Here is a 56,235-nt window from a genome sequence, read left to right on the forward strand (position 1 = left end):
CCCGGGGAGGCGAGCACCAGCACGCCTCCCCGGGCCCGCACCGACTGCACACGGCCGACCGCGAATGACGCCCGTCGGCCGCACGAACACCGCACCACCCGGACCGCGCGTCCCAGGCGCCGCCCGATGACTCCAAGGAGAACACCTATGCCCGTGCTCGGACTCCAGCTCATGATGCTCAAGGACCAGATCAACGAGAAGGGGATGTACGAGGTGCTGCGCGATGTGCGCGAGCTCGACATCGACGCCGTCGAGGTCTCCCAGGTGGAGATGACCGACGAGCTCATCGACGACCTCGTGCGCGGCAAGGCGGACTTCGGCGTCGAGACCGCCGCCATGAGCGCCTCGATCGCCCCCGGTGGCAACGGCTTCGCCCTCGAGACCGAGTTCGAGCGCGCCGTCGAGGCCTGCACGAAGACCGGCTCGCGCTTCCTGCGCATCGGCATGATGCCCTTCGAGGCCATGACCTCGAAGCAGGCCTGCGAGGAGTGGGCAGCCTCGGTCGAGCCCTACGCCGCCCGCCTCGCCGAGCAGGGCGTGACGCTGTGCTATCACAACCACCACGTGGATCTCATCCAGTTCGAGGGTGAGCGGATATTCGACATCGTGCGTCGGGTGGCCCCGTCCCTGCTGTTCGAGGTGGACCTCCACTGGGTCCAGCGCGGCGGCATGGCACCGCTGGACATGCTCGAGGCCTACTCGGGCGCCTGCAAGCTCATCCACGTCAAGGACTTCCGCGTGGCCCCGCTGGATGCAGAGGTCTACCGCAGGTTCGAGGCGAAGGAGATCGACATGAAGGAGTTCTACGGTGCCTTCCTGTCGCTCGGCCAGTTCGCCGAGGTGGGCCAGGGGAACATGAACTGGCCCGCGCTGCTCCCCGCCGCGGAGAAGGCCGGCGCCGAGTACTTCCTCATCGAGCAGGATGACACCTACGGCCGCGACCCGATCGACTGCATCCGTGAGTCCCGCGAGTACCTGAGGTCCATCGGGTACTGACCGCGCGTCCCGTCCACGGCCGCGTTCACCCCACAGCCGCGTTCCGTCCACGGCCACGATGCCCGGCGCCCCCTGTTCCGACGGGAGGCGCCGGGCATCGTTCTGCGGCTATCGCTCGATGCTCTGCCTCAGTGCTCTCCGGCGGCGGGCTGGAGGTACGTACGGATCTCGCGGATCTTCGCCGTCTTCGAGGCTCCGGCGAAGCGGATCACGTGGCAGAAGTCCACGCGCTCGGCACCGCGGAGGAGGTAGCCGTCGCAGGCGGCGAGCCGCCCGTGGTTGAGGACAGTGAGGATCTCGCCGCGGTCGGCCTCGAACGGCGGCGGCACGATGACGTCGATCGCCCCGTCATCGTCGGCGGCCTTCCCGTCGGCCGTCCCGTCGGCCGTCCCGTCGGCCTCGCCAGGGGCCTCCCCCGGGCGTTGCGCACCGACCAGCACCCATCGGGCGCCCTCGACGAGCCACTCATGCACCGATGCCTCGTCCCCTGTCGCCCAGGCCGTGATGAGGTCGGCGACGAGCGCCATCCGTGGCGAGTTCCCGCAGTCGGAAGGAGCAGTGATATCCATGCCCGACACCGTAGGCGGGTGCCGTGCGCACGTCCCGGCAATTCTGGAGAAGCGAGCTGTCGCAACGGATCGCCCCCTGCCGGCGGGTGAGTTCGGGAGGGGATCTGCTCCGAGAGAGCCGAGACCGTTACCGTTTCGTGACACTGCCCACGGAACGCGACTTCCTGGCCGCTCTCTGGACGCTTCCGCAACGCGATGCCAGGTTTCGGGGCGTAACGTCGCCCGCGCCGCTCAACCCCAGGAGGCACAGTGAAGGTCCCCAGCACCTCGAAGCTCCGTAACTCGATCGTCGCCGTCTCGTTCGCCGCCGTCCTCGCCCTGACCGGGTGCAGCGACGACCAGTCCGCCCCGTCGGGCGCCAGCGATGGCGGAGGCGAGCAGCCACCCGCCGCGAGCGATGGTGGAGGCGCCCCCCAGGCCGGCGGCGAGCAGGCGATGCCCGAGGCCGATGTCTCCGACGTCCCCGATGTCGTCGCCGAGGTCAACGGGGAGAAGATCTCCAAGGACGAGTTCGTCAAGGCCTACGAGCCGCAGTTCCAGCAGGCCTCGATGCAGCAGCAGTCCACCGGTCAGGAGATCGACCAGGCCGATCTGAAGAAGCAGGTCGCCGGTCAGCTCGTCGACAACCACCTGCTCCTGCAGGCCGCCTCGGACTCCGGCATCAAGGCCTCCGACAAGGACATCGACGCCACGCTCGAGGAGATCGCCGCGCAGAACGGCATGGGCTCCGCCGACGAGGTCGTCAAGGCTCTCGAGCAGCAGGGCATGAGCGCGGACGACGTGCGCGCGGACGCCGCCTCCCAGTTCGCCCTGACGACGTACATCGAGCAGGAGGCCGACATCAAGAAGCCGAGCGACGAGGAGCTCAAGGCGCAGTACGACCAGCTCGTCGCCCAGCAGGAGCAGTCCGGCGGCCAGCAGGGCGAGGTCCCACCCTTCGAGGACGTGAAGGATCAGCTGGCGGATCAGGCGACGCAGCAGCAGCAGGGCGAGGCGGCGACGAAGCTCGCTGACGACCTGGAGAAGAAGGGCGACGTCACGATCAACATCTGATGGCCTCTGATGGCCACAGCCCCCTGAGCGGGAGCAGACGAGGATCCTCGCACCACGTCCACCAGGACGCGGCGCGAGGATCCTCTGCTGCCCGGCGCCTCGGCGCCTCGGCGCCTGGTACCTGGTGCTTTCGTCGTCGTGCGTGGTGTGCGGCATCGCACTGCCGGCGAGACAAGCCCAGGGACTCGCCTGCCCGGCAGACCAGCCCGCCAGCGAACCTGCCTGCGACCTGCGCGAAGACCGGTGAGCCACGCGCGTGAGCGCGCACCGGATAGTCACGGGGAGGACCGGGAGCAGGCCGAAGAAATACTTGCAGTCGATGCAAGCTCATGCCTAGTGTGCGAGTACCGGCCCGCTCTGCTCCCCGAGCATCCGCGATGACGGGCCAGACGCAGCAGAGGAGAGACCCCCGGTGACAGACAAGAACGGCGCCCCTGCCCCGTTCAACCGCAATGTCGTCCTGGCGACCCTGGTCTCCGGGGCGTTCATCGTCATCCTGAACCAGACTCTGCTGAACACGGCGCTGCCGGAGTTCATGCGCGACTTCGACATCACGGCGAACTCCGCGCAATGGGTCACCACGATCTTCATGCTGGTCAACGGCATCATGATCCCGATCACCGCGTTCTTGATCCAGAAGTTCACCACGCGTTCCCTGTTCTTCGCGGCGATGGGCCTGTTCACGATCGGCACGGTGATCTGCGCCCTCGCGCCGGCCTTCGCGGTGCTGCTGATCGGCCGTGTCGTCCAGGCGGCCGGCGGCGGCATCATCATGCCGCTGATGCAGACGATCCTGTTCGCCGTGTTCCCGCTCGAGAAGCGCGGCACGGCGATGGGCACCTTCGGCCTCGTGATCGCCTTCGCCCCGGCGATCGGCCCCAGCCTCTCGGGCTGGATCGTGGACCACCTGCCCTGGCAGACGCTGTTCATCATGCTGGTGCCGATCGCGATCATCGACATGATCGTCGCGTCGTTCATCCTCAAGAACGTCACCGAGCGCACCCACCCGCGACTGGACGTGCTGTCGATCATCCTGTCCACGCTCGGCTTCGGCGGTCTGCTCTTCGGCCTCGGCACCGCCGGCAACACCGGATGGGGCAGCCCCGAGGTGATCATCGCCCTCGTGGTCGGCGTGGTCTCGCTGGTGTGGTTCATCCGCCGCCAGGGACGGCTCGAGCAGCCGATCCTCGAGTTCCGCGTGCTGCAGTACCGCATGTTCACCCTCGGCACCGTGCTGGGCATGCTCGTGTTCATGGCGATGATCGGCGGGATGCTGATGATCCCCCTGTACATGCAGAACATGACCGAGCACACCGCGATGGACTCCGGTCTCGTGCTGCTGCCCGGCGCCGTGGTGATGGGCCTGATGTCCCCCGTGACAGGGCGGATCTTCGACCGTTTCGGGGCCAGATGGCTGGCGATCATCGGCTTCGCCCTGGTGTCGATCACGACGTTCCTGCTCGCCACGCTCACCCCGACCACCACGTTCGCCTACATCGCGATCGTCAACGCCTTCCGCATGTTCGGCACGGCCATGGTGATCATGCCGGTCACCACGGCGGCCCTGAACCAGCTGCCGCAGCACCTCATCCCCCACGGCACAGCCCTGAACAACACGCTGCGCCAGATCGCCGCGTCCGTCGGCACCGCCGTGCTGGTCACCGTGATGACCTCCGCAGCGCTGGACCCGGCGACCCATGGGGCGCAGGGCTCGATCCACGGCGTCAACATCGCCTTCATCGTGGCCGGTTGTTTCAGCGTGCTCGGGTTCATCGGAGCCTTCTTCATCCGCTCCCTGACCCCGCGGACGATCCACTCCGGGCACTCCGGCCCCGGCGAGCCCGACCTCACGGAGGACTGATCTCCGGCAGGGGGCCCGCCCTCCGCTCCGCAGTCACACCCGCCCCGCGCGGAGCTCCTGGGCCAGGTATTCGGCCTGCCGGATCGCGAGCGCCACGATCGTGAGCGTCGGGTTCGCGGCCGCCCCGGTGGTGAACTGCGACCCGTCGGAGATGAACAGGTTCGGCACGTCGTGAGCCCGGCCCCACTGGTCGACCACACCGTCCTCGGGCCGCTCGCTCATGCGACAGGTGCCGAGGTTGTGCGTGGACGGATACGGAGTGGTGCGGTGCGTGCTCTCGGCCCCCACGGCGCGGTACAGCTTCTGCGCGGTGGAGTACGCATGCTCGCGCATAGCGACGTCATTGGCGTGGTCGTCGAAGTGCACGTTCGCGACCGGCAGCCCGTGCTGGTCGCTCATCGACGAGTTGAGAGTGACCGCGTTGGACTCCTGCGGCATGTCCTCCCCCACCAGCCAGCAGCCGGCCGTGTTCTCGTACCCTTCCAGCAGCGCGGTGAAGTCCGGCCCCCAGGCGCCCGGTTCGACGAAGCTCGCCATGAACGCCGGGCCCAGCGAGATGGTCTGGATGTAGTAGCCGCCGGCGAATCCGCGTGCCGGGTTGTGCACGGACTCATCCGAGATGTTCCCGGCCATGGTCTCGCCCCGATACATGTGCACCGGCTTGTCGAACTGCGCGTACACGCTCCCGGTCATGTGGCGCATGTAGTTGCGACCCACCTGCCCGGAGGAGTTCGCGAGCCCGTCGGGGAACATCGAGGAGGAGCTGAGGTGCAGCAGCCGGGGCGTCTCGATCGAGTTCCCGGCCACGCACACGACCTTGGCGGCCTGACGGTTCAGGTTTCCGTCCTTGTCGAGGTAGATCACCGCGTCGACCCGGCCACTGCGGTCGTGGAGGATCTGCGCGACATGGGAATCGGGGCGCAGGTCCAGCAGCCCCGTCTCCAGGGCGCGCGGGATCTCGCGGACCATGGTCGACCATTTCGACGTGTTCTTGTCGCCCTGGAAGTTGAAGCCGTCCTGGATGGAGGCGGGGCGCCCGTCGTACGGCTCGGCGTTGGTGCCGTACGGGCCGGTTGCGTAATGCTTCATCCCGAGCTTCTCGGCGCCGGCGGCGAGGACCTTGTAGTTGTTGTTCGCCGGCAGCGGCGGGCGCCCCCCGCGGTGGGTGGAGCCGATCGCGTCCTCGGCCCGCATGTAGTACGGCTCGAGGTCGTCGTAGGAGATCGGCCAGTCCAGCAGGTTCGCCCCGTCGATCCGCCCGTAGGTGCTGCGGGCTCGGAATTCGTGCGGCTTGAGCCGCGGGGTCGCCCCCGACCAGTGGGTGGTGGTGCCGCCGACGGCCTTCACGATCCACGTCGGCAGATTCGGGAAGTCCTGGGCCACCCGCCAGGACCCGGAGGTGGTGCGGGGGTCGGTCCAGGCCATCTGGTTGAAGGCCTCCCACTCGAGGTTCATGTAGTCCTCGTGGCGCAGGTAGGGCCCTGCTTCGAGGACGACGCACTCGATGCCCTGCCGGGTCAGCTCGTAGGCGAGGGTGCCGCCTCCGGCCCCGGATCCGATGATGACGACGGCTTCGGTGTCGTGGTCGATGGTGCTCATGAGGTCTGCTTCCTTCCGGTCCCGACGCGTCCTGCTCGTGCCTTGCTCTGCCCGGCCGGGACAGCGGCCGCCCGGTTGCTGCGGGTGCTCGCGGCGGTGGGAAGATCCGAGACGACGTCCTCCAGGGGCTCGCCGTCGTACTCCTCGATGCGTGGATCGGGCAGCCAGTCGAGGTCATCGAAGCCACGGTCGATGTAGCCGCCCTTGTCGAAGGACGGCCCCTCGTAGCCGAGCGCCTCCCACACCTCCTCGTCCTCGTAGAGGTTGACCACGACCGTCTGCCGCACGAAGCCGAAGAAGGTGGTGTGCTGCACCCTCAGCAGCACCAGGTGCGCCTGCTGCGGGGTCAGCTCGTGGAAGCGCCCGTCGGTCAGGCCCTGCAGGGAGTCGAGCCCCTGGGCGAGCTTGACGCGCATCCAGGTGCTGTCGTCAGCCTGCTTCTGCACGGTGTCTGCGGCCCGCTCGTAGGCGGCGTCCGGGACCTTCTCATGCGGGAATGCGGCTTTGATCAGGGCAATCAGGGTGCGTCGTGCCTCTTCCGTGCCTTCGACGTCATTGACTGCCTCGTCGACTGCCTCGCTGCTCTGCGATGCGTTCATTACCTCTCCTCCCCACTGCGTCGTCGTCAGTGATCTGAGGCACACGCTAGGGAGGGGGCGGGCCGTCGACAAGCCGCGTTATCGCTCGGCGAGAAGCCGACAGTTCTGGGGTGCGTTCAGGAGCGGGTTCAGGGGTGATGGCCGCCGAGGCGGTAGGCCCGGCCGGCGCGGGAGGCGCAGGCGCGCACCCGGTCCTCGACGTGGCGCACCCGGCCCGCATAGGCCGCCACCGGGGCCGAGACGGCGACCGTGGCGATGAGCAGACCGTCGTCGGCCCGGATCGAGGCGGCGAGACAGTCCGTGCCGAGCTGGAACTCCTGGTGCTCCCAGGCCATGCCGCGCTCGGCGATCTCGTCGAGCTGGCGGCGCAGCAGCTCGGGGTCCGTGACGGTGCGGTCGGTGTGCGCCAGCAGGGTGCGATCGGTGAGGAAGGCGTCGCGCTCCTCGATGCCGAGCGCGCTGAGCCCCACCTTCCCGAAGGCCGTGGCGTGGGGGCTCTCGTGGAAACCGAAGCCCAAGGGCGAGAGCCGCGGCGCGGCCGGCGAATCGGAGACGTGCACGACGACGAAGTCCGTGCCGCGGTGGATCGCGAGGTAGGCCGCCATGCCGAGATCCCGGTGCATCCCGTGGACCTCTTCGCGCACTGCCCGCGGGATCCCGAGGTCGTCGTGGAGCCCTACGGCCAGTCGGTGCAGCTTGTAGCCCAGCGCGAAGCGCTGCTCGTCCTTGAGGTGGACGAGGTACTCGGCGCGGATGAGCTCCTGAGCGAGCCGGTAGACCGTGGGCAGCGGGATGGAGGTGGCCTGGGCGATGGTGCGCGCGGTGCTGCTGCCGTGCTCCGCGACGGCCTCGAGCACCGCGATCGCCCGGGCGATCTGCCCGGTGGGGACCTCGGCGTCCCGATCCTGCGTGCCTGCCATGTCTCCCCCTCGCGGTCCGTTCCCATTGTGGTGCACGGCCGCGCCGACCGGGGCCTGATCGCGGTGGCCGGAGGCGTTCTTGCCCTGCGAGAATCGCTCTATCCGCCCGTCCGAGAGCCGGGCAGGCTGTCCCCACTCATCTCTCTGTCCCGGAAGGACCCGATCATGATCCTCATCAACGTGAAGTTCCCTGTGAAGCCCGAGTTCGCGGATCAGTGGCCCGAGCTCTCCCGCGAGTTCACCGAGACCACGCTCGCCGAGCCGGGCAACCTGTGGTTCGAGTGGTCGCGCAGCGTCAAGGAGCCGAACACCTATGTGCTCATCGAGGCGTTCACCGACGAGGGCGCCGGACCGCACGTGAACTCCCCGCACTTCGCGACCATGCAGGAGGAGTTCCCGCAGTACCTCGAGGCCACGCCGCAGATCATCTCCCAGCAGATCGAGAGCGACGGCTGGGGTCCCATGGGCGAAATCCAGGTCGACTGACGCGAACTCCCGGCCCGGGCCCGACTCCGCAGCGCTGTGATCCGCAGCGCTGCGGAGATCAGTGCTCGCCGCGCCGGCCGAGCGTCGTCACCGGGGCGGCGCCGGGCCTCGTCCACTGCGGAAGCGGCCGGCTGGTCCCTCCCCAGGTGGGGTTCCCCTCGGAGTCGGTGCGCCAGGACCAGCACGCATGGCGACCCGCCGGCCAGCCGTCGGGAGTATCCTCCCAGCTCTCTCCGCGCCCGTACGGGGTCATGTCGAGCAGCCCCATCGCGACGTTGACACGTTCGTTGCCCCGACCGGTGGTGCGGTAGGTGAGGAACACGCGGTCCCCGTCCCGCAGGAAGCTCGCCAGATAGCCCATCCCGCCGCCGACGGGCTCGGCGAGCCCGCGCACCGAGTACCAGGGCACCTGGGTGTAGCCCATGAACTCGGTGTACGGGGCGACCTCCTCCCACGGCCCGGTGGTGAGGATCGCCAGGGACACCCCGTGGCCGTGGAGATAGGTGGCGTCCTGCAGGTGCCAGGCAGTGGTGGTGCAGCCTTCGCACTGGCCCTGATGCGGGGCGCCGTCGTGCCACATGTGCTGGTAGACCACGAGCCGATCGCGGCCCTCGAACAGGTCCCGGAAGGGCACCGGGCCGTCCCGGCCCACCACCTCGACGGAGCCGTCGATCTCGACCATGGGGAGCTGGCGCCTGGCCGCGGCGAGGGCATCGCCCTCGTGGGTATGGGCCTTCTCCCGCACCAGCAGCTCGTCGCGGACGTCCTGCCAGGTGGCCATATCCACCACCGGTGGTGTCCCCTCTCCTCGCGCAGCCTCAGGTGACATCGCTCAGCGCTCCCAGGCGGTGCCGGGAGGTTCCGGCAGGTGGGTCGGTGCGTACTCGAGCAGCTGGAGACCACCGGCGAAGGTACGCGCCTCGGTGAGCTCCAGGGCGAAGTCCTCGAAGCGGTCCCAGATCCGCTCAAGGCCGGTGCGGCCCGTGAGCACCGGGAACAGGATGACCCGGAAGCGATCCACAAGGCCGGCCTTCATCAGGGAGTGGCTGAGGCGGATGCTGCCCACGGTGGTCAGCGGCACCGTGGAGGTCTGCTTCAGCTCCCGCACCGCCTCGACGGCGTCGGTGCTGATCAGAGTGGTGTTCGGCCAGGCGAGCGGCTCCTGGAGCGTCGAGGAGAAGACCACCTTCGGCAGCTGGGCCATCTCCTCGAAGCTCGCCTTCTCCTCCTCGGAGATCTCGATCTGCTCGGCCTGCTGCCCCATCTCGGACATCAGCCGGTACGTGGTCGCCCCCATCAACGAGACGTAGTCGGGCTCCTCGGCGAGCCAGTCGAGGTACTCGTCGCTCTGGAGGCCCCACCACCCCGGCCAGCCCTCGCCGGCGGCGCAGCCGTCCAGCGAGAGGATGAAGTCGACGAGCAGCGGCTGTGCGGTCCGTGGTGCAGGGATGTCATCCATGAGTGGTCCTCGACGTCAAGAGATCCGGCCCGTGCGTGTGCGGATCCCAGATTACGCCGCGAGGGCGGGCACCGCCATCGTCCAGAGGCCGGCAACGAGGACGACGGAGATCGCAGAGACGGCGCTCATGCCCGGCCGACGGGGCGTCGCCGCGCTCCTCGTCCGATCGTCACGGCAAGTCCCGCAGCGACCAGCACCCAGACGAGCAGGGCGACGACGAGGAACCCCGCCCCGATGGTCTCGACCGCGGGCATGTGCTCCACGCGGCCCAGTCGCATCGAGGCGACGGCGAACATGCCCAGCGGGAACACCATCGACCATAGGGCCGGGGTGTAGCGCAGCGGGACGCGATGGAGCAGATGGCGCCAGATCCCGGCGCCGACCAGCAGCGGCACCAGCCATGCCGCGAAGCACCAGAAGACGACGACGGTGCCGCCGATGAGCCCCCTGGCCGCGTCGACCATCGGCACCGATCCCATGTCCACGATGCTCGCTCCGGCGACCACGGAGATGGCCAGCGCGCCCATGGCCACCCAGTAGGGCGGCTCGAACTGCTGCGGGGTGATGCCGTGGTGCACCACGCGCAGTATGACCAGCACAGCGATCCCGACGTAGAGGATCGTCCCCACCGACCAGGCCATCACGGTGGCGATGCCGAGCAGGTCGGCGAGTCGTGGTGTCGCGGGGTTCAGCCCGGAGAGCCCGACGGCGAGGGACTGCGAGGCCACGGACCAGATGAACCAGGTGCCGTTGGTGCGGGCGAGGATCGGCTCACCGTCCCGCGCCATGAGGACCTGCCAGGGCAGCACATAGCCCAGCACCAGCCAGATCGCGGCCGCCACGATCAACAGGCCGACCGAGAGGCTCCCCATCCCGTTCCCCTGGAAGCCGGCCGCGAGCACTCCGGTGCCGGCGACGATCGTGAAGTACCCGAAGGCCGTCTCGGGGTTCCGGGCATCGGCGAGCATCCGTCGGCCGTGGCGGATCGCGCGGGTCGCGAAGAGACCCACGAGCACCAGGTACGCGCCCACGGCGAGCGGGAGGGCGACCCGCGAGGCACCCACGAACCCGGCTTCGTGCAGCGCGACCGACAGGATCCCGGTCGCCATCACCAGGGCGAAATATCCGGGGGAGAGCCCGGAGATCGCACTGTCGGCTCGTACGGCGAGGTGGGGAGGCGTCCTGGTCACGCTCTATTGTGCCCACATCCCCAATTGTGCCCACATCCCCACCCCGCGGTCGCCGACCCCTGCCCGTGTTCTCCCGGCACCGCCCGCGGCGCCCGCTCCGCGTCGGCGTCGGCGCGGCGCCCGGCACTCAGCAGGCGCGCTGACCTGCCTCTGGACACCGGGCCGAGACCACGGCATTCTGGGATCCCCGCCACGCCGACGTCGGCGTGCATTCCTGCCCAGTCCCCCTGACGGATGTGTCACCCAGCTGGATGGATAGTGGACCCCCTCCACCAGTGAACCTAGGGTGATGAGTCGTCCGCGGCCCGGTGGCCAGTCACCGGCCGCCGACACCTTCCCACCGCCGGGCCTGCTCGCTCGTGCGAAACGGCCCGCTCCGCTCGCACGTCGATCGAAAGGACCGTGATGGCCGAGGCCGCCAAGATCCCTCGCCCCGCAGAATCTCCAGGCACCGGGAACGACCCCGGCGGGAGCGGAGCGGGATCTCCGACCGGCACCGGCACTGCGGGCACCACCCATTCCGCCGTCAACTGGCCCGTCTTCCTCGGCACCGCCACGATCATCGTCGCGTTCGTGCTGTTCGCAGCGATCTGGCCGAGCACCGCCGAGACCGTCATCTTCGGCTCGATGGCCTGGATCGCGACCAACTTCGGCTGGTACTACGTCCTCACCGCCGGCATCGTCGTGGTGTTCGTGCTGATCGTCGCCTTCTCCAAGGTGGGCGGGACCCGGATGGGTCCGGACCATTCGCTGCCGAAGTACAACATGTTCACGTGGGCGGCCATGCTGTTCGCGGCCGGCATCGGCGTGGACCTCATGTTCTTCGGGATCTCCGGACCGGCCACGAACTTCCTCACCCCGCCGGACGTCCCTGCCGGCTCGGACGAGGCCGCCCGGATGGCGACTATCTGGACGATCTTCCACTACGGGATCCCCGGCTGGGCGATGTATGCGCTGATGGGAATGGCCTTCGGGCTCTTCGCCTATCGGTATCACCTGCCGCTGTCGATCCGCTCTGCCCTGGCGCCGATCTTCGGCAAGCGGATCCACGGCGCCGTGGGCCACGTCGCCGAGATCGGCGCGACGATCGGCACCATCTTCGGCATCTCGGTGTCGCTCGGCATCGGCGTCGTGTTCCTGAACTTCGGTCTCTCCGCCCTGTTCGGCATCCCGAACTCGATGGCGGTGCAGATCGCGCTCATGGCGCTGGCCGTGTTCATCACGATCCTCTCGACCGTCTCCGGCGTGGACAAGGGGATCCGTCGGCTCTCCGAGCTCAACGTGATCCTGGCCCTGGTGCTGATGCTCTGGGTGCTGTTCTCGGGCAGCACGCACGAGCTGCTCAACGCCCTGGTGCAGAACATCGGCGACTTCTTCTCGCGGTTCCCCTCGATGCTGATGAACACCTTCGCCTACAGCGACGGGGCGGTCGACTACCCCTCCGACCAGTGGATGGCCGACTGGACGCTGTTCTTCTGGGCCTGGTGGATCGCCTGGGCACCCTTCGTGAGCCTGTTCCTCGCCCGCATCTCCCGCGGCCGCACCCTGCGCCAGTTCGTGGTGGGCGTGCTGCTGATCCCCTTCGCCTTCATCCTGCTGTGGGTCTCGATCTTCGGCAACGCGGCGCTGAGCTTCTTCGGGGATGCAGAGTTCCTCGATCTTGCCGTGAACCAGCCCGAATCCGGCTTCTTCAACCTGCTCGAGCAGTACCCGGGGGCGACCTTCACCGTCTCCCTCGCTCTGCTCACAGGTCTGTTCTTCTACACCACCTCGGCGGATTCCGGCTCGCTGGTGATGGCGAACATGACCTCCAAGGCCTCGACGACCGATTCGGACGGTCCGCCGTGGCTGCGCATCGTGTGGGCCGTGATCACCGGCGCCCTGACGCTGGTGATGCTGTTCATCAACGGCGTCTACACGCTGCAGGCCGCGACCGTGGTGGTCGGGCTGCCGCTGTCGGTGATGCTGTACCTGGTCATGTACAGCCTGTGGAAGGTCCTGAAGACGGAGAGCATGAACCTCGAGTCCCGTCGGGCGGCGCTGCCCGCGCTGCTCACCAGCCGCGTGCGCGAGGCCGACGGGGGCGATCGTGGATCCTGGCGCCAGCGCCTGTCCCATCGCATGTCCTACGCGGACGAGGAGAAGGCCCGAACGTTCGTGGAGACCGTCGCCGCCCCCGCCATCGAGGAGGTCGCCGCGGAGCTCACCAAGCTCGGGGCCGACGTCACCTGCCACCGCGGGGACCACCCCGACTGCACGGTCCCGTTCGTGGACCTGGTGGTCACCTTCCCCGACGCGGAGGACTTCAAGTACCAGGCCTATCCCGTCGCCTACTCGGTGCCGAGCTTCGCCGCGAACCTCGCCACCGTGCGGGACGTCTACTACCGCCTCGAGATCTTCTCGATCCTGGGCTCCCGTGGACGCGACATCATGGGATACACCAAGGACCAGGTCATCTCCGACGTCCTGGACTCCTACGATGCCCACATCATGTACCTCACGATGAGCCAGGAGATCGGCACCGCGACCGGCACCATCCCGGTCAGCGCACCTGACACCTGGATCGACACGGACCAGATCGACCACTCCGATCAGCGCGACCACTCGGACCAGCACGATCCGACGGACGCGCAGGACCACCCGACCGACCCCGCGCTCGGCACCGACGAGACCGGGGCGACGACCACGACGACGAAGACCACGAAGGAGAGCAATGACTGACAGCATCGCCACCCTGTTCATCGACGGGAAGTGGGTGCCCTCGTCCACCGGCGAGACCCGCACCGTCATCTGCCCCGCGGACCAGTCCGAGGTCGGCGTCGTCTCCGAGGCGAGCGCCGAGGACGTCGAACGCGCGATCCTCGCGGCCCGTGCGGCCTTCGAGTCCCGCGTGTGGGCCGACAAGCCGGCCTCCGAGCGCGGGGACTTCCTGCTGCAGGTCGCCGACCAGCTCCAAGAGCGCAAGGCGGAGTTCGCCCGCGCCGAGGCCTTCGACACGGGCAAGCGCCTGGTCGAGGCCGAGGGCGATATGGACGACATCACCGCCTGCTTCCGCTACTTCGGGAAGGTCGCCGGGCAGAACCCCGGCCGCCTGGTCGACGCCGGGGACGACAGCGTGATCTCCCGCGTGGTGCACGAGCCGATCGGCGTGTGCGGCATGATCACGCCCTGGAACTTCCCGCTGCTGCAGGCCGCGTGGAAGATCGCCCCGGCCCTGGCCGCCGGCAACTCCTTCATCATCAAGCCCGCGGAGCTCACCCCGCACACCACGATCCTGATCGTGGACGTGATGGACAAGCTGGGCCTGCCCGCCGGGGTGGCGAACCTGGTGCTCGGCTCCGGCGCCGTGGTCGGCGCTCCGCTGTCCTCCCACCCGGAGATCGACCTGGTCTCCTTCACCGGTGGTCTGGTCACCGGCAGGAAGATCGCCGAATCCGCCGCGAAGAGCATCAAGAAGGTCGCCCTCGAGCTGGGCGGGAAGAACCCCAACGTGATCTTCGCCGACGCCGACTACGAGGCCGCGCTCGACAATGCGCTGAACGCCGCTTTCATGGACTCCGGCCTGCTCTGCTCGGCGGGCACGCGCCTGATCCTGCAGGACACCATCGCCGAGCAGTTCGTCGATGACCTGGTGTCTCGCGCCGAGGGCATCGTCATGGGCGGCCCTCTGGACGAGAAGGCCGAGACCGGCCCGCTGATCTCGAAGGAGCACCGCGACAAGGTCACCGACTACGTGAATCGCGGCATCGAGGCCGGGGGCCGGCTGCGCACGGGCAACCACTGGGGCGGCCCGGAGCTCGAGCAGGGCTACTTCTACGCGCCGACCATCCTGGACCAGTGCACCGCAGAGAACCCCGCCGTGGTCGAGGAGGGCTTCGGCCCCGTCATCACGGTCGAGACCTTCTCCACCGAGGAGGAGGCGATCGCGATCGCCAACAACACCGAGTACGGCCTGGCCGGCGCGGTGTGGACCTCGAACTCCGGGATCGCGAACCGGGTCTCACGGCGCCTGCGCCACGGCACCATCTGGATCAACGACTTCCACCCCTACCTTCCGCAGGCGGAGTGGGGCGGCTTCAAGATGTCCGGCGTGGGCCGCGAGCTGGGCCCCACCGGTCTCGAGGAGTACACCGAGTCCAAGCACATCTACGAGAACACCGAACCGGCCGTGACCGGCTGGTTCCCCCGCAAGGACTGACCCCGCGCAGTCCGGGCCGCCCCGCCGTGCCCCACGCCGGCGGGGCGGCCCCGCACCTCCACCTCCCACTCGACAGGAAGCAGAAGACATGTCCACTCAGGATCTCCCCTCCGAGAACCCCGTCGCCGAGTTCGACTACGTCGTCGTCGGCGGCGGCTCCGCCGGAGCGGCCCTCGCCTCGCGCCTCAGCGAGGACCCCAGCATCGATGTGGCCCTGCTCGAGGCCGGCCCCTCCGACCTCGAGCACCAGGAGGTGCTGCAGCTCAAGCGCTGGCCCGAGCTGCTCGAGGGCGGCCTGGACTGGGACTATCCGATCGAGCCGCAGGAGAACGGCAACTCCTTCATGCGCCATGCGCGCGCGAAGGTGCTGGGCGGCTGCTCCTCGCACAACTCGTGCATCGCCTTCCACCCGCCGGCGGAGGACATGGACCAGTGGGAGCAGCTCGGCGCCGAGGGCTGGAACGCCGAGACGATCCTGCCGCTGATCGCGCGCCTGGAGACGAACATGTCCCGCACCGGCGAGGGCCACGGCACCGACGGTCCCGTGCACCTCATGGACGTCCCGCCCGAGGACCCGGTGGGCGTGGCTCTGTTGGACGCGTGCGAGCAGGCGGGCATCCCGCGCGCCACGTTCAACGACTTCGAGACCGTGGTCAACGGCGCGAACTGGTTCCAGGTGAACCGCCAGGCCGACGGCACCCGCGCCTCCTCGTCCGTGTCCTACCTGCACCCGAACCTGGAGCGGGAGAACCTGCACGTCCTCACCGGCCTGCAGGTCATGCGGGTCCTCTTCGACGAGGACCAGCGGGCCACGGGCGTGGAGTACATCGACAACGCCTTCGACCGCTCCTCGATCATGCATGCACGGCGCGAGGTCATCCTCTCCGCCGGCGCGATCGACTCCCCCAAGCTGCTGATGCTCTCGGGCATCGGCCCGGCGGATCACCTGCGCGAGGTGGGCATCGAGGTGCGCGTCGACTCCCCCGGCGTCGGCTCGAACCTGCAGGACCACCCGGAGGCCGTGATCTCCTGGGAGTCCACGCAGAAGATGACGCGCGAGTCCACCCAGTGGTGGGAGATCGGGATCTTCTCCCCCACCCAGGAGGGTCTGGACCTGCCGGATCTGATGATGCACTACGGCTCGGTGCCCTTCGACATGCACACCCGCCGTCAGGGCTACCCCACCTCGCCGGAGTCCTTCGCGCTCACACCGAACGTCACCCATGCCCGCTCGCGCGGCACGGTGCGCCTGCGCACGGTCGACTACCGCGACAAGCCGAGGGTCGATCCGCAGTACTTCACCGACCCCGAGGGCCACGACATGCGCGTGGCCGTGGCCGGTATCCGCAAGGCGCGCGAGATCGTCGCGCAGCCCGGGATGGACGCCTACCGGGGCCGTGAGCTGTTCCCCGGGGAGGCCGTGCAGACCGATGAGGAGATCGCCGACTACGTCTCCAAGACCCACAACACCGTCTACCACCCGGCGGGCTCCTGCCGCATGGGCGCGGTGGACGACGACATGTCGCCCCTGGATCCGCAGCTGCGGGTCAAGGGCGTCACGGGTCTGCGCGTGGTCGACGGCTCGGTCATGCCGCAGCTGGTCGCGGTGAACCCCAACATCACCACGATGCTGATCGGCGAGCGCGCGGCGGAGCTGATCCGCGGCGAGCAGAGCGCCTGATCACTGTCGGTCTCCGTCGGACCTGACGCATGAGGACGGCCCCGCACCGAGGTGCGGGGCCGTCCTCATGCCCAGGGGCTGTGCGGGTGGTGTCGTGCCCAGGCTGCTCAGCGGGTGACGTCGATGAGGAGCTTCCCGTTCGCGGTGCCGGCCATGCTGACCTCGAACGCCTGACCGGCGTCTGCGAGGGCGAAGGTGCGGTCGATCTCGACGCGCAGAGCGCCGGCGGCGACCTTCTCCAGCAGGCTGCTCAGCCGGGCGCCGTCAGGACGCACCCACACCCAGTGTCCGCCGGTCTCCTCGACCGAGGGGTCGGCGATCGAGACGTGGCGGCCGCCGTCGGCCAGCAGGGCGAGCGTGTCCTCTCGGACTCCGCCCACGAAGTCCGCGACAGCAGTGACTCCGTCGGGCGCGATCTTGCGCACCCGCTCGACCAGGCCCTCTCCGTAGGCCACCGGGGTGACGCCGATGGCCTGCAGCTTCTCGTGGTTCTGGGTCGAGGCGGTGCCGATCACGGTCGCGCCGAGCTCCCGGGCCAGCTGCGCGGCGAGGAAGCCCACGCCCCCGGAGGCGGCATGGATGAGCAGGGTGTCCTCCGCGGTCAGCTCCAGGGTCTCGAGGCTGCGCAGGGCAGTCAGGCCCACGAGCGGCAGCCCCGCGGCGGCGTCGAAATCCACCCCCTCGGGGATCGCGGCCACGGAGGTGGCGGGCAGCGCCACGAACTCGGCGTAGGTGCCACCGTGGATGATGTCGGTGCGGCCGTAGGAGGCGACGCGGTCACCGGGCGTGAACTCCGGGGTGTCCGGGCCCACGGCCTCGACGACACCGGCCACGTCCCAGCCGGGGATCACGGGGAAGATGGTCTCGATGAGCCCGTCGAGCCCGCCGGACATCACCTTCCAGTCCACGGGATTCACGGAGGCCCGCTCCACCCGGATCACGACGGAGCCGGGGGCGGCCTTGGGCATGGGTGCATCGGTCACGTCGAGGACGCTGGGGTCGCCGTATTCGGTGTAGGTGAGTGCTCGCATATCCAGGACAACTCCTCGCCCCGCACGGACATTCCCTCAGGTCGCATGCGGGTTCTCACACGTGGGCCCTCGGGGCACGTGTGGGTCCGGTTCATGACGTCGCCCCGCCGGGTGACGGCCATCTGCTCGTCCCGCACCGTTCATCCGGTGGTGATCGGATGTCGAGGTCCCCGTCATGCCTCACCAGAGGAGCGCTCGTGCGCCGCTGCCCCCGCTCTGCCCGTCGGGCCTCCGCCCTCGCTCTCGCTGTTCCCCTGCTCGTGATCCCTGCCGGTCTGTGTCTCGGTCTCACCTCTGCATCCGCCGCACCGATCGACGACATCCGCTTCAGCGAGATCGAGTCCTCCGGCGACGGCGCCGACTGGATCGAGCTGGTCAACAACGGCGCCGAGGAGGTGGACCTGTCCAGGTGGTTCCTGCGCGACGACAAGGATGATCGCGACTGGACCGTCCCCGCCGCCACCACGATCGCCCCCGGTGAGCGCCTGGTCCTCGAGGGCGAGGTGTCCGGCGGGGATGGAGGATTCGACTTCGGTCTCGGCCGGGCCGACGAGGCCCGCCTGTTCCTGCCCGACGGCACCACCGAGGTCGACGCGGTCGCGTGGATCGAGCATGCCTCGAGCACCTACATCGTGATCGACGGCGAGCTGGTCACCGCCGCGGAGCCCACCCCGGGCGCCGAGAACTCCTCGCCCCTGCTCCCGGAGGTCCCTGCCGACCCGGTGGACCCCGCCGACCCGGAGGCAGATCCACCGGGGCCGGAATCGGACGGGCAGGAAGCCCCCGAGCCCGTGGCGGGTGCGGAGTCCGTGATCCTCAACGAGATCGTCTCCGACGGCGGCTCCCCCGACGACTGGGTGGAGCTGACCAACAACGGCACCGAGCCCGTGGATCTGTCCGGCTGGTACCTGCTGGACGAGGACGACACCAAGGAACCGTCCGAGTTCGTCGGCGGCACCGTCATCGAGCCCGGCGAGTACCTGGTGGTGGATCGTGATGAGCTGGGCTTCGGCCTGGGCAAGGGCGACGAGGTCCGGCTCTTCGCCCCGACCTCTGAGCTTGTCGACTCCGCTGCCTGGCCCGCAGACACCCACGCTGCACCCTCCCTGCAGCGCTGCGCCGACGGCACCGGCGAGTTCGTGCTCAGCGCGATCACCACGAAGGGCGCTGCCAACAGCTGCGCCGCCCCGGTGGTCATCCATGAGACCAGCTCACAGGGCGAGGACTTCGTCGAGCTGCGCAACCTCGGTGACGAAACAGTGGACCTGGGCGGCTATGTCGTCAAGGATTCCGACGACGACCACGCCCACGAGATCCCTGCCGGCACCATGGTCGAACCGGACGGCCTGCTGCTGATCACCGGTGACGAGCTCGGCTTCGGCCTGGGCGGCGAGGACTCCGTGCGCCTGTTCGCTCCCGACGGCGCCGTGGTCGACGGGGTCTCCTGGGCCGAGCACATCTCCCCCAGCTACGGCCTGTGCGAGAACGAGCTGGTGACCCAGGCGAGCGCCACCCCGGGCGAGGCCAACGACTGCCTCCAGCCCGAACCCGCGATGGCCCTGCCGACCAGCGGCGAGGTCGCCGTGCTGGACGAGGAGAACACCTGGGCCGAGGACCTCTCGGGGCTGGACGCCGCCATGATCGACGGCGAGATGGTGCTCTGGGCGACCAACAACGACGCCGGCCAGATCTCCCGCCTCGTGGAGAACGCCGACGGCACGCTCATCGGCTCCGAGGGCTGGCCCGCCGGCGGCATCCCCACCCGCTTCCCCGACGGGTCCGGCGCGCCGGACGGTGAGGGCATCTCCTTCGGCCCCGACGGCAAGCTCTACCAGTCGATCGAACGCGACAACGACGTCGGCGGCACCAGTCGCAATGCGGTGCTGCGGTTCGACCTGGCCGACGCCGCGGGCGCCGACGAGCTGGTCGCTGAGGCCGAATGGGACCTGACCTCCCTGCTTCCCGGAACCGACCCCAACGCCGGTCTCGAGGCCATCGAGGTCGGTTCTGCGAGCGATCTGGAGAACCTCGGCGGGGAGGTCCCTGCCGGAGCGGAGGCCTACGCCTTCGTGGCACTCGAAGCGACGGGTGACGTGTACGCCGTGGCCCTCATGGCCGACGGCTCCGCGGAGCTGATCGCCACCCTCGCCTCGCCCTTCGACGGGGTGATGGCGCTGGATCTGCAGGAGGCCACCGGCAAGCTCAGGGCCTTCTGCGACGAGGTCTGCGAGGGCGAATCCGTCACCTACGACCTGCGAGCCGACCAGGTCACCGCGTCACCGCGGTACGCCCGGCCCGCGGGGATGGAGAACCTGGCCAACGAGGGTGTCGCGATCGCCCCGTGGGAGACCTGCAGCGACGGGGCTCTGCGCATCTTCTTCGCTGATGACGCGAACACCGAGGGTCACTCCGTGCGCGGCACGGAGCTGACCGGGCTCGACTGCGCCCCCGAGGACGACGCGGCTCCGGGAACGGGCGAGGACACGGAGCCCGGGACCGGCGGCACGACGGATCCGGGAACCGGTGAGGGGACCGACCCCGTTGCCGGTGGGGAGATCGACCCGATCGACAGCGGAGAGCGGCAGTCCGATCACGGCGCGGGCGAGGATCCGGTGACCGTCGACGACACAGACCGCAGCAGCGACTCCGAGGAGTCCCCGTCGACCGGTGGGAACGCTGGCGCGGATTCCTCCGGATCAGCTCCCGCAGAGGCGGCGACGAACGGCTCCGGAACCGACTCGCACCAGTCGCTGGCCCGGACCGGGACGGAGCCCGCGGGTACGGTCGCGCTCGCCCTCGCGGCCCTCGCCGCGGGCTTCTGGATGCTGCGCCGCAGCCGACGGGCCTGATCCCTCCCGGAGGGGCGAGCACGGGATCACGGCCACCGCGGCATCCAGTTCAGCCGAGGGACGACCCCGCGCTCAGCGGTCGTCCTTCCCGTGCCAGTTCACCCGCATCGCGGCCTCGCTGCTCACCATCCAGCTGGCGAACACGGCGGCGCCCAGGTCGAACGAGACCAAACGGGAGTCCCAGCGTCCCTCTCCCCCGGCGACCCGTCGCGCGAGAGCGAGGCCCGCGAGCAGATTGGCCGCGCCCCAGGCCGCGTTGATCCACGGCGCGGACCGGGCCCCGCCGGATCAGGTGCCGGCCAACGGGTTCGCGCGTAGCCTGAGAGGCAGGGCGCCGTGCGATCCCGCGGGCGCACCTCTGGACCAGGAGCCGACATGACCCCCCACGAGGGCCGGACCTACGTCGTCACCGGTGCCGACAGCGGCATCGGCGCTCTCACCGCGACCACCCTGCGACAACACGGGGCGCGGGTGATCCGCTGCGGCCTCGGCCCGGACGTCGACATCTGCGTCGATCTCGGCGACGACGAGGGCCGGGATCTGCTGGTCGCCGAGGTCAGCCGGCTCGCACCCGGTGGCATCGACGGTCTGGCGCTGGTCGCCGGGGTCGCCACCGCCTCGACCGAGGCGATCCGCGTCAACTACTTCGGTACCCTCGCCGTGCTGGCAGGCCTGCGGACGTCTCTGCGCAAGAAGCCGTCCCCGCGCGTCGTCGTGGTCTCCTCGGCGGCGTCCCTGTCCGCCGGCGACGACGACGTGATCGGCGCCTGCCTGCGCGGCGAGGAGGAGTCAGCGATCGCTGCGGCGGAGCGGCTCATCGCGACCGGGCGCGGCGGCGTGCTGTATCGATCCTCGAAGATCGCCCTGAACCGGTGGGTCCGACAGTCCGCGGCCGGCGAGGACTGGGCGGGGACCGGCGTGGTCCTGAACGTCATCGCTCCCGGGATCGTCGAGACCGACACGGCGGGGACGACGCTGAGCACCGATTCCCCGCCGGATCCTGCACGGAGTTCTGCACAGAGCTCCGCACAGGACTCCGCGCAGGACCGGGTGCTCAGCACCGCGCTCCCCCAGCCGCTCGGCTTCCCGGGTCCCGTCCAGGCGATCGCCGACGCCATCTGCTGGATGATCAGCGAGGAGAACTCCTTCATGGCCGGGCAGATCGTCTTCGTCGATGGAGGAGCCGACGCGACGCTGCGCTCGGACAAGCCCTACGCCGACGGGGTCCGCTATGGTCCGGTCGCCACGTCGAGGATGCTCTTCTGGGCGCTCAGGGCCCGGATGGGGTCCTGGCGCCGCAGCTGACCTCGCACGAGCTGACCGCGTCGGATCGACGTCTGCGGCGACGAGCTCCGGACTCCACGATCCTCACTGCCCCGTCGATCCTCACTGCTCCGTCGTGACCGGCTCCACGTCCCTGATCTGTCCGAAGGCCAGAGCCGACCAGAAGTCCCCGCGCACATAGCGCTGCTCGGGGTCCGGCTCGTAGTCCCAATGACGGGCTCGGCCCTGCTGGAGCGCCATGGCGACGAGGCGACGACGGGCCTGACTCGCCAGGATGTCCTCCTCGAGGGTCTCCAGGCGGTACCGCGCCGTGAGCTCCTCGCGCAGGCTGCCGACGAGATCGGCGTGCTCGGGATCGGCGGCGACATTGCGCAGCTCGTGGGGATCGGCGACCAGGTCGAACAGCTGCTCGGGGTCACCGGGGCAGATCACGTATTTGTACTGCCCGTGCACCAGGGTCACCTGGGGGCGCAGCGTGCCCTCGGCGAGGTACTCGATCAGGATGTCGCGGTCATCGGGGCGGGCCGCGCCGCTCGCCTCCCGGCGGGCGGATTCCAGCAGCGAGAGCCCGCGCCGGGTCTCGGCGGCGCTGACACCTGTCGAGGCGCCCTCGGCCACTGGCGCGGGGACCTCTTCCGGGGCGCCTGCCAGCTCGAGCAGGGTCGGCATCAGGTCCAGCAGGGAGACCGGGTTCGCATAGCGCCCACGGTCGACCAGATGCTCCGGCCCGTGGAGGATCAGCGGCACGCGCGCGGACTCCTCGTAGGGGGACATCTTGTACCACAGGCCCTTTTCCCCCAGCATGTCGCCATGGTCGCTGGTGACCACGATGACCGTGTTCTCCAGCAGCCCGAGGGACTCCAACCGTTCCCGGATCCGCCCCACATGGTCGTCGATGTAGCTGACGGCCGCGTAGTAGGAGCGGCGGGCGCGGGCCACCTCCTCCGACGTGGTCTCGCGCTGGTCGAAGCCGCTCATCGCCCGCAGACGGTGGGTGTGGGGATCCTGAGCGGCGTCGGGCACCTCCGGATGCTTCGGACCGGGGATCTCGACGCCCGTGAAGCGGTCCCAGTGCTCCCGCGGCGGCTCGTACGGGTCGTGGGGGTGGATGAAGCTGGTGACCATGAGGAAGGGGATGTCCTCACCGGCGGCGCGGTTCGCCCGGACCCGGTCGTTGAGGTGGCGCAGGGTCCGGAAGCCCACCTCGTCGTCGAAGTCCTGCTGGACCGTGGCCTGGGAGACCCCGGCCGTGTAGACGGTGTCGGCGTCGTGGTACCACTGCAGGCGGTCGGCGGGATCGCGCTGCCAGTCCGGGACCATGTCCAGATCCGCCGGGTAGACGTCCGTGGTCAGGCGCTGCTCGAAACCGTGGTGCTGGTCCGGACCGATGAAGTGCATGCGTCCCACCAGCGCCGTGTGGTACCCGGCGGCGCGCAGGTGATGGGCGAACGTCGGGGTCGACGCGGCGAAGTCGTCACCGTTGTCGAAGCAGCCGAGGTCCGAGGGCAAGCGCCCGGTCATCATCGAGGCCCGCGAGGGGGCGCACAGCGGGGTGGTGCAGTAGGCCCGGTCGAACACCGCGCCGTCCGCGGCCAGGGCATCCATGTGCGGAGTGCGGGCGGCGGTGTCCCCGTAGGCGCCGAGCGCCTGCGCCGCCATCTGATCGGCCTGGATGATCACGATGTTGGGTCTCGTGGTGGTGCACTCGGTCCTGGCGCTCGTCGTGCTCATGGTCGTGCTCCGTTCTGCTCCGCCCCGTCCGGATTCGAACCGCCGGTCGTCGCGTCGTCGTTCTCGTGGTTCTTGTCGTCGTCGTCCGCATCGTCGTCGTCCGTCTCCGGCTCCCAGCCGTCGGCCCACTCGCCGGTCGCGAAGTCGTAGCCCACGGGTTCGCCGTCCTCGTCGGTGCGCTGGTACCAGTCGGTGTAGTCGGCGTGCGTGGAGTCGACCCCGGCGCCGGCGCCCTCGCCCGGCTCGGCCTTGACGACCTCCAGCCGGAAGTCGTCGTCGTACCGGTCCACGCCGTCCACGACGGCGTTGCTCACGGCAGCCTCGGCGTACTCCTGGCGCAGGGTGTGCGGATCGCTGCGCAGCTCGCGGACCCAGGCCACGATGATCAGCAGCATGACCAGGGCGAAGGGCACCGCCGTGATGATCACCAGCGACTGCAGCCCCTCCAGGGCGGTGTCGCCGCCCAGCAGCAGCATGACCACGGCGATCCCGCCCATCACGATGCCCCAGAACACGACGATCAGCTTGGGCGGGTTCTGACTTCCCCGCGTGGTGAGGATTCCCATCACCACGGAGGCGGAATCCGCTGCGGTGACGAAGAAGATCGCCAGGATCGCCATGATCAGGATCGGAAGGAAGCCGGAGAAGGGCAGGTTCGCCACCATCGAGAACAGCACCTCCGCCGGGTTCACCGAGTCCATCTCGCCCAGCTTCCCGTCGCGATACATGGAGATTGCGGTGCCACCCATGATCCCGTAGGCCACGAACAGCAGCGAGGAGGGGATGAGGATGACCCCGAGCAGGAACTGGCGGATCGTGCGACCCCGGGAGATACGGGCGATGAAGATGCCCACGAAGGGCGACCAGGAGATCCACCAGGCCCAGTAGTAGACGGTCCAGGCGGACTGGAACTCCAGGGTGTCCGAGCCCCAGGAGGCCGAACGCGCCATCATCTCGAAGAGGGATCCGATGTACTGCATGACGCCCGAGGGCAGCAGGTTCAGCAGGAACAGCGTCGGACCGAGGATGAACAGCATCCCGGCGAAGCCGATCGTGAGCACGATGTTGATGTTCGAGAGGTAGCGGATGCCGCGCGAGACGCCGGAGACGGCCGAGATCACGAAGCCGACCGAGAGGACGGCGATGATGAGGATCATCGCGGTGTTGGTCAGCTCCGAGGCACCGGAGACGATCACCACGCCCTGGCCGATCTGCAGCACGGCGATCCCGAGTGCGGCGGCGGTGCCGAACAGGGTCGCGATGATCGCGAAGATGTCCACCAGCTGGCCGGCCCAGCCCTCGGTGAGCCGCTTGCCGAACAGTCGCTCGAAGATCGAGGACATCAGCAGGGAGCGCCCGCGCCGATAGGCGGCGTAGGCCACGGCGCCGCCCACCAGGGCGTACATCGCCCAGGCATGGAAGCCCCAGTGGTAATACGTCTGCGCGAGCGCCTGGTGCAGGGCTTCGACGGATTCGGGCTCGTTCGTGAGCGGCGGCGGGGTGATGAAGTACGTCAGCGGCTCCGAGGGGCCCCAGAACATCACACCGATACCGAGGCCGGCGGCGAACAGCATCGCGACCCAGGAGAAGGTGGAGAACTCCGGCTTCTCCCCGTCCTTGCCCAGCGGGATCTTCCCGTACCGGGAGAAGGCCAGGATCAGCAGAGACACCAGAACGACGGTGGCGACCGCGTTGAACAGCCACCCGAGGTGGGTCATGGTCCAGGCGTAGGCGATGTCCGCGACCTCGCCCACGCCCGCAGGATCGACGATCCCCCAGATCACGAAGGCCACGGTGAGGACCCCGGCGACACCGAAGACGAGCTTGTCCACGCTGTAGCGGCGACGCTGGTCGTCGATGGCGATGCCCGGCACGAGAGCCGGATGGATGTCATGGGGGTACTTCGGTCGCGCGTAGTCGATGCTTCGCAAGAGCTCGCCGCTGCGCCGGCCCGGCCGCGTCCCGGGAGCGGGTCGTTCTCCGGGAGAGGGTCGTTCTCCGGGAGTGGGCGGCTCGTCCTCGGTCTTCACGATGGAACTCCGTTCAGGCTGGGGTCAGGGATCCGGGCGGCCGACGGCTCGTTCAGCGGGCCGGCACGATCGAACGCACCCGACGAGGACTGATCAGGAGGGACAGTCGGCCCTACCCGATCACCCACTCTAGCCGTGGACCTGCTGGACACGGCCCGACGGCAGCTCGGACGCAGCAGGGCGCCCGGCCTGAACCCGGCCGGGCGCCCTGCTGGCGCGGTGATCCTCTCAGGGGGTCGCGCCACCCGTTTCCGTGGCGGTGAAGACGCTGGACTGGACGATCCCGTCCGTCCCGTCGGCCGCTGTCCCGTCGGGCCCCGTCCCGGCTCCGGCGGCGAGGGCTGCCGTGCGCAGCTCCTTCGGATCGATCGCTCGCGAGGCGTCCTGGGTGATGGCGTACCAGCCGTACGGGGCGCCCTCGTCGAGTCCGTCCCAGGCGGCCGTCGCCGGCTCTCCGGAGGCGTGCGTGGCCTCGCCGATCACGCGGTCGCTCGGGGTCAGGCCCATCACGATGTCGGTCCGGAACGTGGTGGTGCGTCCCTCGAACTGCACGGGCAGGCGGAAGTCGTCCTCGTGCCCGTCATAGCGACCCTTGGTGTCGTACTCGGTGGCACCGAACTCATCGAGCTGCGCGGAGTACGTGTCCACCGCCATCTCGCCGCGGTCCAGGTCGAACTGGAGCAGGCGGAAGAAGGAGGCCCCGAACTGCAGCCCGGTGTCCGCGTCATAGCGGCGCATCCCGTCCAGCCCCATCTGCTCCGCGCTGACCTCGTAGAACTGGTAGTCGGCGAGCAGCTCGACGACGTTGTTGCCGGGGGTGCCGACGTCCTTGCGCACGCTGATGCTCACCCCGTGCTCGTGCCCGGACAGCACGAGAGCGATGTTGGGGTGCTCGGCCAGGAGCTGCTCGTGGATGATCTGCCCGTCCTGCGAGAAGGAGCCGCCGCGGCCGTCGGCCTCGTCGCTGGGCTTGTTGTAGGCGTGGGTGAGGACGATCGCGTTGCGCGTCGGGTACTGGTCCAGGACCTCGCTCGCCCAGGCCACCTCCTCCTCGGTGACCGAATAGCCGAGGTTCACGGCGATGAAGTCGCGGCCGGCGGCGGAGAAGAGGTTGTAGCTGTTCTGGTTGTCGCCGGGCTTCCACGAGTGGTACTCCGCTCCGGCCTCCTTCCAGGAGTCCGTCTGCGCGAGCGCCTCGTACCGTTCGGGCCCGAAGTAGTCGTTGTAGAGGCTGTCCGGGCCCACATCGTTGCCGCCGCGGTTGTCGTGGTTGCCGGGGATCACCGAGTGCGGGATGCCGGTGTCCTCGAGGATCTTCTGCGTCTCGGAGGCGAACTCGAACTCCCGGATCGCGACACCGCGGTGCTTGGCGTTCGTGTTCCAGTTCTCGATGACGTCCCCGGTATGGGCCACGTAGGCGACCTTGTGCTCCGCACCGTGCTCGGCGACCCACCGGTAGGAGCCCTCGTAGGCGTCGGCCCAGACCTCCCGCTCCGTCGTCGACGGGCTCCCGGCGGCACCCTCGGAGAGGTACTGGGTGTCGGTGAGGTGCATGAGGGAGAAGTCGAAGCTGTCCGGGTCCTCGAAGCCGTCGCGGATCGGCTCGTCGAGGTCATCGGCGAAGGGATCGGTGCCCAGCACGAGCGCCCTGATGGTCCCGCCCGAGTCGTGGTGCGCGGCGGCCGACGCGCTCACCTGGACCTGGCCCTCGCCGTCGCCGCGGGCGGTGTCGGCCACCTCGTAGCTGCCGGTCTCGGTGTTCAGCAGCAGCAGGCGCACCTCGCGGGAGGGGTCGACCTGCCCATGCCACAGCACGTCCTGGCCCGCGGTGGTGAACGGGATGTCGGTGCGGAGCGCGGGGACCTGCTCGCTGACCGGTGCGTCCAGGAGCTGGCCGTCCGACGGGTCCAGTGCGTCCTCGACGGCGGCGGCGTCCTGCAGCTCGACGTCCCCGTCGACGGTGCCGTCGGCGGCGATGGTGGCGGGGTCGATGACGCCCTGCTCGATGTTCGTCGCGGTGGTCACCTCACCCTCGAGGAAGGAGGTGTGCAGGTCCCCGCCACTCGGGTGCTCGGCACGGGCCGACAGCTGGGCAGTGCCGTCGGCGTACTCCTGGGTGGCGCCGCCGGCCGTGGGGATCGAGGCGGAGGTGAAGGTGCTTGATCCGGAGACCTCGCCGCCGAAGGCGTCGGTGCCCGTGTAGGCGATGGTGTGCTCGCCCTCGCGCAGACCCTGGCCGATCTCGTCGCCGAGGGCGACGCTCTCCCCGTCGAGGGTGAACGAGAGCGGAGCGGCCAGCAGCGCCTCGTTCCCGACCGTGCCGGCGAGGACCGTGGGGGCGGTGAGCTGCTCGTCCGGGACCGGGCTGCCCAGCTCGAAGGTCACGTCGCCCTCGGCGCGGTCCGCGAAGGTCTGCGCGTACCGGGCGGCGATCTCGTCGGCGCTCAGTGCGCGGCTGTAGATGCCGGCTTCGGCGAGGGAGGTGGTGCCGTGGAACTGCGGATCGCCGCTGCCATTGGTGTCCGCCCCGAGGAAGAACTGGCGCGCACTCTCCTTCGGCGGCGTGATCGTGCTGCCCTTCGTGGGGGTCTCGGCGACCTTCTCGCCGTTGAGGTAGAGGGCGACGGTCTTCCCGTCCCAGACGCCGGTCGCGTGGTACCAGACCCCTTCCTGTACCTCCACCCCGGTCCCGTAATAGGTGCCCTCGACATTGACCATCATCTTCAGCGTGGACCCGTACGCGGTCAGCGAGTAGCCGCCTGCCTCCTTGGCCCCGCAGAAGTTCCCGGTCCCCTCGGACGTCCCCTCGGTCAGGCCGCCGTCGAAGCGGACGGTGCACTCCAGGGTCAGGGCCTTCGAGGTCGCGTCGAAGCCGTCGGCGTAGTCGTAGCGCAGGGCGTTGGTGCCGTCGAAGGCGGCGACCTTCCTGCCCAGGGCCGTGTCCACGGCGATCTCCGGGGCGGCGCCGAATCCGGTGACGGTGCGGTCCTGCGCGCTGTCCGCTGTCGAGCCGGACGCGATGTCGACGTCGAGCACGTCCGGGGTGGGTGCCTCGACGACCGGCTCCGGCAGGGGCGCCCGCTGCGGCACCGTTCCGCCGGCTCCGGGCTCGGCCGGTGCAGCGCCGGCGGTCCCGGGCTCGGCCGGTGCGACGAAGGGGGCCGACGGGAGTGCCGGAGCGGCCGCGGAGACCACGGGGGTCATCCCGACGGCGACAGCAGCAGCGAGGGTGAGGGACAAGGTGCGCCAAGAGGTGGGCACAGGGGCTCCTGAGGTAGGGAGGAGTCGCGGACGCCTGCACGCTAGGGAGCCTGGCGGTCGCTTCCGTACCCTTCTGCCGAACCCTGAACGTCCAGCAGATGTCCACTCGATGGCCCCGAACTGCTGTGTGCCTACCGCAACGAAATGCCGAACACTGCAGGTCAACGCGCCGTTGCCAGTGAGCCGCTTCCTGTTGGGCTGTGCGCCATGACGACCCTGGCACGGTCGTCGTAGGGCGCCGAGGTGACATCGCAAACCGACGCGCCGATCCATTCCACGAGAACGTCCCACCCACGTCACGAATCAAGGGAATCGGCGGCCAGGGGCCCATCGCCCGCCAGCGCCCGCGCCACCGCCCTCGGCGCCCAGCGCCCAGCCGAACGGTCAACGCCCCGAGGCGACGCGCCGATCCATTCCACGAGAACGTCCCACCCGCGTCACGAATCAGTGGAATCGGCGGCCAGGGGCCCGCCACCGGCACCGGCCACCCGCCACAGCCACAGCCACAGCCACACCCACAGCCATCCTTCGCCCGTCACCCGTCACCCGTCGCGCACCACCCGGCCGAACAGCCGACGCTCCGTCCCGCCCCGCACCGACGCGCCGATCCATTCCACGAGAACGTCCCACCCACGTCACGAATCAAGGGAATCGGTGGCCCGGAGCCCAGCGCCCACCATCGCCATCGCCATCGCCATCGCCGCAGCCACCGGCACCGGCACTCGCACTCGCACCAGCACCCGCACCCGCACCCGCACCGACCGTGCCGACCCCGCCGCAGAGATTTCCTTTGACCCTGGGCAGGGACCCGGCCACGCTGTGAACATGGGGCAGGCACAGGGATTCGAGTACGCGACGCGTCGCGACGGCGCCGTGGTGATCACCCATCACGGCACGGTGGCCGCCGTGCTGCGCGGGAGGCGTGCGGAGCAGTTCCTCGACGAGGCGGCGGGCGATCCGCAGGGGGCCATGGCCCGCTGGACCGGGAACTACCAGCACGGCAACGAGCGCACCGCGAAGCAGCACCCCCGCAACCGGACCCGGCACTGACCCTGCCCGCGATAACCCCGCCCGTGAGACCCAGCCCGCGATAGCTCTCCCCGTGACGACAAAGGTGCCGCCAAGTTGGAACCTATTGCGTCGCGGGAGCTGCGCGCATGCAGTCCGTCACGTCGGCGGCGACATCGCCCGAACGTGGCCCTCTGCGATGCGGTCCGCTGCGACAGGAAGCCGCCCGGGATCCGATGCCGTCGGATCCCGGGCAGCTCCGCGGTCAGGCGGTGGCCACGGCCGGCCGCGGGGTCTCCGAATCGGCTCGGCGCCCGATCAGCTGGAGCACCACGGCGATGGCCGCGAGCACGAAGCCGACCACAGATACCGCGATCGAGGGATACACCATCAGCACTCCGCCCACGATCAGCAAGGTGCGGTCCAGCGCTCTCCCCCGGGCCACGAGGAACCCCGCCAAACCTCCGGCGATCGCTGTCATCCCGAGGATCACGGTGATCAGAGCCGGGATCAGCTCGCCGATGGTCCCTTCGAGCAGCAGCGCCGGTTCGAGGACGAACACGAACGGGATGAGGAAGCCGGCGATCGCCAGCTTCAGGGCCGTCACTCCGGTCTTCAGCGGGTTCGAGTTCGCGATGCCGGACCCCGCATAGGCCGCGAGACACACCGGCGGCGTGATATCGGCCAGGATGCCGAAGAAGAAGACGAACATGTGCGCCGAGATCAGGGGGACGTCGAAGTTGTTGTAGAGGATCGGTGCGGCGACGGTCGCGGTGACCACGTAGTTGGCGGTGGTCGGCAGGCCCATTCCCAGCACCAGGCTGACAATCATGGTGAAGAACAGCACCAGCAGGAAGTTCCCCTGCGCGAGGTCGATGACGGCGTTGCCGAGGCGCCCTCCCAGGCCGGTTCCGGTCACGGTGCCTGCGACGATGCCTGCCGTGGCGCAGGCCGCGATCACGGGCAGCGCGGTGCGAGCGGCAGCCTCGAGGGTCTTGATGATCCCGGTGAACGAGAGCCGGGTGGACTTGCGCGCGAAGCTCAGCACGAAGGCGACGCCGATCCCCCACAGGGCTGCGCGCGCCGGAGAGAACCCGGACAGCATCATGTAGACGATGACGATCAGGGGCAGGATCAGGTCGATCCGCGTGATCAACGACTTCCACGTGGGCAGCTCCGAGACGGGCAGGCCCTTGATCCCGGTGCGCTTGGCCTCGAAGTGCACCGAGAGGAATGCGCCGAGGAAGTACAGAGCCGCCGGGATGATGGCGATGATGATGATCTCGTTGTACGGGATCCCGGTGTACTCGGCCATGATGAACGCGGCCGCGCCCATGATCGGCGGCATGATCTGGCCGCCGGTGGAGGCGGTCGCCTCGGTCGCCGCCGCGAAGTGAGGCTTGAAACCAGCCTTCTTCATGATCGGAATCGTGAACGAGCCCGAGGCGACGGTGTTGGCCACCGACGACCCCGAGATCATGCCCTGCAATCCGCTGGCCGCCACGGCCGCCTTCGCGGGACCACCGGTGAAACGGCCCGTCGCGCGGAAGGCCAGGTCGTTGAAGAATGCTCCGATGTTGGTGCGGATCAGCACGACGGCGAACAACAGGAACAAGAAGATGAAGGTCGAGGAGACCTGGATGGGCGTGCCGAAGATGCCGGACCGCGCCGTGAAGAAGGTCCCGACGACGTAGTTCTCCCACGACTGCCCGACGATGAGCACGGCGTAGCCGATCGCCGCCAGGGCGATCAGCACGATCGGAAGCCCGACACAGCGCCGGGTGGCCTCCAGGACCAGCACGATGCCCAGGGTCGCGATCACGTAGTCGAGGTCGCGGAACCCCAGGATCTGCACCATGTTGCTGGTCAGGTGGTCGTAGTCGACGACGATGAAGAGGTTCACCGCCAGCGCGACCACGGCGAGGATCAGGTCGTACCAGGGCACGCCGCGCCGGGTCAGGGAGAGCCGTTTGCTGGCCGGATACAGCAGGAAGATGATCGACGTCGCACCGCCGAGGTGGATCGCCCCCTGGATCAGCGAAGGACGAGATCCGAACAGACCGGTGTAGAGGTGGAACAGGGTGAGGGCGACCGACAGGCCGCCCACTCCCCATGCCCACACCCCGAGGTTCATGCGGAACCGGCTGGCGGTGTCGTGCTCGCGCAGCACCTCCTGCGCATTCTTCTCGGCGTCAGCCACCGAGGCGGGGTCGGTCGCCGGCTCCGTGGACCGCGGCTCCTTCTCGTGGTCTGCCGAGCTCATTTCAGAGGAGTCCCTGTTCCTTGTAGTACTTCTCGGCGCCCGGGTGCAGCGGCACGTCGCCCTGGCCCGAGAGCGCGAAGTCGTGGTTGATCAGACCACCCTGGGGCAGGGTGATCTCGCCGGCGTGCTCGAAGGTGGCGGCCGTGATGTCGTAGCCGACCTCGGGGCTCACCTGGGTCATCGAGGCGATCAACGTGGCGGCCACGGACAGGGTGACCACGGGCTCCTCCAGGAAGTCGTACGAATCGGGCTCGATCGTGTAGACGTCGAAGGAGCTCTCGCTCGCCACCTCCTCGGCCTTGTCCTGGTCCATCGACACGAGCTGCACGTCATTGGTCGCCGCCAGGTCACCGAGGGAGCCCGTCGGAGTGCCCACCACGAACACAGAGGCATCGATGTTGTTGTCGCGAAGGAGGTCCAGCGAGCTGGCGAAGTCCTGCTCGAACGCCTCGTAATCGCCTTCTTCGATTCCGTAGACGCTGAGGATCGCGTCGGAGACGGCGCGCGTCCCGGATCCCACGTCGCCGACGGCGATCCGCTTGCCCTTGAGGTCCGCCGGGCTCTCGAGCCCGTTGCCCGCGAGTGTCACGATGTGCGCGGCCTCGGGATAGAGGGCCGCGATCCAGCCGATGTTGTCGACCTTGGCACCCTCGAACTCCCCGGTGCCGGTGACGGCGGTCTGGGCGGTGTCGCTCTGGACGATCCCGAGCTGCCACTCCTCCTGGAAGATCATGCCGATGTTCTCCACCGAGGCACCGCTGTCGGTGTAGTTCACCGTCAGCCCCTCAATGTTGTCCTCGTAGATGGTGGCGTACTCGCCGCCGAGCGGGTAGTACACACCACCGGTGCCGCCGGTCCCGAAGGTCAGATCGGTGACGAAGTCACCCTCACCGCCTCCTCCGCCGGTGCCGCCCTCGTCCTCGCTCCCGCAGGCGGCGAGCAGTCCGAGCGCCGCGATGGGGCCCAGCGTGGCGAATGTCCGTCGTCCGATCCTCATGGGTCTTCTCCTCAGTGGGTCATGCAGGAACGAGGGGAACGGTCAGGTCCTTCAGCAGCTTCCTCACCGCAGTTCCCTGACCGCCTCGTCAGTGATAGTCGATCACATCACGGTTCCTCTGCTGCGCCCCCCTGTTTCCGCTGGGTCACGTCATAACATTTCGGACTCATTCCCCCAGCACACACGGCCCGCCGCGCACGAGCTCGCCGGGCAGGAGCTCGCCGGGCAGGAGCTCTGCCGTCATGAGCCCGCCGGGCAGGAGCTCGCCGGGCAGGAGCTCTGCCGTCACGAGTTCCGCGGGCATGGGCTCCCCGGGCGTGGTCACGGCCACCGGGCGGCGTCGGTCCGACCAGTCGACGAGATGCATCGTCCTGGCGGCCTGAAGCCAGCGCATCCCCACCGCGGTCGAGAGACTCGGCAGCGAGAGACTCGGCAGCGACCTGCCCGCGACGATAGAGGTGCCGCCGAGCTGGCACCTTTTGCGTCGCGGGAGCTGTGGGCCGTGAGCCTCAGCCCTCCCGCACCTGTCCGCCCTCCACCTGCCAGCTCCGGTCGGTATTCACCGTCTGGAGCATGCGCCGATCGTGCGTGACCAGAAGCAGCGTGCCCTCATAGCTCTCCAGCGCCTGCTCGAGCTGCTCGATGGCCGGGAGGTCGAGGTGGTTGGTGGGCTCATCCAGCACCAGCAGGTTCACGCCTCGGCCCTGCAGCAGGGCGAGGCCGGCGCGGGTGCGCTCCCCCGGGCTCAGCTCGTCGACCGGGCGGCCGACGTGATCGGCGCGGAGCCCGAACTTGGCCAGCAGGGTGCGCACCTCCGCGGGCGACATCTCCGGCACCTGCGCCTCGAACGCGGTGGTCAGCGGCCTGCCCCCGGCCAGCAGGGAGCGGGCCTGGTCGATCTCCCCGATCTGCACACTAGAGCCGAGCGCCGCCGTGCCCTCATCCGGAGCCCGATGTCCGAGCAGCGCCCGCAGCAGCGTCGACTTCCCGGCACCGTTGGGACCGGTGATTCCGATCCGCTCCCCGGCGTTGACCTGCAGCGAGACGGGCCCGAGGGTGAAGCCCCCCTGCCGGATCACGGCGCCGGACAGGGTGGAGACGACGGAGCCTGATCGCGGTGCCGCTCCGATGGCGAACTCGAGCTGCCACTCCTTGCGGGGTTCCTCGACCTCGTCGAGCCGCGCGATCCGGCTCTCCATCTGCCGCACCTTCTGCGCCTGCTTCTCGCTGGACTCGCTCGAGGCCCGGCGCCGGATCTTGTCGTTGTCCGGCGCCTTCTTCATCGCATTGCGCACGCCCTGGCTCGACCATTCCCGCTGCGTGCGCGCCCGGGACACCAGGTCGGACTTGGTCGCCGCGAACTCGTCGTACTTCTCGCGGGCGTGGCGGCGCACCGTCGCGCGCTCCTCGAGGTAGGCGTCGTACCCACCGCCGTAGACCCGATTGCTGCTCTGGGCGAGGTCCAGCTCGAGCACTCGGGTGACGCAGCGGGCGAGGAACTCGCGGTCATGGCTGACCAGCACCACTCCACCGCGCAGCCCTCGCACGAACGCCTCGAGACGCTCCAGCCCGTCGAGGTCGAGGTCGTTGGTGGGCTCATCCAGCAGCACGATGTCGAAGCGGCTCAGCAGCAGGGCGGCCAGGCCCACCCGAGCCGCCTGCCCACCGGAGAGCGAGGTCATCAAGGTCTGCTGCACGTCGGTCCGGGCGAGCTCGAGGCCGAGATCGGCGAGCACCACCGGGATCCGCTCCTCGAGGTCGGCGGCACCGCTGGCCAGCCACCGATCCAGCGCGGTCGCGTAGACGTCCGCCGGATCTAGGCTGCCGGGTCCGGAGGGCGCCGGCTCGGCGAGCGTCGCAGCGGCGGCGTCCATGTCAGCGGTCGCCTCTGCGCATCCGGTGCGGCGGGCGATGTACTCGGCGACGGTCTCACCGGGGACTCGTTCGTGCTCCTGCGGCAGCCATCCCACGAAGGCGTCGGCCGGGGACAGGGAGACGGTCCCCTCCTGCGGGGCATCGACGCCGGCGAGCAGGCGCAGCAGCGTGGACTTCCCGGCGCCGTTCGCACCGACGATCCCGACGACGTCACCCGGCGCGACCGTCAGGTCGAGAGCGTCGAAGAGGGTGCGGTGGCCGTACCCGCCGGCCAGGCCGTGGGCGACGAGGGTTGCGGTCATGGGTCGATTCTCCCACCGCGCGTGCGGTGGGCCGGCCAGGACCCGGACGGGGCTGACGAGTACCCGGACACGTCGTCAGGACCCAGCCCGCCGAGAACAGACAGGACCCGGCCCGCCGAGAGCGGACCTCGAGGTCACGTCCCGGCCCGGCCCGTCCCGCCACGTGATGGGCCCGACGTCAGGACTCGTCGATCGATACCCCGAGCGTCGAGGCGTGCTCGCTGATGATGCGAGCCAGGTCCACATCACGGCTGGTGATCCCGCCGACGTCATGGCTGGACAGCGTGACGCCGACGCTCGGGTAGGTGAGGGTGAGGTCCGGGTGGTGATCGGCGGCCTCCGCCGAGGCACCGATCCGGTTCACGAGGTCCAGGCCAGTGGCGAAGTCCCCGGTGGAGAACTGCGCGGCGATCGTGCCCTCGACCTGGCGCCATCCGGTGAGGCCGGCGGCGTCGATCTCGGACGGGGACAGTATCTGCTTCGGATCCGTCATGAGCCCATCGTGCCCCGGCAGCCGCACCGGGTCCACCGTCCTGCTGCGGTCAGCGCGCCGGGAGCGGACTCCGCCGGCGCTCAGATGTCCGCGCCCGCGCAGACCTCACGGGCTCCACAGGCTCCACAGGCTCCACAGGCTCCAAGGACCTCACCGGCCTCACGGGCATTACCGGCCTCACGCACCTCACGCACCTCACGCACCTCACGCACCTCACGCACCTCACGGACGATGCGTCGTCCAAAGCGTCCTGGTGCCACGGATCCAGAGCTCGCCGAGCTCGCGCACGCTCCCGACGCCATCTCCGGCGAGCGCCCGCAGCGTCTCCTGGTCCTTCTGCTCCAGGGACGGGAGCGCCCGCGCGCCGATCCGCTGCAGCTCGAGTGCGGCGTACTCCCCCGCCGGCCCGTCGGCCGCTGCGCGGAGATCGGTGACCAGGCTGTACGTATGCGGAGCCTCGAAACCGGCGGTCGCTATCTGCTCGGTCCAGTCCGGATGATCGGCCGGGGTGCCGCCGCCGGCTGCCCGCACCTGCTCCTCCCAGTCGGCGAGCTCCGCGGGGAGCACCCGTGGCGCGGCGTCCATCTCGAGAACAGCCAGCAGGCCGCCGGGCCGGAGCGCGGCGAAGAGGTTCCCGAAGGCGGCGTCGGGGTCGGAGGTCTCGTGCAGGGAGGCGGACGCCCAGACGACGTCGGCCGGGCCGAGATCGTCGTCGGACGCGGCGATGTCAGCGCGCCGGGTCGTGACCCGATCCCCGACCCCGGCGGCCTGGGCGCGGTCGCGGACCTGGGACAGCATGCCTTCGGAGATGTCGACGGCGACGATCTCGGCCTCGGGGAACCGGTGCGCGAGCGCGATCGTGCCGGTGCCGACGCCGCTGCCGATGTCCAGCACCCGTCGCACCTGGCCCTCGGCCACCTCAGCCACGCGGGCGGTCGCCGCGGTCAGCATGTCGGCGTGGACGTCGGCGTCGAGCTCGAGCAGCCGCCCCAGGAACGAGCCGTGATCGTGTGCATGGCCGTGGCCATGGGCGTGGCCATGGGCTTGGGGCGGGCCGTGGTCGTGCGCCGGGCCGTGGCCAGGCTCAGCGCCCTGTCCACGATCGGAGTGCGGGCGATCCGGGGTCAGGCCGGGGTACGTCGACATCCTCGGAGTCTAGCCACCGGCGTGTCGAGCATCACCGGGGGCTGATGGACCTACCTTGAGGTTCGTGTCCCCGCCTCCCTCGCCCCGCAGCTCCCTGGTCCTGACGCGCCGAGGCCGCCTCCTCCGGACAGGGCTCGCCCTCCTCATCACCCTGATGGTGGTCATCGCCCTGGTGGCCGGAGCACGAGCACTCTCAGGCGGACGTTCCGACGAGACGGTCGGCACCTTGAGCGCCGCCCCGGACGCCGGATCGGGCGGCGGTTCGGACGCCGCCGCGGACGCCGGATCGGGCGGCGGATCGGGCAGCGCGTCCGACGCCGGCACTGCGGAGACAGCCACCTCGGCGACCGCTCAGCCCACGGCGGACGAGAACACCAGCGAGGCCGCACCGGAGATCGTGCGCTCGGGCACCGTCGGTGCGGGAACCTGGACGACCCCGGACCTCGTCGACGGCTCCGACCCCGGCACGTTGCCCGTGCACACCGATGCGGTGCGTGTCGAGGCCGGGATCGGGATCGATGCCGACGACGCCGCACAGGAGATCGCGAGAATCCTCGACGATGAGCGCGGATGGCGAGCCACGGAGGAGGTCGCTTTCGAGCACGTGGCCGACCCGGCCTCGGCAGAGTTCACGATCTCGATCGCCTCCCCGCCCACGGCCGATGAGCTGTGCCTGCCTGCCAGGACGAACGGGCTCTGGAGCTGCCGCGTCGGCGAGGACGTAGTCCTGAACTCGGACCGCTGGCTGCATCGGACCCCGACCTACTCCGACACCACCGAGTACCGGGCCTACATGGTCAACCACGAGATCGGGCATTTCCTCGGTCATGGTCACTCGACGTGCGGAGGCGACGGGCTCACCGCGCCGGTCATGCTGCAGCAGAGCATCGATCTCGGCGGATGCCGGCCCAATGCGTGGCCGACGTCCGAGGGCATGGCCTGAGTCCTGAACCCGGCCGCCAGATCGTGGTTTACATTGATCCCATGATCCGCCGCGCCATCGCCCGCACCTTCTGGACGTTCAGCAGGTGGAAGCTGGTCGCCGAACCTCGCTCGGACCGGCCCGCCATCTTCCTCGGCGCTCCGCACACCTCCAACTGGGACTTCGTGTTCATGCTCGCCCTGGCCTGGAAGCTCCAGATCCCCCTGCGCTGGCTGGGCAAGAACAGCGTGTTCACGGGCTGGCGTGGCCCGATCATGCGCACCCTCGGAGGAATCCCCGTGGACCGCTCGGATCCGAGCCGCATCGTCCACGAGGTCGTGGAACGCATCCAGTCCGGAGAGGACTTCAACCTGGTCATCACCCCTGATGGCACGCGCAAGGGCAACACCTGCTGGAAGTCCGGCTTCTACCGGATCGCCCGCGCGACGGGCATGCCGGTGACCCTGGGCTTCGTGGACCGGTCGACGATGACCGTCGGCCTCGGCCCCACCTTCGATCTGACCGGGGACGTCAGCGTCGACATGGACCGCATCCGCGCCTTCTACGCGGACAAGGCCGGCCACCATCCGGCGCATCGCGTCGAGCCCCGTCTGAGCGAGGAGCTCGACGAGGCCTGAGCACCGCGCGTCGACCTCCGCCGGTACGGCACACTCGGGGGATGGATGATCTGCACGTGCCCGCGGGCCCCGGAGCGCCCCAGGGGCTGAGGATCCCGGACGCCGAGCTCGCCGAGCAGTTCACCCACGCATCCGGTCCGGGCGGGCAGGGCGTCAACACCTCGGACTCCCGGGTGCAGCTGCGCCTGGATCTCGCCACCACCACCGCGGTCGACGACGAGCAGCGCGAGCGCCTGCTCTCCGTGCTGGCCCCACGCCTCGCGGGCAGCGTGCTCACCGTCAGCGCCGAGGAGCACCGGGCCCAGCGTCGCAACCGTGTCGCAGCCCGCGAGCGCCTCGCCGCGATCCTCCGTGAGGCCATCGCCCCGCCTGTGGTGCGCCGGCCCACGAAGCCCACCAAGGGCTCGAAGCGTCGGCGGCTGGACGGCAAACGGCGCCGCTCGGAGACCAAGCAAAATCGCCGACGCCCTGGCGTCGACTGACCCCTTCCGTAGACTCCTCATCGTGACCCCGCTCACGATGGGCCCCGCAGCGACGATGCTCGCCTCCGCGCTGGACCTCGCCCAGGAACGGCCCACCGAGCTCCACGTCGCAGACCTCGCCGATCACGTCGGCTACAGCCCCTTCCACTTCTCCCGGATCTTCGCGAAGCACACCGGGATCGGTCCGGGCCAGTACCTCATCGCCCTGCGCATCGACGCCGCCAAGCGCCTGCTGCTGAGCGGCGACGACCCCGTGGTCGAGGTGGGTGCCGCCGTCGGCTTCGACTCCCTCTCGAGCTTCAGCAGGCGGTTCCGCGCAACGGTCGGGGTGCCGCCCGCGCAGCTGCGCCGCCTCGCCCACCGCATCAGCGACCAACCCCCGCGGCCCTTCGCCCTGCTGCAACCGGGCTCCGGCCTGGTCCAGGCGGACATCGCTCTGCCGACGGGGTTCAGCCCGCGCGGGGACGCGTCGATCTGGGTGGGCTGGTACCCGCATCCGGCCCCGATCGGACTGCCCCGCTCGGGTCTGCTGATCTCGGGAACGCCGACGGTCCAGCTGCCCCTGTGCCCCGGCGCGCCCTTCCTGCTGGGCTTCGCCGTGCCGAGCCAGGCCGACGCGCTGGACCAGCTGGTGCCCTCGGCCCCGATGGTCGCCGTGCACCCCGTCGAGATCACGCAGCCCGCTCGCGTCACCCTGGAATTCTCGGTCCCGACATCGACCCGCCCGCCTCTGCTCAGCGCCCTGCCGAGCCTGTGCACCCGGTGACCGCTGTGCAGTCCCCACCGAACCAGCAGAACCAGAAGAACCAGCAGATCGCACCTCGAGAACGTCCGTCGCACCAGGTGCGCAGGATCGGACAATCATCCCGCCCCGATCCTGCCTAGCGTAGGGACCACATCCCGGCCCCGGCAGAGACCTGCTCCGGGCCCACCACTCCAGGAGGAGACATGACCCGCACCACCGGCACCAGCACCTGGGCAGATCTCAGCGTCACCGATCTCGCCGCCGCGAAGACCTTCTACTCCGGCCTGTTCGGCTGGGAGTTCGAGGATCTCGGCGAGAGCTTCAACCACTATCACCTGATCCGCAACGGCGGCGCCCTCGTGGGCGGGATCATGGACGTCACCGGGATGACCACTCCCGATGGCCGGACCCTGCCCTCCGAATGGGGCATCTACCTCGCCGTCGACGACGCGAGGTCCCGTACCGCGAAGGTCACCGAGAACGGCGGCACCGTGGTGGTCCCCCCGGACGCCATCAGCGAAGCCGGTGCCATGTCCATCGTGCTCGATGGGACCGGCGCGACCATCGGACTGTGGCAGGCCGGGGCGATCGAGGGCTACGAGTTCACCGGCGCGCCCGGCTCCCCGGTCTGGTTCGAGCTGATGACGCACGAGTACGACAAGGCCGTCGCGTTCTACACCGCCGTGTTCGAGGCGAACCTGGTGCCGATGGGCGAGCCGATGGACGACGACTCCTTCCGGTACGCGACCAACGGTCCCGGTGACTCCGCCAGCTGGGGTCTGTGCGACGCGACCGGCGCGATGCCGGCGGAGGCGACCGGCTGGCGCCTCTACTTCGGGGTCGAGGCCTCCGAGGCGGCGCTGGCGAAGGTCGTCGAGCTGGGCGGGAAGGTCCTGGATGGCCCGACCGACTCGCCCTTCGGCCGGATCGCGACGATCGAGGACCCGTGCGGGGCGACCTTCCAGATCAGTGCGATGAGCGAAGCGATCCCCGAGGGCTGAGCCCGCCGGAAAACAACTGGAGGGCGGGGGCGGGCGTGCGTAGTGCCGCGCGTATGGACCACTCCCCCGCCCTCGACCTGCTCGGATCCCTCGGAGCCGACGCCACCCACGAGGACGCCGAGTCCCGCTTCCGCGAGGCGGGCTGGGGCCCCTGCGGCGCCGGCGACTGGGCCATCGCCCTTGCGTCGCCGACGGCGGATCTCGTGGTGCGGATCAGTCCTTTCGATCCGGTGGGGCCATACACGGCCCGGCTGTACCGCGAGGCCTCTTCCACCGGCCAGGTGCCCGCCCTGCATGCCCACCGCCGTCTCGCCGGCGGCGGCGACCTGCAGCTGCTGGAACGACTTGCCCCCGTGGACGAGTCCGAGGCCCACGAGCTCCTGGCTCGATGCGCAGTCCCGACGACGGAGTTCTCGGCGCTCGCGGCGATCGTCGGCGAGATCCATGCGGACGCACGCCGGGAGCTGCCCTGGTGCGGCCCGCTGGACACCAACCCGTCCAACGTGATGCGCACCCTCGCCGGGCAGCTCGTGCTCACCGATCCGTACTACGCCGACGGGCCGAACCTGTATGCCACCGCGGAGCGGGACCAGGCGCTCCTGGTGGCGCGGATCCCGGAGGCGGAGCGCCGGTACCTGACACACATCCCGCTCGCCTGCTCCGGCCCCTGGGAGGACGACGACCGGTCGGCGCTGCGGGAGGCCCTGCGCCGCGCCGACGAGGTGGCCGTTGCCGCTCGCCCTCCGGTCTCGGAGTGACGTGCCCCGCCTCCGCCTTCACTCGTCCTCGGTGCGCACCCGCGCCACGAGCTGCGTCGGGTTCACGAAGCGCAGCGCGATGATAAGCGTGACCAGCATCAGCGCCGTGCAGGACTGCGGGGCCAGCCTGGGCCGGGGGAGCGGCAAGGACGAGGCAGATCAGTCCGCGCGGGACGCCGCCATCCCGTTCCGCGCGCGCATGCGCTCGTCCCACTGGGTGATGATCCGCAGGTACAGCCCGCCGATCATGAGACCCCCCAGGAGGTCGCTGGCCCAGTGCCAGCCCAGCAGGAACGAGACGACCACAGAGTTCACGCTGATCACCACGACGCCCCAGCGCAGCAGCCGCAGCAGTCGCGGACTCGCCGAGCTGTAGTGCGTGATCAGGTAGACGACCGTGCCGTAGATGAGCACGGCCTCGGAGGCATGCCCCGACGGGAAGCTGATCCCCTTGGCCCCCATGTCCAGGTAGCCGCCGTCGAAGAAGTTCGGATCGCGCGAGTAGGTCACGGGTCGGGCGAAGATCAGTTTCAGCACACCGACGCCGAGGAGGAAGGCCAGTTCGGCGAGCACAGCGACCTGGATCGGGCGCCAGGATCCTCGCCGACGGGCGAGCACCACGGCGACCACGATCAGGATGGGCAGGCAGACGGCCTGGCCGGCGACTCGGTCCAGGACGTTCTGGGCGAACCACAGGAGGTCCGGCTCGATGTGGTAGAGCCAGCGCCGGGCCAGCAGCAGGTCCATGTGCTGCATGGGACCTGCGGCGATGAGGATCATGAGCACGGAGCCGACGATCAGTGCCGGGATCGAGGTGATCGTGTCCAGCCATCCCCGATTCCGGGGGAGCATCCGTCCCCGATCAGGTGCATTCTCGATCGGGGTATCGGGGCTGTTCGGCGCATCAGGGACCATCGACGAACGAGCTTAGACTGCGCCGAGCGCCAGTTCAGGACTGAGAGCCGAAGCTCACCACCCGAAACGCACACCGGAAGCTCCCCATCGGGCGCTCCCTCAGATGCACCGCCTCTCAGCGGGTCAGCGCAGGAGACGGCTGAGAAGCCGGTGCGCAGAACGTCGGCCGACGCGCTTGCCCACCGCCTCCGGACCCTGTCGGGCCGCGTTCACATCGCCCTGCACCCTGCGAGCACGGAAGAGCCAGCGGAACATCAGAACCTCCTCGATGTGGTGAGCATCGTGACCCCTGCGGGTGATGCTCGGTTCCCAGCGGTGCTGGGGCTCCCGACCGTACCAACAGCCTTCCGTGCAGTCCCGGAAGCCGACCGACCGTTCACCTCGGGGCCCACCGCGGGCGTCGTCGGTCGCCGGTCGCCCGTCAGTCGTCACAGCCAGCCCTCGTCGCGGGCGGTGCGCAGCGCCTCGGCCCGATTGCGCGTGCCCGTCTTCCCGATGGCGCTGGAGAGGTAGTTGCGCACCGTGCTCGCGGAGAGGTGGAGAGCGTCGGCCATCTCCGCGATCGGCGCACCGCCGTCGGAGGCGGCGAGCACCTCCTGCTCCCGCCGCGTCAGCGGGCTCGGACCGGCGGCGAGCGCCTGGGCGGCCAACCCCGGGTCGACGACGGTGCTGCCTCCCACCACCCGCCGGATCGCGGTGGCCAGGTCCTCGACCGGGTCGTCCTTGACGAGGAACCCTCGGGCGCCCGCATCCATGGCGCGGCGCAGATATCCGGCCCGCCCGAAGGTGGTGACGATGATGACCGCGGTGCTCGGATGCGCCCGCAGCACCTCCGGGATGACGTCGAGGCCGCTGCGGCCCGGCAGCTCGATGTCCAGGATCAGCACGTCCGGGTGGAGCGCAGCGACGGCGCCGACCACCTCGTCGCCGCGGCCCACCTCCCCGATCACCACAAGATCGGTCTCGAGCCCGAGCAGCCCTGCGAGCGCCGAGCGCATCATGGTCTGGTCCTCGGCGATCACCACGGTGGTCCGCAGGTCGGCGCCCGCCCGCTCGATCCCGTGCTCGGTCCCGCGGCCCGCGTTCTGGTCGCTCATGCTCTCCCCTCCCCGTGCGTCGGCACGCTCACGCCGAGCCGGAAGCCGTCGACCTCCCGATCCGCGACGAGCACACCGCCCAGCGTCTCGGCCCGTTCCCGCAGGCCGGTCAGCCCGGAGCCCGGCCGGATCGGGGCGGTGACCGCGCCGCCGTCGTCGGTGATCTCGAGGGTGGCCTCTCCCCCTCCGGATTCCACGAGTATCCGGCAGTGCCGCGCTCGGGCGTGGCGCAGGATGTTGGTGATCCCCTCACGCACCACCCAGGCGAACAGGCGGTCCACCGGCCTCGGCAGCTCGCTGGCCCCGGTGGGGACCTCGATGTCGATCTGCATCCCGGCGTCGTCCAGAGCCTTCTGAGCGGCCTCGAGCTCATCGGTGAGCGTGGTCTCCCGATAGCCGACCACCGCCTGGCGCACCTCGCCGAGGGCGCTGCGGCCGATCTCCTCGATGCTGCGGGCATGCTCGGCGGCCGCATCGGGATCCGTCGGGACGAATCGACGCACTGCTTCAGCCTTCACGACGATCAGGGACAGCGTGTGCCCGAGCAGGTCGTGGAGGTCGCGGGAGAATCGCTCGCGCTCCTCGAGCACCGCTGCGCGGGCGAGCTGGTCGCGGGTGTCGCTCAGCTGCCTCGTGGTCTCCAGGAGGCGGTCGATGAGGTAAGCGCTGAGGCCGGCCATATAGGTCACGACGGCGAAGACGAGCGCATCGGCGAGGGCCCCGGTGGTGATGCCGGCGGCGATGGCGCCGCTGACGGCGATGCCGCCGACGAACCCCATCACGAGCCGGTGCCGCAGCCCCACCGCCATACCGAGGGCCAGCAGCGGATACAGGAACACCTGGTGCTCGTTCCAGAGGAACTGATAGCAGACCACCGCCAGGGTGGAGGCGACGACCAGCGCCTCCGAGCCGAGGATCCCGCGCAGGTCGGGGACCTCGCGCGGGGCGGAGCGGTATCGCACCAGCACGGTCGCGAGGTGCAGGGCCGCAAGGAGCAGCAGCATCAGCAGCTGGCCCACACGACCGAGCTGGAGGGCGGCCACGACCGGGGCCAGCAGCAGCAGCGGCAGCCAGAGGAGGGCGTACCAGGCGCCGGGACGGCGCACGATCCAGGGCAGGGACCGCTCCTCGCAGTCGAGGGATGGGGAAACGGGGCTGACGACGGTGTTCATGAAGCCTCCCCGGTCACAGTACGCCCGGCCACAGCGCTCCCGGCCATGAGGCGCGGCGCCGTGCTTCGTCGCAGTCCGAGGATCAGCACGATCCCGACCACGAGGTGCATCAGCACGAGGACCACGAGAACTGCTCCGACGGCGCCGGACACGGCGGGGCCGGTCAGGGAGAGGACCAGCACCGCCACCGCCCCGCCGGTCCAGATCGTCCGGCCATGCGGGAGGTGGATCGCGAGGGCCAGCAGCAACCAGGCCGCCGCCCCGCCGACCAGGACTGCACCGATGATCGCGGCCGGGCCCACGCTCTGCCCGGTAGCGGCCAGCTCGAGGTCGAGGCCGCCCAGGGGGACCGCGACGGCCCAGATCAGCAGCGCGCCGATGACGGCGGTGACGAGGGTGGCGACAGCGCCGCGAGGGCGGATCCGCCGTACGGTGGCCCGCGGCGAGGGTGACGGCGCAGGCGGCGAAGACGGGGGCGGCGCGGTGAAGCCGCCCGTCGGCGGGGTCTGAGGATTCACAGGGATGTTCGACATGACGTGCTCCGTGAGTGCGAAGGATCCATCGACCGTCGATGGCTGTCTTCGACGCTACGAAGACCGCGCGGTCCACGGCAGAGCCAGCGGTACCGACCTGAGCAGGACATTCGTCCTGCGCACCGAGGCGCCGGCTCGCACCTGGGCCCAGGTCCGAGCCCGGGCCGGCGCAGTATCCGACCGGACCTGGAGGTGACTGACGGGACCAGGAGGTGGCCCATGGGACCAGGGGGTGACCGACGGGCTCAGGACCGAGCCGGAACGGTCATCCCTCACGGCCGCGGTCGCAGCCCGGACAGGACCAGGTCCAGGAGGCCGTCGGCGAAGGCGTCGTCGAGCTCTGCGGTGCGCAGCAGCCAGCGATGGAAGATCGGACCGAACAGCAGCTCCGTCGCCAACGACGGATCCACGGTCCCGTCGATCTGACCGGTGTCGATCGCACTCCGGATCCGCACCGCGGTCGCCGCCAGCTGCGGCCCCAGCAGGCGCCGCACAAGCTCCTCGGCGAGCGCGGGGTCGGTTTGTATCTCGGCCGTGACGGCCCGCTGGAGACGGTCGGTCGCCGGGTCTGCCAGCTCGGCGACAGCGCCCCTCAGCACGACCCTCAGATCGGCCTCGAGATCTCCGGTGTCCGGGAGCGCGACCATCCCGTCGGGTGTCGTGTTGACGTCCAGGATCGCGTCGAACAGCACCTCGGCCTTCGAACGCCACCAGCGGTAGATGGTCTGCTTCCCGACCCCGGCGGCGCTCGCGATCCCTTCGATGCTCAGCCGGGAGTAGCCGACCTCGGCGACGAGATCACGCGTGGCCGCGAGGATCGCCCGGCGAGCACGGTCGCTGCGCCGGGCAACGTCGGGAGACGCTCCCGCGCGCCGGGCGGCAGCGTCCCGTGGACCGTCCGCACGCTGCACGGATCCGTTCGAGGCGGGCTCTTGGGGCTCGGGATTCATTCCTCTACCGTACAACGAGACGAGACGCACCGTCTTGACAGGAGAGCACTCCCCTCCGATACTGACGAGACGATCCGTCTCGTCACGAGGAGTGCACGATGAAGTCTTCCCCTCCCCCGCCCCGAAACTGGCTCATCACCGGCGCCGGGCGCGGACTCGGTCGCGCTTTCGCCCGCGCCGCTCTGACCCATGGTGATCGCGTGGTCGGCACGGTGCGCACCGGCGGGGCGATGGCCGATCTCCTGGCCGAGTTCCCCGGATCGGTTCACGAGATCACGCTCGACGTCCGCGATGCCGCCGCGGTCACGCCGGCCGTCGAGGCGGCCGCTCAGGCCTTCGGCGGGCTCGACATCGTCGTCAACAACGCGGGGACCGGCTTCGTCGGCGCCCTCGAAGAGGTCGAGGAGCAGGCGGCCCGCGAGCATCTCGATCTGAACCTCTTCGGCGCGTTGTGGGTGAGCCGGGCCGCGATCCCTCACCTCCGTGCCCGGGGTGGGGGCGACATCGTCCAGATCTCGACCGTCGGGGCGATCGGGGCGATGCCCCTGTTCGGGCTGTACAACGCGGGGAAGTGGGCGCTCGAGGGATTCACCGAGGCGCTTTCCGGTGAGGTCGCCCAGTTCGGGATCCGTACGACGATCGCCCAGCTCGGCGGGTTCGCGACGGACTGGGCAGGGTCGAGTATGCCGTTCGCCGCTCCACGGGCCGAGTACGACGACCTGCGAACCGGACTGTTCGGCACGGCAGAGGTGCCGTGGCCAGCAGCGGACCCCGACGCCACCCCGACCGATGCCGATCCGGCTGCCGCGGCCGACGCTTTGCTCGCGCACCTGTCAGACCCTGACCATCCCCTCCGAGTGCTCATCGGCGACGACGCGCCGGGCCACGCCTCACTCGCCTATGCGGCGCGGAAGGAGTCCTACGGGGCCGACGGGCGCCTGGACTGGCCCAACTGAGCGGCCCGGGCGGACTGGCCGACCCGACGCGCGGAGGTGACTCGGCCGCCCTCGCCAGGAAGTAGCTGGCCCTGCCGACGATCATCGGGAACAACGAGTCTTCACCTCCAGCTGCTGCACTCCGCGGGCGAGCGCATCCGCCTCGATCGCAAGGAGCATAGCGGTGCCGACTCCGGCGCCGTGCACGGCCCTGTCCGCAACGATCAGGTGCATCTCCGCGACGCGCGGGAAATGCCGATCGATCAGCGTCACGCCCATCACGGAGCCGTCGTCGTCGCGGACGGTCCAGGTCTCCTTGGTGCGCGGGCGTCGACGTACTCCGCATTCGATTCCGGCCGTCCGAACCATTCCGGCACGGTGGCGAGCAGGCGAGCCACGTCCTCGGGAACCTGATCATGAGGTGCGCGATCCAGGTCGGGTCGTTCACAGGGACCTCCGTGAGGGGTGAGATGAAGGCGGAGTCGTCAATCGACCTCCAGCACGTACTCCCCGGAAGTATCGGTGAACAGCGCCGTCTGCCCGGGGACGGCGTTCCGCACGAAGCGCTCGATCCAGGGGTAGCGACCGACGAACGAGTCCGTGGACCAGATCTCGTGGTTGGCCGGTTCGTTCATGTAGGCATCGGACTCGAGCCCGGTGACCGAGCGCAGGTCCCCGCCGGTGAAGGTCACCCAGCGCGGCGGATGCTCCGCATGCAGCCTCGAGAGGAAGACAGGCGTGCTGCCGGGCACTCCCCCGCCGGTGACTGCACTGCTCCTCATGACGTCCAGCAGCACGTCGGCCGATCCGGCCTCCGTGCACAGCGCCTCCCAGCCGCTCTCCGCGACGAACGCCGCCTCGGCATCGGTGAGCAGTCGCAGCGTCCGCACGTGTCCGACCAGGTCGCCCTCCTCGGACCGCACCTCGTCGAAGGCCGGACCCCATCGCGACGGGGTCACCAGGATCGCCGAGATCTCGGTGCCGCGGAGGATGGGTTCGCTGTTGCGCCACGGCGTACCGACCGGCGGCACCCGACGGTTCATCGCCATGTCGTCGCAGACGATCGCCAGGGCGACCCTCGCCGCGCCCTGCTGACCGTCGACCACCTCGACGGCGAGCTCCACGCTCTCCCCCGAGTCCGTGGGCAGGCGCGACGCCCCGGAGGTGATCATCGTGATCGGTGCGCCCTCGGGCCGCTTCTCGACCATCTGGATCGTGCCGCCGATCGGATCGGGGTGCATGATCGGGGCGACACCGAAGGCATCGAAGACGTGCTCGGGGAATGAGGGGCTCTCCGTCATGCACACAGCATCGCACTCGTCGATCACTCCACCGAGCGTCTTCCCCTCGGACCGACTCGCCGAACCGAGATCCGCCCACCAGGCCGCTGCCGATCGGCTCACTCCCCTGCTCGTTCAGCGTGGGCGGAGCCATCGGTCCCGGAGGTGCCGTCCATGCCGGAGGGCCATCGTTCATCTCCTCGCCACGGGGCCGTCACGGCGGCGGAGTTCACTGGGCCGATGGACAGCTTCAGCTCACCGAACCGTCGGACACTGCTCCGAGGCGCCGCCGCGGCGGCGCTCTCCACGGCCCTCCCCGTGGCCGGTGCCGCCACCGCCGCGCCCGCCCGTCCCGGGTCGTCGCGGCTGACGCTCCCCTCCGGCCTCCAGACCGGGGACGTCACCTCGAGCTCCGCGGTGCTGTGGTCCCGGGCCTCGGGCGAGGGGCGGCTCCATGCCGTGCTCCACGCCCTGGACGCCGACGGCAAGCGCCTCACCGCCGACCGCAGCCGACGCGGGAAGGGCACCGGCGCGGACGGCCGACCGATCTCGCTGCGCGGCCCGTGGGCCACCGCGGAGACCGACTTCACCGCGCGGATCAGCGCGAAGCAGCTTCCGGCCGGCACGACCTTCGAGACCGAGCTGTTCTTCGAGGACGAGAACGGGCACCGCGGCGAGGTCGGCTCCGGCCGCTTCAGCACCGCGCCGGGTCACCGCTCCGACGGCGCACAGACCTTCGTGTGGACGGCCGACACCGCGGGCCAGGGCTACGGCATCAACCCTGACGTCGGAGGCATGTTCGGCTACGAGGCGATGCGCGCCGTCGCCCCGGACTTCTTCCTCCACGCCGGCGACACCATCTATGCCGACGGTCCGATCGCGGAGACGCTCGAGGAGCCCGACGGCGCGATCTGGCGCAACCTCGTCACCGAGGAGGTCTCGAAGGTCGCGGAGACCCTCACGGAGTTCCGGGGCCGCCACAGCTACAACCTCCTGGACGACAACATCCGCGCGATGTACGCCGAGGTCCCGGTCATCGCCACCTGGGACGACCACGAGACCACCAACAACTGGTGGGCCGGCGAGGTCCTCGAGGACGAGAAGTACACGGTGCGCGACGTGAACACCCTCGCCGCCCGGGGTCGACGCGCCTGGCAGGAGTACCAGCCCATCGCCGACGTGCGTGCCCTGTCCCCGGGATCCGGCTTCGAGCCGGAGCGCATCTACCGACTCATCGAGCGCGGCCCCGACCTGGACGTGTTCGTCCTCGACATGCGCACGGACAAGAGCGAGAACACCGACGGCCTGGAGCAGCACGAGACCTCGATGCTCGGCGAGGAGCAGCTGCAGTGGCTGCTGAAGGGTCTGCGCAGGTCCCAGGCGACCTGGAAGGTGATCCTCGCTGATCTGCCGCTGGGCATCGTGGTCCCCGACGGAGAGGGGCAGGAGTCGATCTCCAACGCGGAGAACGGCGCGCCCCTGGGCCGCGAGCTCGAGCTGGCCCGCCTGCTCTCGGGGATCAAGACGCAGAAGACGAAGAACATCGTGTTCCTCACCGGGGACGTCCACTACTGCGCCGCCCACCACTACTCCCCCGAGCGCGCCGCCTTCACGGACTTCAAGCCGTTCTGGGAGTTCGTGGCCGGACCGATCAACTCCGGGTCCTTCGGCCCCAACGAGATGGACGGGACCTTCGGACCCGAGGTCGACTTCCAGAAGGCGGGGCCCGCGATGGGCTCCCCGCGCGACGGCACCGGTCAGTTCTTCGGCCGGGTCGAGATCGCCCCACAGGGCGAGTCGTTCACCGTCGAGCTGATCGACGCCAACGGCGACCTGCAGTACACCCGCACCCTCACGCCGGAGAGCTGACACCAGCTGCAGCCCGGACTCGCCGTACCTCAGATCAAGACATCACGCTGACCACGGGTTCACGATCTCCATATCGGTCTCCACGAAGTCCTTCTCGTGCCGTGTCGCACAGATCGCGCCGCTCGCACGGCAGATCGCGGCGATCTGCGCATCAGCTGTACTGATCGGCAGCCCCGAGCGCTCGCGTGCGACCAGGACCTCGGCATATTCGTCGGCGGCATCGTCGTCGAACGTGAGAAGCGACCGAGTGCTCCGGTACGGTGCGACCGTCGCCCGAAGGGCGGCTTCCAGGTCGCCCCTCCGCCGCCCTTCCGGCAGCCGTCGAACGCCGGCAAGCAGCGCAGCAGTGATCGAACGCTTCTGCCACGGCCTCGTGCCACAGCAGACGGGCGCTGCGCCCTGCCGTCGTACGATCGGACTCCCGAGCAGAGAGCGGAAGCAGCCATGCCCACCATCGCAGCCGGCCGGCGGCACTCCCTCGCGTGCCGCACCGACGGCACGGTCCTGGCCACGGGCAGCAACCTCGCGGGCGAGTGCGATGTGGCGGACTGGACAGAGGTAGTCGCCGTCGCCGCAGGGAACGTGCACACAGCGCGCAACACGGGCCGCTCGCACACCGTCGGACTCCGAGCTGACGGAACCGTCGTCGCGACGGGCTGGAACGGCTCCGGTCAGACAGACGTCGCCGACTGGCGAGACATCACCGCTCTCGCGGCGGGGTGGAGAGCGACGCTCGGGCGCCTGGAGGACGGCACCGTGGTGGCTGCCGGACGAACCTCGTAGGGCCAAGGGAACGTCAGCACCTGGCGCGACATCGTCTCGGTCGCCTGCGGGGACTGGCACGCGGTCGCCGTGCGCAGCGATGGGACCGCGGTCGCCACCGGCAGCAACCAGCGCGGCCAATGCCTCGTCGGCTCGTGGCAGCGCCTGGTCGGCATCTCCGCCGGGTACCTGCACACCGTCGGCCTCCGGGGCGACGGCACGGTGATCGCCACCGGAGAGACCGCACACGGTGCGTGCGCCATCGAACGCCTGAGGGGAGTCTCCGCCATCGCAGCCGGCAGCCACCACACCCTGGCGCTTCGCGACGACGGGACGGTGCGCGCCGTCGGGGACAACAGCTTCGGGCAGTGCGACGTCGAGTCGTGGAGTCATGTCAGGGCCATCGCAGCCGGCTCCGCGCACTCTCTCGGCCTGCTCGCCGACGGTTCGGTCGTGGCGACGGGAGACGACGCCGAGGGGCAGTGCGCTGTGGGTGCCTGGCAGCTCGGCGAGCGATAAGCCCTGCGACCCCGCCGCCAGAACGCCGGCTGACCGTCAGTGCGAAGATCCCGCGGCGCCGGCGGCGAACCAGCTGTCGATCGCTCGCACCACCTCGACGTGGATCTCGGCCGTGCGCACCGGGTCCTCGACCCGCAGGCCATGGTCTGCATCAGGGAGCTCGACCACCTCGGCGGAGAGCGAAGCGGCGATCTCGCTGTCCCACGCCCCGGCATCGTCGGTGCCGGCGATGAGCAGCTGCCGTCCCGGATGAGCATCGATCGCCCGGGCCACGGACGGCATCGTCACGAGCGGGGTCAGCCAGACGGCATCGATCCGATGCTCGGCCGCGTAGGGCGCAGCGAGGGTTCCCAGCGACTTCCCGATCACCCGGATCGGCCCCTCGTGGTCGCCGATAGCCGCAGCCAGCTCGAGCCCGATCTGCTCCGGCCCCCAGTGCTCCGCCGGGATCCAGGCGACCGCGCGGACATCCCACCCATGACTGATCGCGACCAGAGCCGCGAAGTGGAGCAGGGGCATCTGGCACGTGTATGCCGCACCCGGGAGCAGGTTCACCAGGCCGCGTGGTGGGGCCGGTGTCTGCCAGTCCGCGTACTCGGTCATAGCTCCTCCTCGATTGTCGGTGCACGGTGGATGCGGGCGCGGGCCGAACACCGATGCGGGCCCCGTGGGAGCAGGACCGCTCAGCGCTCCACCGGTCTGTCCGTCCTCCATGATCCTGCACGGCTGGACCAGACGCGACGGCATTCCCCGGCCCGTGTTCCAGTCGGCGTTGACCCCATCGCTGACCTCTCCGCTTCGCTCCGGCGACCTCTTTCCGGTTTGCCGTCATCGCCTGCGGGGGTCAGCCCCACTGCGGTCATCGCGCACGACACGTAGCGTCGGGGCATGAACACGTTCTTCGATTCCCTCCGCCGCATCCGCTTCCGCCGTGGTCCCCGACGTCTCGTCGGCGGGATCGCCGGTGGCCTCGCCGACCGTTTCGGCCTCGACGTGTGGCTGGTCCGCGTGCTGGTCCTCGCCTCGTTCCTGCTCCCGGTCCTCGGCGTGGGTGCGTACGTCGTGGTGTGGCTGCTCACGCCCTGGCAGGACGACAGCATCCCGCTGGAGCGCGTGGTCGGCAGTCGTACTCGGCGCTACTGAGCTGCGGTCGGCGGGCGGCTCACGGCCCTGGGCGTCTCAGCTCGGGTGCTCAGCTCGGCGCCCGATCAGCTCGGCGACCGATCAGCTCGGGCGCACGATCCGCGGGCCGACGGTGCGAGCGCCCAGCGCGGCCACCCGGGATCGCAGCTCCCTGTCCGCGGTGACGACGACGATGCTCCCGCCCTGTGCGGCGAGCCGTTCGACGACGTCGACGATCGTGTCGTCGCCGATCCCGGGAGCGTCCACGACCTGCACAGTCTCGGTGGACTCGACACCGCGGGCCTTCCCCTCGACCACCAGCACCAGGTCCGGGGACACGTCGAGCTCCAGACAGCCACGGAGTGCTTCGGGCTCGAGCGAGTCGCGCACGCGCCGCGTCGCCCCGGCGCGATCGCGCCACCAGCCGTCAGGCACGCTGCCGACGCAGTTGGCGGCGTCCACCACCACGGTCGCGGCCACCTGATCCGTCGTGCGTGCGTGATCCGTCATGGCGCCGTCCCCGCCCGGGTGGCGGGCAGCTCGCTCCAGGCGAGCCGGACCTCGCCGGAGGCCCGCCGCAGTGCGGCGACGAGATCGTCCGCCGCATACTGCACGGAGCCGAGCCCGTCCTCGCCCGCCGACGCCAGAACGATCTGCCACGCCTCGCCGTCGTCCGGAGCCGTGACCTCGGCCGTGTACCCGCCGCGGTAGTAGAGACGCGTGCCGCCCGGGACGTCGGAGTCCGGTTCGTGCTCCAGGGACTCCACGAAGTCCTGCACCGCGGTCGCCGCGCCGGGCCCGCTGATGGACGCCCTCACCCCGGCCTTCGTCCACACGTGGTACGGCCAGTCCATATGCCAGGCGTCCGTCGGCCGGAACGAGGAGATCTCGGATCGCTCGTGCATGGTGGGCCTCCTCGGGGTCCGTGGGGATGTGCGGGTGTGCGGGTGTGCGGGTGTGCGGGTGTGCGGGTGTGGTCATCGAGACTATGCCCCGCTCCGCACGCTCCCGGCGCATCTGGTCCGAGCCCTCGCCGTGGGCAGGATTCCGTCCTAGAGTGCAGGAGTGACCCTCCACCTTGACGCAGTGGTCTTCGACGTGGCCGACGCGAACGCAGCGGCGGCCTTCTGGGCCGGGCTTCTCGACCGCACGGTCCTCGCCGAGCCCGACGGGGCACTGGTGCCGGGGATCGCGACGCAGGTGGGGCTCCGCTTCGTCACCTCGGACACCGCGCAGGTCGGCCCGCGACAGCTTCATCTGCACCTGACCAGCAGCACCCTCGAGCACCAGCAGCAGACCGTGCAGCGAGCGCTGGATCTCGGCGGGAGGCATCTGGACGTGGGCCAGTCCCCCGACGACCGATTCATCGTGCTGGCAGACCCCGGCGACGACGAGCTGTGCGTGATCGAGCCGGGCAACACCTACCTCGCGGGCACGGGATATCTCGGCGAGGTCACCTGCGACGGGACACGGGATGTCGGAGTGTTCTGGCACGAGGCCCTGGGCTGGCCGCTGGTGCTGGACGAGGACGGGCAGACCGCGATCCAGTCACCGCACAGCGGCACCAAGATCTCCTGGGACTCCTGGGACTCCTGGGACTCCTGGGACTCCTGGGACTCCTGGGACTCCTAGAAGGATCCGTCGGCGCCTCCCGAGCACGTGAGGAATCGACAGCGTGTCGACCTGGTCGCCGATGATCCCGCTCGCGAGGCGGAGCGGTTGGTCGCGCTGGGTGCGACCCGTCTCGCCGACCAGTCGGGCCATCTCGAGCTGGCCGATCCCGACGGCCATGAGTTCGGCCTGCGCACGGCGTGAGGCTCGAGCCCCGCTGATCCGACCCGACCTCCAGGAGGCTCTCCGGATGCCCGTCCCCGATACGTCCCCGTTCCAGCTCCGACGGGCGACCGCGCAGGTGTTCGTCACCGACTTCCCGCGCGCGCTGGCCTTCTACCGCGACCTTCTCCGGTTCGAGATCGTCTTCACCCATGGCGACCCCGCGTTCTACGGCGAGGTGCGCCGCGACGATGCCCGGTTGAACCTGCGCCATGTCGACGAGTCACCGTTCGTGGCAGAGGTCCGAGAGCAGGAACAGCTGCTGACGGCCTACATCACGACCGCCGATGCCGAGGCCCTCTTCCGCGAGTTCCGGGCTGCAGGCGCGGACTTCCAGGAGGCGCTGCAGGTGAAGCCCTGGGGAGCCACGGAGTTCGTGGTCCGTGACCCGGACGGCAATCTGCTCCTCTTCGGATCGCCGTCGACCTCGCCGTCCTGAGCGGATCGTCCGGGGCCGAGGGACCGCTCGGCGGATCTGTAGGCTCACCCTGTGGAAAACGTCCTCAACATCTCCGCCTACCTGTTCACCCGGATCACGGATCGTGAGCAGCTGCGTCCCGTGCTGCGCGAACGAGCAAAAGCGGCGGGGCTGAAGGGCACCATCCTCCTCGCGGAGGAGGGCATCAACGTCTTCCTCGCGGGCGAGGCCGGCGCCGTGCGCGGGTACGTCGAGGAGCTGCGCGCCGACCCCCGTTTCGCCGCGCTGACCACGACGGAGACCTGGTCGCCCGAGCAGCCGTTCCGCAAGATGCTCGTCAAGCTCAAGCGGGAGATCATCCGGATGGATCACCCGACGATCCGCCCTGCCGAGGAGCGGGCGCCGGCGGTCGCGCCCGTCACGCTCAAGCGCTGGCTCGACCAGGGCCACGACGACGACGGCCGGGAGGTCGTCCTGCTCGACACGCGCAATGCGTTCGAGGTCGACTACGGCACCTTCGAGGGCGCGATCGACTGGCGCATCGCACGGTTCACGCACTTCCCGGAGGCGGCCTCCACGCATCGCGAGGCGCTCGGGGGCAAGACCGTCGTGAGCTTCTGCACCGGGGGGATCCGCTGCGAGAAGGCCGCGATCTACCTGCGCGAGGAGGGCATCGACGCGCTGCAGCTCGACGGTGGCATCCTCGGCTACTTCCAGCACGTGGGTCACGACCACTACGACGGGGAGTGCTTCGTCTTCGACGAGCGCGAGGCGCTCGCGCCCGACCTCACGCCACGGGGTGGCGTCGCCTCGTCAGCGGATCACCGGACGCCCGCGATCTCTCGATGAGGTGAGCCGCAGGGTCCACGCGAGGGTCGAGTGGCGCCATCGGCCCTCATGGGAAGGATGATGCGGACGCGCCGCAGGATCCTGCGGCCGAGCTCAGCGGCGCGACGCGGCGAAGGTCGAGTGGCCGGGGCCGGAGCCCGGGGCCACGACGCGGTCGATCGCGTCGAGCTCCTCCGCCGTCGGCTCCCACGCCACGGCGCGCGCGTTGGAGGCGACCTGCTCGGGACGCGTGGCGCCGGCGATGACGGTGTCCACGGCAGGCTGGGCCCGCAGGCCGCCGAGGGCGATCTCGAGCATGCTGCGCCCGGACTCCTCGGAGAGCTCCCGGAACCCCTCGACCACGTCCCAGCGGGCGGAGTCCAAGCGGGCCGTCTCGGTGGCGAGGCGGGTACCCTCGGGGGCGCCGCCGCTCTGCGAGTACTTGCCGGTGAGCAGTCCGTAGGCGAGCGGGAAGTACGGCAGCAGGCTCATGCCGAAGTGCTCGAGGGCCGGGACCAGCTCGGCCTCGGCGCTGCGGTTGTACAGCGAGTACTCGTTCTGCGCGGTGATGAACG

At 69.8% G+C, this 56,235-nt stretch carries 54 protein-coding genes (1 of these 54 only partly in view); 25 read left to right on the forward strand and 29 right to left on the reverse strand.

The annotated features are described in order from the left end of the window. Positions 1–147 precede the first annotated feature (147 nt). On the forward strand, positions 148–996 hold the full coding sequence (locus ACT3T5_RS07175) for a sugar phosphate isomerase/epimerase family protein (protein WP_444594021.1): 849 nt from the start codon (positions 148–150) through the stop codon (positions 994–996). Positions 997–1,124: 128 nt separating this feature from the next. Here ACT3T5_RS07175 and ACT3T5_RS07180 read toward each other — a convergent pair whose 3' ends face one another. Beyond that, on the reverse strand, positions 1,125–1,565 hold the full coding sequence (locus ACT3T5_RS07180; RefSeq protein ID WP_444594022.1) for a hypothetical protein: 441 nt from the start codon (positions 1,563–1,565) through the stop codon (positions 1,125–1,127). A 249-nt stretch (positions 1,566–1,814) separates the two neighbouring features. Here ACT3T5_RS07180 and ACT3T5_RS07185 point away from each other — a divergent pair, with 249 nt between their 5' ends. Both ACT3T5_RS07185 and ACT3T5_RS07190 read left to right on the forward strand, forming a co-directional pair. Next, positions 1,815–2,618: a SurA N-terminal domain-containing protein gene (locus tag ACT3T5_RS07185; protein ID WP_444579619.1), complete on the forward strand. Its 804-nt coding sequence runs from the start codon at positions 1,815–1,817 to the stop codon at positions 2,616–2,618. 412 nt (positions 2,619–3,030) lie between these two features. Then, on the forward strand, positions 3,031–4,479 hold the full coding sequence (locus ACT3T5_RS07190; RefSeq protein WP_444594023.1) for an MDR family MFS transporter: 1,449 nt from the start codon (positions 3,031–3,033) through the stop codon (positions 4,477–4,479). Positions 4,480–4,512: 33 nt separating this feature from the next. Here ACT3T5_RS07190 and ACT3T5_RS07195 read toward each other — a convergent pair whose 3' ends face one another. From ACT3T5_RS07195 to ACT3T5_RS07205, 3 genes are all read right to left on the reverse strand, one after another. Further along, positions 4,513–6,078: a GMC family oxidoreductase gene (locus tag ACT3T5_RS07195; protein ID WP_444579621.1), complete on the reverse strand. Its 1,566-nt coding sequence runs from the start codon at positions 6,076–6,078 to the stop codon at positions 4,513–4,515. Beyond that, a complete protein-coding gene (locus ACT3T5_RS07200) occupies positions 6,075–6,677 on the reverse strand; it encodes a hypothetical protein (RefSeq protein WP_441463342.1) in 603 nt (200 codons plus the stop codon). Before ACT3T5_RS07200 ends, ACT3T5_RS07195 begins: the two co-directional genes overlap by 4 nt. A gap of 128 nt (positions 6,678–6,805) precedes the next feature. After that, the gene (locus ACT3T5_RS07205; protein WP_443426305.1) at positions 6,806–7,597 is read right to left on the reverse strand and encodes an IclR family transcriptional regulator; all 792 of its coding nucleotides are present in this window, start codon (positions 7,595–7,597) and stop codon (positions 6,806–6,808) included. Between the two features lie 165 nt (positions 7,598–7,762). Here ACT3T5_RS07205 and ACT3T5_RS07210 point away from each other — a divergent pair, with 165 nt between their 5' ends. Next, on the forward strand, positions 7,763–8,083 hold the full coding sequence (locus ACT3T5_RS07210) for a putative quinol monooxygenase (RefSeq protein ID WP_441463338.1): 321 nt from the start codon (positions 7,763–7,765) through the stop codon (positions 8,081–8,083). Between the two features lie 58 nt (positions 8,084–8,141). On the opposite strand, the gene ACT3T5_RS07215 is transcribed toward ACT3T5_RS07210, so the two are convergent. The 3 genes from ACT3T5_RS07215 to ACT3T5_RS07225 all read right to left on the reverse strand — a co-directional run bounded on the left by ACT3T5_RS07215 (position 8,142) and on the right by ACT3T5_RS07225 (position 10,732). Continuing rightward, positions 8,142–8,912 carry a DUF899 family protein gene (locus ACT3T5_RS07215; protein WP_444579622.1) on the reverse strand — a complete coding sequence of 257 codons (771 nt, stop codon included), beginning with the start codon at positions 8,910–8,912 and terminating at the stop codon, positions 8,142–8,144. A 3-nt stretch (positions 8,913–8,915) separates the two neighbouring features. Next, on the reverse strand, positions 8,916–9,542 hold the full coding sequence (locus ACT3T5_RS07220; protein WP_441463334.1) for a dihydrofolate reductase family protein: 627 nt from the start codon (positions 9,540–9,542) through the stop codon (positions 8,916–8,918). A gap of 125 nt (positions 9,543–9,667) precedes the next feature. Next, positions 9,668–10,732: a tellurite resistance/C4-dicarboxylate transporter family protein gene (locus ACT3T5_RS07225; RefSeq protein ID WP_441463332.1), complete on the reverse strand. Its 1,065-nt coding sequence runs from the start codon at positions 10,730–10,732 to the stop codon at positions 9,668–9,670. Between the two features lie 405 nt (positions 10,733–11,137). Between ACT3T5_RS07225 and betT the strand changes: the two genes are divergently transcribed. The 3 genes from betT (at position 11,138) to ACT3T5_RS07240 (ending at position 16,611) form a co-directional block, all read left to right on the forward strand. Beyond that, positions 11,138–13,453, forward strand: a complete 2,316-nt coding sequence (betT, locus tag ACT3T5_RS07230; protein WP_444594024.1) for a choline BCCT transporter BetT — start codon at positions 11,138–11,140, stop codon at positions 13,451–13,453. After that, positions 13,446–14,930 carry an aldehyde dehydrogenase family protein gene (locus ACT3T5_RS07235; protein ID WP_444594025.1) on the forward strand — a complete coding sequence of 495 codons (1,485 nt, stop codon included), beginning with the start codon at positions 13,446–13,448 and terminating at the stop codon, positions 14,928–14,930. Before betT ends, ACT3T5_RS07235 begins: the two co-directional genes overlap by 8 nt. A gap of 88 nt (positions 14,931–15,018) precedes the next feature. Then, positions 15,019–16,611, forward strand: coding sequence for a GMC family oxidoreductase (locus ACT3T5_RS07240; protein WP_444594026.1), 1,593 nt, complete (start codon positions 15,019–15,021; stop codon positions 16,609–16,611). A gap of 107 nt (positions 16,612–16,718) precedes the next feature. On the opposite strand, the gene ACT3T5_RS07245 is transcribed toward ACT3T5_RS07240, so the two are convergent. Beyond that, entirely contained in the window at positions 16,719–17,642 is a 924-nt protein-coding gene (locus ACT3T5_RS07245; protein WP_444594027.1) for an NADP-dependent oxidoreductase, read from the reverse strand. Positions 17,643–17,839: 197 nt separating this feature from the next. On the opposite strand from ACT3T5_RS07245, the gene ACT3T5_RS07250 reads away from it, so the two are divergent. Together ACT3T5_RS07250 and ACT3T5_RS07255 are read left to right on the forward strand one after the other, a co-directional pair. Further along, positions 17,840–20,491: a lamin tail domain-containing protein gene (locus ACT3T5_RS07250; protein ID WP_444594028.1), complete on the forward strand. Its 2,652-nt coding sequence runs from the start codon at positions 17,840–17,842 to the stop codon at positions 20,489–20,491. A 375-nt stretch (positions 20,492–20,866) separates the two neighbouring features. Then, on the forward strand, positions 20,867–21,796 hold the full coding sequence (locus tag ACT3T5_RS07255) for an SDR family NAD(P)-dependent oxidoreductase (protein ID WP_444594029.1): 930 nt from the start codon (positions 20,867–20,869) through the stop codon (positions 21,794–21,796). 81 nt (positions 21,797–21,877) lie between these two features. Here the strand turns inward: ACT3T5_RS07255 and betC are convergent, their stop codons facing one another. From betC to ACT3T5_RS07270, 3 genes are all read right to left on the reverse strand, one after another. Beyond that, on the reverse strand, positions 21,878–23,506 hold the full coding sequence (gene betC / locus ACT3T5_RS07260) for a choline-sulfatase (RefSeq protein ID WP_444594030.1): 1,629 nt from the start codon (positions 23,504–23,506) through the stop codon (positions 21,878–21,880). Then, positions 23,503–25,437 carry a BCCT family transporter gene (locus tag ACT3T5_RS07265; protein ID WP_444594031.1) on the reverse strand — a complete coding sequence of 645 codons (1,935 nt, stop codon included), beginning with the start codon at positions 25,435–25,437 and terminating at the stop codon, positions 23,503–23,505. The genes betC and ACT3T5_RS07265 overlap by 4 nt, the downstream gene beginning before the upstream one ends. A gap of 327 nt (positions 25,438–25,764) precedes the next feature. Continuing rightward, positions 25,765–28,797: a LamG-like jellyroll fold domain-containing protein gene (locus tag ACT3T5_RS07270; protein WP_444594032.1), complete on the reverse strand. Its 3,033-nt coding sequence runs from the start codon at positions 28,795–28,797 to the stop codon at positions 25,765–25,767. A gap of 654 nt (positions 28,798–29,451) precedes the next feature. Here ACT3T5_RS07270 and ACT3T5_RS07275 point away from each other — a divergent pair. Then, positions 29,452–29,847: a hypothetical protein gene (locus ACT3T5_RS07275; RefSeq protein WP_444594033.1), complete on the forward strand. Its 396-nt coding sequence runs from the start codon at positions 29,452–29,454 to the stop codon at positions 29,845–29,847. A gap of 223 nt (positions 29,848–30,070) precedes the next feature. On the opposite strand, the gene ACT3T5_RS07280 is transcribed toward ACT3T5_RS07275, so the two are convergent. The 6 genes from ACT3T5_RS07280 to ACT3T5_RS07305 all read right to left on the reverse strand — a co-directional run bounded on the left by ACT3T5_RS07280 (position 30,071) and on the right by ACT3T5_RS07305 (position 36,881). Next, positions 30,071–32,068, reverse strand: coding sequence for a TRAP transporter permease (locus tag ACT3T5_RS07280; protein WP_444594034.1), 1,998 nt, complete (start codon positions 32,066–32,068; stop codon positions 30,071–30,073). A gap of 1 nt (position 32,069) precedes the next feature. After that, positions 32,070–33,065: a TAXI family TRAP transporter solute-binding subunit gene (locus ACT3T5_RS07285; RefSeq protein ID WP_444594035.1), complete on the reverse strand. Its 996-nt coding sequence runs from the start codon at positions 33,063–33,065 to the stop codon at positions 32,070–32,072. A gap of 166 nt (positions 33,066–33,231) precedes the next feature. After that, positions 33,232–33,432 (reverse strand): hypothetical protein, encoded by a 201-nt coding sequence (locus ACT3T5_RS07290; protein ID WP_444594036.1) that lies wholly within the window; start codon positions 33,430–33,432, stop codon positions 33,232–33,234. A 142-nt stretch (positions 33,433–33,574) separates the two neighbouring features. Then, on the reverse strand, positions 33,575–35,242 hold the full coding sequence (locus ACT3T5_RS07295) for an ABC-F family ATP-binding cassette domain-containing protein (protein WP_444594037.1): 1,668 nt from the start codon (positions 35,240–35,242) through the stop codon (positions 33,575–33,577). 178 nt (positions 35,243–35,420) lie between these two features. Further along, complete coding sequence (locus ACT3T5_RS07300; RefSeq protein WP_444594038.1) at positions 35,421–35,735, reverse strand: 4a-hydroxytetrahydrobiopterin dehydratase; 315 nt, start codon at positions 35,733–35,735, stop codon at positions 35,421–35,423. A 222-nt stretch (positions 35,736–35,957) separates the two neighbouring features. Next, positions 35,958–36,881, reverse strand: a complete 924-nt coding sequence (locus tag ACT3T5_RS07305) for a class I SAM-dependent methyltransferase (protein WP_444594039.1) — start codon at positions 36,879–36,881, stop codon at positions 35,958–35,960. 64 nt (positions 36,882–36,945) lie between these two features. Between ACT3T5_RS07305 and ACT3T5_RS07310 the strand changes: the two genes are divergently transcribed. The 6 genes from ACT3T5_RS07310 (at position 36,946) to ACT3T5_RS07335 (ending at position 41,427) form a co-directional block, all read left to right on the forward strand. After that, entirely contained in the window at positions 36,946–37,824 is an 879-nt protein-coding gene (locus tag ACT3T5_RS07310; protein ID WP_444594040.1) for a DUF3152 domain-containing protein, read from the forward strand. A 41-nt stretch (positions 37,825–37,865) separates the two neighbouring features. Then, positions 37,866–38,441 (forward strand): 1-acyl-sn-glycerol-3-phosphate acyltransferase, encoded by a 576-nt coding sequence (locus tag ACT3T5_RS07315; protein WP_444594041.1) that lies wholly within the window; start codon positions 37,866–37,868, stop codon positions 38,439–38,441. 41 nt (positions 38,442–38,482) lie between these two features. After that, positions 38,483–38,923 (forward strand): alternative ribosome rescue aminoacyl-tRNA hydrolase ArfB, encoded by a 441-nt coding sequence (gene arfB, locus ACT3T5_RS07320; RefSeq protein ID WP_444594042.1) that lies wholly within the window; start codon positions 38,483–38,485, stop codon positions 38,921–38,923. Between the two features lie 22 nt (positions 38,924–38,945). Then, positions 38,946–39,689 carry a helix-turn-helix transcriptional regulator gene (locus tag ACT3T5_RS07325; RefSeq protein WP_444594043.1) on the forward strand — a complete coding sequence of 248 codons (744 nt, stop codon included), beginning with the start codon at positions 38,946–38,948 and terminating at the stop codon, positions 39,687–39,689. Between the two features lie 182 nt (positions 39,690–39,871). Continuing rightward, entirely contained in the window at positions 39,872–40,669 is a 798-nt protein-coding gene (locus ACT3T5_RS07330; RefSeq protein WP_444594044.1) for a VOC family protein, read from the forward strand. Positions 40,670–40,722: 53 nt separating this feature from the next. Continuing rightward, positions 40,723–41,427 (forward strand): hypothetical protein, encoded by a 705-nt coding sequence (locus tag ACT3T5_RS07335; RefSeq protein ID WP_444578167.1) that lies wholly within the window; start codon positions 40,723–40,725, stop codon positions 41,425–41,427. A gap of 18 nt (positions 41,428–41,445) precedes the next feature. Here the strand turns inward: ACT3T5_RS07335 and ACT3T5_RS07340 are convergent, their stop codons facing one another. The 6 genes from ACT3T5_RS07340 to ACT3T5_RS07365 all read right to left on the reverse strand — a co-directional run bounded on the left by ACT3T5_RS07340 (position 41,446) and on the right by ACT3T5_RS07365 (position 46,094). Then, the gene (locus ACT3T5_RS07340) at positions 41,446–41,574 is read right to left on the reverse strand and encodes a hypothetical protein (protein ID WP_444578166.1); all 129 of its coding nucleotides are present in this window, start codon (positions 41,572–41,574) and stop codon (positions 41,446–41,448) included. Between the two features lie 12 nt (positions 41,575–41,586). After that, positions 41,587–42,279 carry a phosphatase PAP2 family protein gene (locus ACT3T5_RS07345; RefSeq protein WP_444578165.1) on the reverse strand — a complete coding sequence of 231 codons (693 nt, stop codon included), beginning with the start codon at positions 42,277–42,279 and terminating at the stop codon, positions 41,587–41,589. 491 nt (positions 42,280–42,770) lie between these two features. Continuing rightward, positions 42,771–43,343 carry a response regulator transcription factor gene (locus ACT3T5_RS07350; RefSeq protein ID WP_444594225.1) on the reverse strand — a complete coding sequence of 191 codons (573 nt, stop codon included), beginning with the start codon at positions 43,341–43,343 and terminating at the stop codon, positions 42,771–42,773. Positions 43,344–43,435: 92 nt separating this feature from the next. Beyond that, positions 43,436–44,611 (reverse strand): sensor histidine kinase, encoded by a 1,176-nt coding sequence (locus tag ACT3T5_RS07355; RefSeq protein ID WP_444594045.1) that lies wholly within the window; start codon positions 44,609–44,611, stop codon positions 43,436–43,438. Then, complete coding sequence (locus ACT3T5_RS07360) at positions 44,608–45,144, reverse strand: DUF6069 family protein (RefSeq protein WP_444594046.1); 537 nt, start codon at positions 45,142–45,144, stop codon at positions 44,608–44,610. Before ACT3T5_RS07360 ends, ACT3T5_RS07355 begins: the two co-directional genes overlap by 4 nt. Before the next feature lie 272 nt (positions 45,145–45,416). Then, positions 45,417–46,094: a TetR/AcrR family transcriptional regulator gene (locus tag ACT3T5_RS07365; RefSeq protein WP_444594047.1), complete on the reverse strand. Its 678-nt coding sequence runs from the start codon at positions 46,092–46,094 to the stop codon at positions 45,417–45,419. A gap of 98 nt (positions 46,095–46,192) precedes the next feature. On the opposite strand from ACT3T5_RS07365, the gene ACT3T5_RS07370 reads away from it, so the two are divergent. After that, entirely contained in the window at positions 46,193–47,050 is an 858-nt protein-coding gene (locus ACT3T5_RS07370; protein WP_444594048.1) for an SDR family NAD(P)-dependent oxidoreductase, read from the forward strand. A gap of 81 nt (positions 47,051–47,131) precedes the next feature. Here ACT3T5_RS07370 and ACT3T5_RS07375 read toward each other — a convergent pair whose 3' ends face one another. Further along, positions 47,132–47,302 carry a GNAT family N-acetyltransferase gene (locus ACT3T5_RS07375; RefSeq protein ID WP_444594049.1) on the reverse strand — a complete coding sequence of 57 codons (171 nt, stop codon included), beginning with the start codon at positions 47,300–47,302 and terminating at the stop codon, positions 47,132–47,134. 212 nt (positions 47,303–47,514) lie between these two features. After that, entirely contained in the window at positions 47,515–48,330 is an 816-nt protein-coding gene (locus ACT3T5_RS07380) for a suppressor of fused domain protein (RefSeq protein ID WP_444594050.1), read from the reverse strand. A gap of 219 nt (positions 48,331–48,549) precedes the next feature. Between ACT3T5_RS07380 and ACT3T5_RS07385 the strand changes: the two genes are divergently transcribed. The 3 genes from ACT3T5_RS07385 to ACT3T5_RS07395 all read left to right on the forward strand — a co-directional run bounded on the left by ACT3T5_RS07385 (position 48,550) and on the right by ACT3T5_RS07395 (position 51,459). After that, complete coding sequence (locus ACT3T5_RS07385; RefSeq protein ID WP_444594051.1) at positions 48,550–50,178, forward strand: alkaline phosphatase D family protein; 1,629 nt, start codon at positions 48,550–48,552, stop codon at positions 50,176–50,178. A 444-nt stretch (positions 50,179–50,622) separates the two neighbouring features. Beyond that, positions 50,623–50,961, forward strand: coding sequence for a hypothetical protein (locus ACT3T5_RS07390; RefSeq protein ID WP_444594052.1), 339 nt, complete (start codon positions 50,623–50,625; stop codon positions 50,959–50,961). A gap of 30 nt (positions 50,962–50,991) precedes the next feature. Then, positions 50,992–51,459 (forward strand): RCC1 domain-containing protein, encoded by a 468-nt coding sequence (locus ACT3T5_RS07395; RefSeq protein ID WP_444594226.1) that lies wholly within the window; start codon positions 50,992–50,994, stop codon positions 51,457–51,459. A gap of 36 nt (positions 51,460–51,495) precedes the next feature. On the opposite strand, the gene ACT3T5_RS07400 is transcribed toward ACT3T5_RS07395, so the two are convergent. Continuing rightward, positions 51,496–52,062 (reverse strand): hypothetical protein, encoded by a 567-nt coding sequence (locus tag ACT3T5_RS07400; RefSeq protein WP_444594053.1) that lies wholly within the window; start codon positions 52,060–52,062, stop codon positions 51,496–51,498. Between the two features lie 285 nt (positions 52,063–52,347). On the opposite strand from ACT3T5_RS07400, the gene ACT3T5_RS07405 reads away from it, so the two are divergent. After that, entirely contained in the window at positions 52,348–52,602 is a 255-nt protein-coding gene (locus ACT3T5_RS07405; protein WP_444594054.1) for a PspC domain-containing protein, read from the forward strand. A gap of 81 nt (positions 52,603–52,683) precedes the next feature. Here ACT3T5_RS07405 and ACT3T5_RS07410 read toward each other — a convergent pair whose 3' ends face one another. Together ACT3T5_RS07410 and ACT3T5_RS07415 are read right to left on the reverse strand one after the other, a co-directional pair. Continuing rightward, positions 52,684–53,091: a hypothetical protein gene (locus tag ACT3T5_RS07410; RefSeq protein WP_444578157.1), complete on the reverse strand. Its 408-nt coding sequence runs from the start codon at positions 53,089–53,091 to the stop codon at positions 52,684–52,686. After that, positions 53,088–53,486: a hypothetical protein gene (locus ACT3T5_RS07415; RefSeq protein WP_444578156.1), complete on the reverse strand. Its 399-nt coding sequence runs from the start codon at positions 53,484–53,486 to the stop codon at positions 53,088–53,090. Before ACT3T5_RS07415 ends, ACT3T5_RS07410 begins: the two co-directional genes overlap by 4 nt. Before the next feature lie 160 nt (positions 53,487–53,646). Between ACT3T5_RS07415 and ACT3T5_RS07420 the strand changes: the two genes are divergently transcribed. From ACT3T5_RS07420 to ACT3T5_RS07435, 4 genes are read left to right on the forward strand one after another with little or no spacing between them, the layout of a single operon-like run. After that, positions 53,647–54,213 (forward strand): VOC family protein, encoded by a 567-nt coding sequence (locus ACT3T5_RS07420; RefSeq protein WP_444594055.1) that lies wholly within the window; start codon positions 53,647–53,649, stop codon positions 54,211–54,213. 27 nt (positions 54,214–54,240) lie between these two features. After that, positions 54,241–54,396 carry a VOC family protein gene (locus tag ACT3T5_RS07425; protein ID WP_444578154.1) on the forward strand — a complete coding sequence of 52 codons (156 nt, stop codon included), beginning with the start codon at positions 54,241–54,243 and terminating at the stop codon, positions 54,394–54,396. Between the two features lie 46 nt (positions 54,397–54,442). Further along, on the forward strand, positions 54,443–54,853 hold the full coding sequence (locus tag ACT3T5_RS07430) for a VOC family protein (RefSeq protein ID WP_444578153.1): 411 nt from the start codon (positions 54,443–54,445) through the stop codon (positions 54,851–54,853). A gap of 51 nt (positions 54,854–54,904) precedes the next feature. Beyond that, entirely contained in the window at positions 54,905–55,681 is a 777-nt protein-coding gene (locus tag ACT3T5_RS07435; protein ID WP_444578152.1) for a sulfurtransferase, read from the forward strand. Positions 55,682–55,774: 93 nt separating this feature from the next. On the opposite strand, the gene ACT3T5_RS07440 is transcribed toward ACT3T5_RS07435, so the two are convergent. Next, positions 55,775–56,235, reverse strand: the end of a protein-coding gene (locus tag ACT3T5_RS07440; protein ID WP_444578151.1) for an aldo/keto reductase. Its footprint extends 517 nt past the window's final position; only the last 461 of its 978 coding nucleotides appear in the window; its start codon lies beyond the right edge, outside the window — the gene reads right to left on this strand; its stop codon occupies positions 55,775–55,777.

The sequence above is a fragment of the Brachybacterium sp. AOP3-A1-3 genome (assembly GCF_052378285.1).
Taxonomy (GTDB): domain Bacteria; phylum Actinomycetota; class Actinomycetes; order Actinomycetales; family Dermabacteraceae; genus Brachybacterium.

Coding starts and splice junctions, on each gene's coding strand:
- betC (WP_444594030.1), bottom strand. CDS start 23,506: ATGAGCACGACGAGCGCCAGGACCGAGTGCACCACCACGAGACCCAAC.
- ACT3T5_RS07180 (WP_444594022.1), bottom strand. CDS start 1,565: ATGGATATCACTGCTCCTTCCGACTGCGGGAACTCGCCACGGATGGCG.
- ACT3T5_RS07405 (WP_444594054.1), top strand. CDS start 52,348: ATGAACACGTTCTTCGATTCCCTCCGCCGCATCCGCTTCCGCCGTGGT.
- ACT3T5_RS07345 (WP_444578165.1), bottom strand. CDS start 42,279: ATGCTCCCCCGGAATCGGGGATGGCTGGACACGATCACCTCGATCCCG.
- ACT3T5_RS07290 (WP_444594036.1), bottom strand. CDS start 33,432: ATGCATCTCGTCGACTGGTCGGACCGACGCCGCCCGGTGGCCGTGACC.
- ACT3T5_RS07415 (WP_444578156.1), bottom strand. CDS start 53,486: ATGCACGAGCGATCCGAGATCTCCTCGTTCCGGCCGACGGACGCCTGG.
- ACT3T5_RS07360 (WP_444594046.1), bottom strand. CDS start 45,144: ATGTCGAACATCCCTGTGAATCCTCAGACCCCGCCGACGGGCGGCTTC.
- ACT3T5_RS07390 (WP_444594052.1), top strand. CDS start 50,623: ATGCCCACCATCGCAGCCGGCCGGCGGCACTCCCTCGCGTGCCGCACC.
- ACT3T5_RS07400 (WP_444594053.1), bottom strand. CDS start 52,062: ATGACCGAGTACGCGGACTGGCAGACACCGGCCCCACCACGCGGCCTG.
- ACT3T5_RS07305 (WP_444594039.1), bottom strand. CDS start 36,881: ATGTCGACGTACCCCGGCCTGACCCCGGATCGCCCGCACTCCGATCGT.
- ACT3T5_RS07350 (WP_444594225.1), bottom strand. CDS start 43,343: ATGATGCGCTCGGCGCTCGCAGGGCTGCTCGGGCTCGAGACCGATCTT.
- ACT3T5_RS07365 (WP_444594047.1), bottom strand. CDS start 46,094: ATGAATCCCGAGCCCCAAGAGCCCGCCTCGAACGGATCCGTGCAGCGT.
- ACT3T5_RS07255 (WP_444594029.1), top strand. CDS start 20,867: ATGACCCCCCACGAGGGCCGGACCTACGTCGTCACCGGTGCCGACAGC.
- ACT3T5_RS07285 (WP_444594035.1), bottom strand. CDS start 33,065: ATGAGGATCGGACGACGGACATTCGCCACGCTGGGCCCCATCGCGGCG.
- ACT3T5_RS07215 (WP_444579622.1), bottom strand. CDS start 8,912: ATGTCACCTGAGGCTGCGCGAGGAGAGGGGACACCACCGGTGGTGGAT.
- ACT3T5_RS07210 (WP_441463338.1), top strand. CDS start 7,763: ATGATCCTCATCAACGTGAAGTTCCCTGTGAAGCCCGAGTTCGCGGAT.
- ACT3T5_RS07245 (WP_444594027.1), bottom strand. CDS start 17,642: ATGCGAGCACTCACCTACACCGAATACGGCGACCCCAGCGTCCTCGAC.
- ACT3T5_RS07380 (WP_444594050.1), bottom strand. CDS start 48,330: ATGACGGAGAGCCCCTCATTCCCCGAGCACGTCTTCGATGCCTTCGGT.
- ACT3T5_RS07355 (WP_444594045.1), bottom strand. CDS start 44,611: ATGAACACCGTCGTCAGCCCCGTTTCCCCATCCCTCGACTGCGAGGAG.
- ACT3T5_RS07315 (WP_444594041.1), top strand. CDS start 37,866: ATGATCCGCCGCGCCATCGCCCGCACCTTCTGGACGTTCAGCAGGTGG.
- ACT3T5_RS07430 (WP_444578153.1), top strand. CDS start 54,443: ATGCCCGTCCCCGATACGTCCCCGTTCCAGCTCCGACGGGCGACCGCG.
- ACT3T5_RS07335 (WP_444578167.1), top strand. CDS start 40,723: ATGGACCACTCCCCCGCCCTCGACCTGCTCGGATCCCTCGGAGCCGAC.
- ACT3T5_RS07330 (WP_444594044.1), top strand. CDS start 39,872: ATGACCCGCACCACCGGCACCAGCACCTGGGCAGATCTCAGCGTCACC.
- ACT3T5_RS07195 (WP_444579621.1), bottom strand. CDS start 6,078: ATGAGCACCATCGACCACGACACCGAAGCCGTCGTCATCATCGGATCC.
- ACT3T5_RS07220 (WP_441463334.1), bottom strand. CDS start 9,542: ATGGATGACATCCCTGCACCACGGACCGCACAGCCGCTGCTCGTCGAC.
- betT (WP_444594024.1), top strand. CDS start 11,138: ATGGCCGAGGCCGCCAAGATCCCTCGCCCCGCAGAATCTCCAGGCACC.
- ACT3T5_RS07410 (WP_444578157.1), bottom strand. CDS start 53,091: ATGACGGATCACGCACGCACGACGGATCAGGTGGCCGCGACCGTGGTG.
- ACT3T5_RS07235 (WP_444594025.1), top strand. CDS start 13,446: ATGACTGACAGCATCGCCACCCTGTTCATCGACGGGAAGTGGGTGCCC.
- ACT3T5_RS07240 (WP_444594026.1), top strand. CDS start 15,019: ATGTCCACTCAGGATCTCCCCTCCGAGAACCCCGTCGCCGAGTTCGAC.
- ACT3T5_RS07300 (WP_444594038.1), bottom strand. CDS start 35,735: ATGACGGATCCGAAGCAGATACTGTCCCCGTCCGAGATCGACGCCGCC.
- ACT3T5_RS07175 (WP_444594021.1), top strand. CDS start 148: ATGCCCGTGCTCGGACTCCAGCTCATGATGCTCAAGGACCAGATCAAC.
- ACT3T5_RS07205 (WP_443426305.1), bottom strand. CDS start 7,597: ATGGCAGGCACGCAGGATCGGGACGCCGAGGTCCCCACCGGGCAGATC.
- arfB (WP_444594042.1), top strand. CDS start 38,483: ATGGATGATCTGCACGTGCCCGCGGGCCCCGGAGCGCCCCAGGGGCTG.
- ACT3T5_RS07200 (WP_441463342.1), bottom strand. CDS start 6,677: ATGAACGCATCGCAGAGCAGCGAGGCAGTCGACGAGGCAGTCAATGAC.
- ACT3T5_RS07385 (WP_444594051.1), top strand. CDS start 48,550: ATGGACAGCTTCAGCTCACCGAACCGTCGGACACTGCTCCGAGGCGCC.
- ACT3T5_RS07280 (WP_444594034.1), bottom strand. CDS start 32,068: ATGAGCTCGGCAGACCACGAGAAGGAGCCGCGGTCCACGGAGCCGGCG.
- ACT3T5_RS07295 (WP_444594037.1), bottom strand. CDS start 35,242: ATGACCGCAACCCTCGTCGCCCACGGCCTGGCCGGCGGGTACGGCCAC.
- ACT3T5_RS07370 (WP_444594048.1), top strand. CDS start 46,193: ATGAAGTCTTCCCCTCCCCCGCCCCGAAACTGGCTCATCACCGGCGCC.